Raw genomic sequence first — 43,704 nt, 5'->3', positions numbered from 1 at the left:
GGCGGCCCCCTCCGGGGGGGGGGGGGTGTGGTGTTGGTGTAAACCCCCACACCCCCAACTCACGACCTACCCGCACCGACCATGCCACGTTTGACTTACCCCTCAAAATAACGACACTTGCCACTCACGACCCCCGCACGAAATCCCTCAAAGCACCCAAATCGGTCACTTTAGGCCGAGGAGGCGTCCTTTGTGGGCATTCTTCGGCAAGCTCACTCCTGCCACCCAGATCATCACGCCACCATTGCCTTGCCCCTCACTCACGAGGCGCACCGTCAGAAAGTCCCGTCCGCGGCGACGTCCCGGTCCAGCCAGAGATCCTCCAGCGCCGCCCGCACCTCCGCGCCACGAGAGGCGGCCAACGCGACGGCGCCCAGATTGTCCTCCAGCTGAGCCATCCGGCTCACCCCGAACAACACGTTCGCCACCGGCTCGTACGCGAGACAGAACGCGAGTGCCAGCTGCGACGAGCTCACCCCGAAGTCCTCGGCCACGGCGGCGACGCGCGAGGCCGCGTCCCGGATCGACTCCCGGATCCCACCCATGTCCGCGCCGATCTTCCGCTCCGGGGTCTTGCCGAGCAGCACGCCGCCCTCGAACACGTCCGACGCCTGGAGCGTCAACCGCCCGGCCTCGAAATGCTTGCCATAGAAGGACCCTTCCGCCATCGAGCGACGAGCGACGCTGTACTTCAGCTGCGCGAAGGACGGCGCGGGAAGGCCTTCACGCACGGCGAACTCCAGCGCGAGATCGAGATCCGGGGCCTGCCAGTTGTTCACGCCCCAGACGTCGAAACGGCCGAGCCTGATCTGTTCGGCCACCTCGGTGACGATGCGCGGGATGTCCGGCCGTTCGAAGTAGTCGCCGACCACGACGGCTTCCGCGCGATCGACGCCGACGCGGTCGAACGAGGTCTCGAGCTGCTCGGCGAAACCGGTGTTCGGGTAGTCCCAGAGCCAGAGTTTGCCGCACAGCTGGTACTCGTCGCGCTTGATCCCGGCCGCCCGAACGGCCTCGCCGAAGAGAAGATCCGTGCGCGACTGTTCGGAGTGCGGCCCCATGTTGTAGTGGGCCACGTCGAACAGCGTGATCCCGGAGTCGACGGCGTACCGGATCAGGCGCACCGCGTCGTCGAAATCCATGCGGTCCCAGGTGTTCCAGGATCCCAGGCTCAGCGCCGAAGTGGCGAAACCGAGCCCGTTCTGTTTCTCGTCCACGAGTTTTCCTTTCGCTGGCAACGGAAACAAGTTTTAGTCTACGATCGTAGAATGAACAAGAGACTCGTAGTGGTGACCGGCGGCGCCAGTGGCATCGGCCGCGGAGTCGCCGAAGCCTTTCAGTCCTCGGGTGATCGTGTGGTCATCGCCGACGTCGACGCCCGGGCGGCCCACGACCTCGCCGCCGAACTCGGCGCGGAGCACGTCGAACTCGACATCTCCGATCCCGGTTCGGTCGACGCGGCACTGGCGCTGGTCACCGATCGGTTCGGCCCGGTCGAGGTCCTGGTCAACAACGCCGGTCTCGCCGGTGGCGGCGGACCGCTGGTGGGGCTGGACATCGGCGTCTTCGACCTGTGCATGCGGGTGAACTTCCGCGGCACCTTCCTGATGACCCGCGCGATCGGCGCGCACATGGTCGAGACGGGTACCCGTGGCGCCATCGTCAACATCACCTCCATCGGCGCCCGGCAGCCGACCCCCGGGCTCGGCCACTACGAGGCGACCAAGGCCGCCGTCGAGGCGCTCACCCGCTCGGCCGCGCTCGAGCTGGCACCGCACGGCATCCGGGTCAACGCCGTCGCGCCCGGCCCGGTGCTCACGCCGATGACGGCCGGATTCGCCTCCGACACCGCCGCCCGCGCGGCTTGGGAAGCGAGGATTCCGTTGGGAACCATCGCTTCCGTCGCCGACGTGGTGCCGTCAGTCCTGTTCCTCGCCTCCGCCGACGCCGGCCATCTGACCGGAGTGAGCCTCCAGGTCGACGGCGGGCAACTGCTCACCTGAGTACACGACGCGGCCGCCGGACACGGTGAGTTCCACACCGACGTCCGGCAGGTCCGCGAACGCGACCTCGAGCGGATTCGCCGCCAGCACGCAGAAGTCCGCGACACGGCCCACGGTCAGCGATCCCTTCCAGTCCGCCGCACCGTCTTGCTCGGCGGCCGCGACCGTGTAGCAGCGCAGCAACCGGGCCATCAGCCCAGCGTCCACTTCGGACGCGTCCAGCATCCGGGCCGCCGCCGCGATGTGCACCCGCCAATCAGGGGTCACCACCGGCGCGTCGCTGCTCAGGGTCAGCGGGACGTCCGACGCCAGCATTTCCGCCAGCGGCCAGGCGCGGGCGCCGACCTCGGCACCGAGGGCGTCCGTCAGCATTCCCCGCATCGCCACCGCGATCGCGGGCTGCGTGGTCAGGCCGACCCCCGCCGAGGCCATCCGCGCCAGCTGATCCGGCGTCACCAGATCGCCGTGCACCAGGTGATCGCCGCGGCGAAGCGACCCGAGCGCGGCCTCGATGCTGCGATCCCCCGTGGCGTGCACGGCGACCGTCATCCCGGCGTCATGGGCCAGCCGGATCATCTCGGCCAGATTGCCCGCACGACCCGGATCGTCGTCGCCGTCGACGAGGAGAGCGCCGTGCGAACCGTCGGTGTAGCAGTGATGCGTCCACGCGGAGCGCATCGGCGGAATCCCGTCGGCGAAGATCTTCACGCCGGGCACGGTGAGCCACAACGGATTCGCGACAGGTGGCGTGGTCGCCAGACCGCGCTCGAAGTCCGGCAGCGAACTCGCGCCGTCGAGCAGGCCGAACAGCCGCAGCGCGGTCACCCTTGCTCGCAGAAGGCCTTCCTCGGCCAAGGCCGCGTATTCCTCCAGCACTTCGGCGCCGAAACAGCCCGTCTCACCCGGCCCCAGACCAGGTTCGGTGTAGCTCGTGATGCCCAGCGACGCGCACAGATCACCGGCACGCAGGATGGCGGCTCGCCGTTCGGCCGCGGTCCGCACCGTCTTCTCTTCTCCCCCGGTGAATCCGGCACCACCGATGAGCGTGTCCGGCCAGCGGACGCCGAGCCAGGTCGCGTGGAGGTGCGAATCGTTGAGACCGGGCAGAACGGTTCTCCCGGCGAGGTCGATCACCTCGGTCTCCGGGCCGATATGGTCCAGCGCGACGTCGCCGAGGGCGACGATCCGGTCGTCTCGTACGGCCATCGCCCGCACGACGGTGCCCGCCGGGTCGAAAGTGAGCACAGGACCGCCGCGAAGCACGAGCGAAGCGGGACGAATACGTTGCGACGGCATGGTTTCCTCCAGGATCTGGACTTTTTCTCCTACGACTGTAGACTAAAAAGATGGTCAACAGAACCGAAGCGGCGGTGCTCACCGAACACGGCTCCGCGCTCACCTTGCGGGAACTACCGCTACCGGAAGAACCGGAACCGGGCGCCGCGCTGGTCCGGATCACCTGCACCACGTTGTGCGGCACCGATGTGCACCTCTGGTCCGGCCAGATGACCTTCCCGGGCATGCTCCCGATGGTGCTGGGCCACGAAATGGTCGGCGAAGTGGTGGCCGTCGGACCGGGTACCACCGACACCCTCGGCCGCGAGATCGCCGAGGGCGACCGTATCGGCTGGTCCGAATCGACCTGCGGGAAGTGTTACGGCTGCACGATCTTGCGCGAGCCTGTCGCGTGCGAGAAGCGTGGTTACGGGTTTCTTCAACGCTCTGACGTCTTCCCGTACGCGACCGGCGGGCTCGTGCGGTACTGCTACGTGACTCCCGGAGCGGCCAAACTCCTGCTTCCCGACGACGTCAAGGACACTTGGGCCTCGATGTCGGGCTGTGCGGGCAAAACGGTGCTGCGGGCCGTCGCGCGCTCGGGCGGGATCCGCCCCGGGGCGACGGTCGTGGTCCAGGGTGCGGGCGCGCTGGGCGTGTTCGCCACCGCCGTCGCACGGATCTCCGGCGCGGGTGACGTGATCACCATCGGCGGCCCCACCGACCGGCTGAAGACGGCCGAACGTTTCGGGGCCACGGCGACGATCCCGGTCGACGGCCGTACAGAAGAGCGCATCGAGCGCGTCAAGGAACTCACCGGCGGCCGGGGCGCCGACCACGTCTTCGACTTCGCCGGCGGGCCGACCATCGGCGAAGAGGCGGTGGCGTTCGCCTCTCAGCGCGGCACGATCGCGATCGTCGGCTCCACCGGCCCCGCGCCCTCCCCCGTGGCGCTGGGCACGGTGATGGGCAAGGAACTCACGGTCGCCGGGTCGCTCAACGGCGACATCGCCGACTACCACCGCTCGGTGCAGTTCTTCCGCACTTTCGCCGACCGGCTGCCGTGGGACGACCTGTTCAGCGCACCCGTCGGCCTTTCCCAAGCGTCCCAAAGCGTCGAGTCAATGTCGCGGCTCGGCGAACTCAAGGCCGTCATCGACCCCCGTGTTCCCTAGGAGACCTCATGTCAATCCCCCAGCGCCGCATCGGCCGCGACGGCCCGAGCACCGGCGTGCTCTCGCTCGGCTCTTGGCACACCTACGACCGGATGGATTTCCGCGAGGCGGTCGACCTGGTCCGCACCGCGGTCGATTCCGGGATCACGCTCTTCGACGTCGGCGTCTACGGTTTCCCCGGCGCCACACCGGTCTTCACTGACGTGCTGTTCTCCGCGATGGTCCGCGCCGCGGGGCTCCGCCGGGAGGACTACCTGCTTTCGGCCAAGCTCTGGCTGGAGGGTTATCCGGAGCACAACCTTCGCGACCAGCTGGACAACGCGTTGTTCCGCGCCGGGGCCGAGCACGCCGATCTGGTGGTACTGGGCGATCTCCGGCGCGACGACACCGACCTGCACCGGCTGGTGCTGGATCTGAACGAACTCCGCGAGGCCGGGCTCATCCGGCAGTGGGGCGTGAACAACTGGTCCGCCACCACGATCCAGGCCCTGCACGATTTCGCCGCGGCCGAGAACGTACCCGGACCCGCCATCGCGCAGCTGAAGTACAGCGTCGCGCGACGGTCCATTCCGGACGGTGAACCCTTCGAGAAGGTCTTCGGTGAACTCGGGGTCACCCTCCAATCCTCGGACATCTTCGAGGGCGGGATCCTGCTGGGCAAGAACAGCGGCGCGCGCCAGGTGGGCCGCGACCCCGGCGACATCCGTGAACGTATCGCCGCCTCCGCCCCGGCACTGGCGAAGATCGCGGCCGAGCTGGACGCGACGCCGGCGCAGCTGTGTCTCGCGTTCACCCTCACCCATCCGGCCAACACGACCACACTCTTCGGCGCGACGAGCACCCAGCAGCTCAAGGACAACCTGGGCGCCGTCGACCTCGTCGAGCGTGTGGGCGCGGAACAGCTTCGCGAGCTCGTCGAGCCGTATTGGGCCGACCGCGGCGTCGTGGACCCGGAGGGACCGTGACCGCCTTCGATCCCGAACTCGCCGAAGCTCTGACCGGGCTGCCCTCCGGGCCGCCGCTGGGCGCCGAATCGCTGGCGGAGATCCGTCGGGCGTTGGCCGAGGGGAACCTGAGCTGTGCCGAGGCCATCGGCGACCGGGATCTCGTCTGGGAAGATCGCCAGGTACCCGGCACCGACGTGGTCGTCACCGTCGTCAAGCCAAGGAACGCGAAGGGCGCACCGGGGTTCTACAACATCCACGGCGGCGGCATGGTGCTGGACAACCGCTTCGCCGACCTGCCCCGGATGGTCGCCCTGGTCGAGGAGTTCGGCTTCGTCGCGGTGACCGTCGACTACCGGCTCGCCCCCGAACACCCGCATCCGGCGCCGATCGAAGACTGCTACGCGGGCCTGACGTGGATGGTCGAGCACGCGGCCGAACTCGGTTTCGATCCCGGACGGCTGATCGTCGGTGGCGGCAGCGCGGGCGGCGGGCTCAGCGCGGGGATCGCCTTGCTGGCCAGGGATCGCGGCGGTCCGGCGCTGGCGGGCCAGCTGCTGCTGTGCCCGATGATCGACAGCCGCAACGATTCGGCGTCCACAGTGGAATTCGCGGAACGCGGAGTGTGGGGACGGGAAGCCAACGAGTTCGGCTGGCGATCACTCCTCAATGGACAGACCTCGCCGTACGCGGTCCCGGCGACCGCGGAAGACCTCGCCGGGCTCCCGCCCGCCTTCATCGAGGTCGGCGCAGCCGAGATCTTCCGTGACGAGGACGTCGACTACGCGCGGCGCCTCTGGCAGGCGGGTGTGCCCACCGAACTGCACGTCTGGGCGGGCGCCTACCACGGTTTCGACCGGTTCGCCCCGGACAGCGAGGTGACCCGGGCCGCGCTCGCCGCCCGGGCCTCCTGGCTGCGCCGCACTATCGGCCGAGCATGAACCTGGCGGCCTGCTCGCCGACCAGCACCGCCGGCGCGTTGGTGTTGCCCGTGGTCACCCGCGGCAGCACCGACGCGTCGGCGATCCGGAGCCCGCTCAGCCCGTGCACGGCGAGCTCCGGATCGACCACGGAATCCGCGTCGGTGCCCATCCGGCAGGTCCCGACCTGGTGGTGATAGGTGATCGCGGTCCGGCGGACGTACTCGCGGACATCGGCCTCCGGTCCCGGATACAGCTCTCGGGCGCCCCACTCCTCCGCCAACGCGGACGCGCGGCCGATCTCCCGGCACTGCTCGACCGACGCGACCAGGCTCTCGAAGTCGGCCGGATCCTCCAGCGCGGCCAAATCGATCAGCGGTTCGTCGAGCGGGCTCGGCCCCGAAAGCCGGAGACTGCCCCGGCTGCGCGGCGTGACCATGCCCGCCATCAGCGAGAACCCGGTTTCCGGGCCCGTCATCCACGACTCGTACATCGGCACGCTGAAGTGGATCGGCTGGGTATCCGGCACCGCAAGGCCGGGACGGCTACGCCAGAAGAGATGGGTCTGCGTGACCGAACGGCCGGGCGCGGGCGGGTCGACCCGGCGTCGATCGGTCGCGAAGATGACCGGCGAGAGCAAATGGTCGTGCAGGTTCTTCCCGACGCCCGGCAGCTCCGCGACGACGTCGATGCCGTGCACCTCCAGTTCGTCGATCGGGCCGACCCCGCTGCGCAGCAGGATCGCCGGTGACGCCAGCGCGCCGGCGGCGAGCACGACCTCGTCGGCGAAGACCTTGCGCAGTTCGCCGTCGACCTCGGCCAGCACGCCGGTCACCTTGTCGCCTTCGAAGAGCAACCGGTGCACGAGCGCTCCCGTGTGGACGGTCATCCGCTCGGCGGCGGGCTGCCCGTAGGCGAGCCAGGTGTTGAGCCGTTTGCCGTCGCGCGTGGTGACACGCTGCACCGAAACGCCGTCGAGTTCGTCGCCGTTGTAGTCCGGGTTGAACGGCAGCCCGATCTGCACCGCGGCGTCCACAATGGATTGCTGGATCGGGTGCAGCGGTTCGTTCGGCACGACGTCGAGCAGATCCTTCTCGATCCGTTCGAACACCGGGCGCACGTCGTCCCAGCGCCAGCCGGGCAGGTCCCAGCCGTCGTAGTCGGCCGGGGCGCCGCGCACCCAGATCATCGCGTTGAGCGAATGCGAACCGCCGAGCACCTTGCCGCGCGGCAGATGCAGCCGCCGGTTCGCCGCGTGCGGCTGCGGCACGGTGTAGTAGTCCCAATCCTCGGGCCCGTGCCACAGCTCCCCGGCCCGCGAAGGGTCGTGAATGGCCGGGTTGGTGTCCGGCCCGCCCGCTTCGAGCAGGGTGACCCACGCTCCGGAGTCGGCCAGTCTCCTGGCGACCACCGAACCGGCCGAACCCGCTCCCACCACGATGACGTCCATGTCCCCCACCCTCGCAAGGCGCGAGGACCTCCGGCGGATTCGGTTCGCTGGCCGACAATCGGCGTGCCCTGGCGGGCAAGACCGGGGGCCTCGCGGCGCCCGATACTCGATCACACACCGGTCGAGGAGGAGCTAGCCATGGCCACACGCCTGTTCATCGACGGACAGTGGACCGCCGCGGGAGGCGGGTCCCTGCCGACGTACGATCCGGCCACCGGCCAGGTGATCGAGGAGGTCGGCATCGCGTCGGCCGCCGACGTCGACGCCGCCGTCGGTGCCGCACGCAAGGCACTGAACGACCCCGCCTGGGCGGGACTGCTGCCGGTCCAGCGGGCCGCGCTGCTGTTCAAGCTGGCGTCGCTGGTCGACGAGCACCATGAGGAGCTGGCCGCCCTCGAAACACGCGACCAGGGCCAGCCGATCGGGATCTCCCGCCAGGTCAGCGTCACCGGCGCGGCCGAGCATCTGCGGTACTTCGCGGGCTGGGTCACCAAGATCCAGGGCACCACCAACCCGGTGTCCTTCCCGGACACGCTGCACTACACCCGCCGTGAGCCGGTGGGGGTGAACGCGCTGATCACGCCGTGGAACTTCCCGCTGATGATCCTGGTGTGGAAGCTCGCGCCCGCGCTGGCCACCGGCAACACCGTGGTGATCAAACCCAGCGAGGTCACGCCGCTGACCAGCATCCGGCTGGTGGAACTCGTGCACGAAGCCGGATTCCCGCCGGGCGTGGTCAACCTGGTCACCGGCGACGGCGCGGTGGGCGCGCTCCTGAGCAGGCACGACGACGTCGACCACCTGTCCTACACCGGGTCGACCGCGGTCGGGAAGCTGATCACGGCGGCCAGCGCGGAGTCGAATCTCAAGCGGCTCACCCTCGAACTCGGCGGCAAGGCGCCCAGCATCATCGCGGGCGACGCCGACATCGACGCCGCCGTGGCGGGCAACCTCGCGGGTGCGACGCTGAACAGCGGTCAGGTCTGTGCCGCTTACACCCGGTTCTTCGTGGAGCGGAAGCGCGAACAGGAGTTCGTCGCGAAACTGGCCGCCGGGCTCGAAGGCCTCAAGCTCGGGCCGGGACTCGACGAGACCACCCAGCTCGGGCCCCTCGTGTCCGCCAAGCACCGCGAGCATGTGGACTTCCTCGTCTCCACCGGCAGCGAGCAGGGCGCGGAGCTGGTCACCGGCGGCAAACCCGTCGACCGCGACGGCTACTTCTACTCGCCGACGCTGTTCGCCGGTGTCGCCGACGACATGACGATCATGCGCGAGGAGATCTTCGGACCGGTCCTCGCCGTCACCGCCTACGACGACCCGGACGAGTTGCTGGCGCGGGCGAACGACACCGAGTACGGGCTCGCGGCCACCGTGTGGACTCGGGATCTGGGCGTCGCGCAGCGGTTCGCCAACGGCATCCGGGCAGGCGCGGTGTTCGTCAACATGCCGCCGATCCCCGACATGGCCGCGCCGTGGGGCGGCTACAAGGCGTCGGGCTGGGGCCGTGAGATGGGGCCGTGGGCGATCGACGCGTACACCGAGATCAAATCAGTCTGGCTGCACTACTCGTGACCGCGGGCGACGCGGTGAACTCGACCGCGATGAGCAAATCGCAGATCGCCTACCACTGGATCAAGGCGAGGATCGACGACGGCACCTTCTCCCCCGGCTACCGCCTCGTGTTCGGGCAGATCGCACAGGAACTCGGGGTCAGCACCGTGCCCGTGCGCGAGGCGGTCCGGCGGCTGGAGGCCGAGGGGCTGGTGACCTACGAGCACAACATCGGCGCGCAGGTCGCGATGGCCGACGAGAGCGACTACCAGCACACGATGCAGACGCTCGCGCTGGTCGAGGGCTACGCCGCCGCGCTGGCCGCGCCCTCCCTGCCCGGCGCCGCACTCGACGAGGCCAAGGGACTCAACGCGGAACTGACCGCGTGTCTCGACAACTTCGAGCCGTCGCGGTTCACCGCGCTGAACCGCGACTTCCACCGTGTCCTGTTCGGCACCTGCCCCAATCCGCAGGTGCTCGACCTGGTCAACCGCGGCTGGAACCGGCTGGCCGGACTGCGCACGTCGACGTTCAGCTTCGTCCCCGGCCGCGCGCACGAATCCGTGCAGGAGCACCAGAACATCCTCGACCTGTTCGACCGGAACGCGCCGGCCGGGGAGATCGAACTGGCCGTGCGCGAGCACCGGTTGACCACTTTGGAGACGTTCCTGGCCTGGCGGCACCCTTAGGCCGGGACCGCCTCCGGTGGCGGGAAGGCGTAGAAACGCACGGAAAGTTCCTTCTCGTCCGCTGCCGGACGACGACGGCGACGGCAGTACCGCGTGATCAGCTCGCGGTATTCCGCTTCCAGTTCCCGGAATTCCGCCTCGGTCAGCCGAGTCGAGGTTCGCTGCGCCGTCGCCCACGGGCCGAACTCGTCGCGGTGCTCCGCCGCCCAGGACAGCAAGGCGACCTCGTTCGCGTACTTGGCGTCGAGGAACGCTGTGACCCGCTCACGGTCCTCACCGTCGTAGTCGTCCGGCTTCGGCTCGCGCAGATCCTGCGGGATCGAGAGCCAGTTCCCTTTCCGGTCACGGCGTACGAAACCGTTGTCCTGCAGGGTTTTCAGGCATTCGGCGACTTCGGCGCGCTTCAACCCGGTCCGGTACGCGACGTCCTCCTCGGCGGCGGGAAGCTCGCGCGTCACCAGGTGGTAGCGGGGGTCATCGCGCATCGCGATGTCGTTCAGGTTCACCGACCGCTTCGGCAGCGCGTCACTCAACAACCGCCTCGCGGCGAGGGCCAGCAACACGGCGACCGGGATCTCGACGAGGACGGCGAGCGCGACACTGCTCCACCGCTCGGACGACGTCCAGCCGAGCATGACGTCGAACCACGCGTCGCAGCACAACATCGCGGCCGTCGCCGACAGCAGCGGCACGGCCGCCCGGCGGCGACGCAGCCCGAGCCACGCTCCGGCCGCGAAGCAGAGCAGGAGCGCGATGTCGAATCCGACCCAGGCCGCGCGCCACTGACCGGTGTCGTACCGGTCGGGCAGGGTGTGCGCGAGGTAGACGGTCCAGGGCACGAGCAGGACCGCCGCGCCCGCGAGCACCGTCAGCAGTATGCGTCGGATCATGATCACAACGGTAGAAGCGGGCTGCGATGGGAACATCCGGGCTTTTCCCTGGTCCGGCCTCAGGGTCGCCGCGCTAGCGCGGAAGCGAAGTGCCCCAGACCAGGAACCAGAAGGCCACGAACACCAGGAGCAGCCAGCGCGGCGCGGCACGGCTGCCCGCGAGTTTGGGCAGCCCGCGATCGGTGACCTCCTGTATCCGGTCGACGATCCTCATGACCACACCGCCGTAGTCGTAGACGACCTGCGGAGGGATATGGCCCGCCCGCCGGAAGGCGCGGCTGAGCGCCCAGTCGGGCACGAGCAGCACGAACCGCAAGCCTTCGGCGACCTTCCTGACGGGCCGGCGCAGGGCGTTACCCGCCCAAGGCACGACGTACGTGACGACCAGCCACGCGATGAGATAGCCGAAGGCGGCCGCGTAGACGAAGCCGAGGAGGATCCTGAACCACAGCGCGAACCCCAGCCGGTCCGCGGCCTCGTCGAGCAGACCGAAGAGATCACCGATCAGCGGCAGGTCTGAGATCGGGTTCACGGGAACGTCACTAGGCATCGTCGTCTTCGTCGTCCTCGTCATCATCGTCGTCGTCCACGCGGCGGCTCGTGACGCGGCTTGGCGGCGGATTCTCGTCGACCGCGGCCGGCCTGCGCGCGGCGAGCGGATTGACGTCGCCGATGTGGCCCGAGACCGTCCTGGCCGCGTCGTTCATGATCTCCTTGACGTCGTGACGGTTGACCAGTTTTTCCTTGATCAACATGTCCAGGACGTCGCGTGCCTTCTCCGAGTTCCTGTCCTTCTCCCGCAACACCAGTTCGATCACGGCCTTGGCGTCGTCGCCGTGTCCGGAAAGGACCATGGCGAGCATGCTCATGTTGTCGTTGTGCAGAGCCTTGGCGTACATTTCCATCCGCTGCTGCTTCAACGCGAGATCGTTCTGCTCCCTGAGCATCGACAGTTCCCGATCGTGAGCGGTGACCCGAAGCTCCTCCACATGCCTTCGCTGTCCGGCTTCGGGATCGATCAGCACCGAGCAGCGGTCGATCACCAGCGCCGAAGACACGACGATCGGCTTGCCTCGGTAGATCGCGTTGACCTCGGCCTCCGCCCGGGCGTTCTCGGTGAGCGAGAACTTGCGGGTCACCGCGCGCAACTGCCCCTCGAGTGCACGCTGCACTTGTCCGACCGGATCGTTCAACCCGGTCCGCACCGCGATGATCGGATCGGAAACCCGCCAGCTGACATTCACGGTGGCGGGGAAGCGAAACGCTTCCTCCTTGGACGGCAGTTCGAGCGGGAACACGTCGTCGTGTGTGGTGAGGTCGACGGAGTACATCTCGCTCGGTGTGCCCAGCCAGACCTCGCCCATGGTCATCCTGTTGACCGCGAGTTCGTATGTACCGCGCCTGGTGAGGTAGACGATGGCCGTGTGCCCCGACGAGACCGGATTGACCTTGCGCAAACTCGCCCGGTTGACGTCCAGGGTGCGCACGATCTTGCCGTCGTCGGCGGGCTCTTCGGTCATTTCACGATCCTTTCGTCGAAGTGCAGCAACAACGTTCGTACGGTCCCGGCCAGGTTCCGCTTCATGGAAGCCAGGTATTCGAGGTGTTCGCGGATGCTTTCGAGTTCGCCGGATTCCCTGCCCACGTCGTAAAGGAACCGGGCGAGCGGCTCACGGAGTGTCTGATCGCGCCGCGCTCGTCGGACCCAGTTGTTGATCCGGCCATAGCCTCCGTGCATGAATCCCGCCGCGATCAGTACCCGGCCGAACAATGTGAGAATCTGCTGCCGTTGCTCGGCGTCCTGATCGGCCACCCACAGGAAGATCGGCCACTCTTCGGCGCTCTCCACCACTTCCACGTCGTCCATGAAGCGCGAGATATAGATCAATGCCCGCAGACCGGTCTCGCGTCGTTGCGGGAACTTCTCGTCCGCCGTCCAGTTCAGCAACGCCCGCAGCACGGCCGGTCGCTGTTCCGGTTGCCGGAAGAGTCGGCAGATGCTCTCGCCGATCATGTAGGAGAGGACCAGGTCGTCCTGCCTCGCCGCGTATTTCAGCAAGGACAGGACTTTGTCCGGGCTCATCGCCTCGGTGGTGCCCAGAGCCTGTGCCGCGGTTCGCCGCAATACCATCGGCATGGTCGGCTTTTTTATCCAGTCGGTGAGCAACCGGCCGATCAACCGGCTGAGCGCCGGGTCCCTGCTGGGCAACTGCAAGGCCGCCGCGGCCGCCCAACGCGGATCGTAGCTGTCGGTTGTCGCCCAGGCGCTGATGATCTTGCTGTAGATCGAGGGGAAGTCGTAAACGCTCAGCAGGCCGACGGCCACCGCCGCGCGCATGCTCAGCCGATCGTTGTTCTGCTCGCCGAGCTCGGTGAGCCATTCCCTGACGATCTCGAATTCCTCGCTGTACTGGGCGCAGATGTGGTCCAGCAGCCACCGTGGGAATCGGTCGTCGGTGAATCGGATCTTCCGGACCGCCACGTCGCCGTACTTCAGTTTCAGGGTGTCTTGGACCAGTTCGGCCCTGGCTGCCTCAAGTCGTTGCTTCAGCGAGGTTTGGAACAGCGGCTTGGCCCGGTCGAAGCGACGTGGGACCTCCACCGCCTTGATCCGCTTGGCGAGTATGGCCGCCGCGTCCGACACCAAGGTCACTGTCTCGTTGTTGAGCACCGCCAGCGCGATCACGAACGCTCGCTGCTCCGGGTCGGACTGCTCGTCGAACCACTCCAGGAAACCGGTCTGGGTCACCCGGGAGTACCGCTCACGGACTCGTTCGAGGTCGATGCGGTCGTGTGCCACCTCCACCAGCAGGGCGCCGAGTTCGGCGAGTTCACGCGGCGGTACGTCCTCGGTGATCTCGGCGATGATCTCCTTCACGTCCGGGCGGGAGAGCAAAGCACCAGCCGTACTTTCGATGGACGATCCACGGAGGCCCCACTCGACATGCCGGGTCAGCAGGACCCGCGGCTCGATGGTGCCGAGCTCGTCGATGACGAAATCGTCCACCTCTCGCGGGGGAAGTGGCACGGTCTCGCCGACGATGACGATCATCATGCAGCCCTTGTCCCGCATCAGCTGACTGAGCTTTTCCGCGTGGAACAGCCGGAGCCCGGCCGCTTGATCCGGGTCGAGTGATTCGAGCAGGTAGCCATGGGAATCCTCGAAATCGTCTGCTCCGAGAGCCTTCAGCCTGGTGTCCGGATCGAGTTTGCGTACCCCGGTCCGGCAGGTCTGATCGAGCAGGCGCAGCGCGGTCGTCGTGCGCCCGGAGCCACTGCGCGCCCTGACGAAGACGAGCTGCCGCGACTCCAGGGCGTCTTTCAGGCGTTGGTAACCCGCAGGCTCCACAAAGGACGCGCGAATCCGGTCGAGCAGCGTGGACGAGACCGGTCCACTGCGTAAAGTCGCCTCGAAGCGGCCAGGGGCACCGGACGCGTGATTGTCCCCGAGAGTGGCGACCGACGTGGTCCCGAAGAAGATGTTGTTCGTGCCGGTCCCGCCGAGTCGCAGCCCACCGTCGCCGAGCAACGCGCGCAGGGCCTCGTCGAAGTTGTGGTTCACCTCTTTCCACGTCGCCGGGTCGGTGTCCTGCTTTTCCTCTTCCGGCGCACTTTCCTTGGTATCGCCCGGAGGTGTCGGCTCGGCCACCGGCGCCGGTTCCGGCGGAGCGTCCGGCTCTTGCGGCTCGGTGCCCGTCTCCTCGGGCTCGTCCGCCCCCTCCTCCGGGGTGACGTCTTCGTCGTCAGCCATTCGAGACCCCGTAGTTGTTGTCGCCCAGGTGATCGATCGAGGTCTGACCGAAGAAGGTGTTGGTCGTCGTCTTGCCCGGGGCCTCGCGTTTCGGCTCCCCCGGTACCGGAGACTTCGGGTAGCCGGGCACCCGCAGGAAGAGTGCGCTGCCGTCCGGCTGGGTCACCTGCCGATAGCTCGCGGCACCGGCGCGGCCCGTCCGGAGCACGTGGTCGTGGACGCGTTGTGAGGCGACGACCACGCAGTCCGCCTTGGGCGCGGCCGCCAGCGTCTCGTCCACGACGGCCGCGGTGACCGACGCTTCCGTCGCGGTGACGTCGAGGCACCGGAGGCGGTCGCCGACGGGCACCTCGCCTTCGTGCACGCCGATCCTCAAGGTGGTGCCCGACAGGCGGGCGAGCCTTTCCTCGGCGACCGATTCGAGTGCGGGGACCAGTTCGGACATCACCTCGGACACCGTCCGCTCCGACAGCGGGATCACCGTCGTGCTACGGGTGGCCGTCGCCGACCGCAAGTCCGGCGGTATCTCCACCCGGCAGCGGGTGAGGGCGAGTTCGAGTATCCGGTCGAGACCCAGGTCCGGGTTCTCGGTGGCGAGGACCAGAATGGTGCCTTTGACCGTCTTCATGCCCGGTGTTCGTCCCATTTTCGCGACGAGCTTCCGCACCAGTTCAGCGGGCGAGGTGTCCCTCGCGTCGACATAGCCGATGGTTTCCCGGAGCCCCGGGATCTTCGTGTCGTCGAACCTGACCGGCAGGATGTACGCCTCCGCGCTGCGGATGGCGCGTGCCTGCGCGGAGACGCGTTCGTGGTTCGGCCATACCTTGCGCGCGAAATCAGCGGAGGCGAACAGCAGACAGAACCGGGACTGGTAGTTGTACACCTCGTCGAGATGCGTGTAGGTGTCCTCGCCCCACATGTCCACGGTCTTGTACTCGTCGAAGAAGACCTTGACGCCGTCCGCCTCGAGCAGCTCGGCGACTTCCCTCGCGTAGTCGCGTTGCTGACCGGCGAAGGACAGGCAGACGTCGTATCGATTGTGGTCGGTCATGCACATGCTCCTTGGTGTCCGGATCAGCCGACGTCGCCGACGATCTCGGTGACGGGCGATTCCTCGGCGAGTGGCTCGCAGGCGAACAGGGCCAGGTCGGACCAGACGATCGGCGGGGTCGCGTCGAGTCGCGCGGAATGCGCGGTGACGGGCTCCTCGGCCAGATCCGGTGAGCCGATCGGCGTGGAACTGGCCGTGTGCTCCGGGCCCAGCGCTTCCGGCAGCCAGACCCGCGTCGCGTTCGTGACAGCACGGTAGCCGGACCCCGCGTTCCAGTACCGGCTGTTGAACGCCCCTTCGCTCGCTTTCCCCGCAGCCCGGAGCCCGGTGAAGAAGGACACGGCCGACGTCGGTTCGCCGCCTACCGGCGAGACGGTCGGGAACAGCTCCTCGAGCCGTTGGCCGGGAAGCTCGTCGACGACGTGTGCGCGGATTTCCTCGACGAGGGTCTCCTCCGCCACGCCCTTGCGCAGGTCCGCCCACAGTGCCCGGCGGGCGGCGGGCTCGGTGTCCGGATCCGGCCTGGGATCCGCTTTGGCGAGGCCGCGGTCGAATTTGAGCGCGGACATCGATTTCGCGACGGTTTCGGCGTGCAGGCCGGCGAGCCAGCCGCCGGTGAACACCCGGCCGCCAACGATCGCCGTGAGCCTTGCCAGCGTCGGCGGGGCGATCTCGGCCGTCGCCACCCCGAACGCCCACGGCCGGGGCAGCGCCGCGAGGTCGACCGGCGTCCCCGTGGGTACCGCCGCACCGTCACAGCCGGAGTGCGTGAACATCGCGATGGTCGTGGCCACCTCCTGGTACTCACCACAGGCGGTCGTGAGCCGGATCAGTTCCGCGGCCTCGTGTTCGGCCGCGCGGTGAGCGTCCTCGTATTCGGTCGTGAGCCGGATGAACCCGCGCGCGTCGGACAGCCACAGGCGGAGCCCGTAAATCATGACGAACGCCGAACAGACGACGAAGCCCCCGACGGAGCCGCCGGCGAGCAACGCGGCGTCAGACCAGCCGAGCCTTTCGGCGAAGCCCGCGATCAGGCCGCCGACGGACCCGGTCAAGGCCAGAACGCAGACCACCAGCCAGGCCCACCAGAGCCGCCTCGTCACCGTGAAACTCGCGGACAGCGCGGGCGGTGCCGCACGCAAGCGCTTCAATGCGGCCAAGAAGGCGTACTTCGCGGCGTTCGCGTCGTCGAGCAGACGGGTGCCGATCCCCGACAGCAGAGAACCGGGCCGCTCGTCCTGCCATTCGCGTAGCGTCTTGTCCGAGGCAGGCGGCGCCGGGCTGATCGATGCCGGCCCGAGAACCTCGCGCCGTGCGCCGGACAGCGGTTCCGCACAGCCATCGGGGAGACTTCCCGCGTCGGCCGGGCCGAAGGCGAGCTGCCGCAAGCGCGTCCACTCGGCGGTGAATCCCCCTGGCCTGGCGTGCCTCGCGACGTCCGCGAGCAACGCCCGCGCCAGATCCACGGTGCCCTTGGTGATCTCCAGATCGGGCAGCTTCCCCGTGTCCAGGTCTCGGTCGTCAAGCCCCACCACCGCACCGGTCTCCGCTTCGACCCGGAGCCGCCGAGCGAACCGTTCGACCCGGTCATGGGCCTCGTCGGTGACCACTGAGCCGAGTTCTTCGCGCAGTTCGGGGAACCGGCCGAGGACGAACAGCCCCAGCAGCCGAAGCACCTGACCCGGCGTGATCCGCAGAAGCCGCCGGCCTCGGCCGGCATACGGCGCACGGCGTATCCGTGCACCCGGCCCGGCCAGGAACTCGACGGTGACACGCTCGACGATTCCGTCCGGATCCGCGGCGGGCACGGCGTTCGCGCGGAGCGCCACCCATTCCGGATCACGGCGGTGGGACAGAATCGCGCGCACGAGTTCCGCGGCGATACCGTCGCCGCGTAGTGCCCGTGCGTGGGTGCGCACCAGCCGAACCCGTGGTTCCTGGTGCCCGGCGCCCGCCACGTCGTCGTCGAACGGGGCATCGTCCATTCCCGGCCAGATGCCCCCGATCGTGGCGACGGCGAGGGCGGCGTGTGCGGCCAGGTCCTCGGCGGCGTGGATTTCGCGGCTGGTGTGAAGAGGATCCACGCCGTCCTGGTCCACCACGACCGCGGTGGTGTCCCACCGGTTGGAAAGCACCGACCGGGGCACCTTCGCCGTGCCTGTCGTCGGCGCCAGAACGCCCACTGTGGACAGTCGCTGGCCGTGGCCGAGATGGCGCTCGATGAGTCCCTTGACCCGCAAGGAAAGCGCGATCGATCCGGATTCGCGCTCGTGCCCGGTCAAGGTTTGCAGGCAGAGCAAGCGCACGCGGTCGTATTTGACCGCCGCCAGCGCGTCGAGCAGCGGGACCGGTTCGGCGTCCTGGTCACTGCGACGTACCCAATGCCTGCCCTCCTTTTCCTCTTCCCACCACAGAAACGGCCGGACGAGACCCGCCCGTCCCCAGGTCAGCAGCACATCCCTGGCCTCATCCACTCCGATGACGACGGTGATGGTCCGCACCGGCTCACCCCACATCGGACGGATCGATGGCTTCACCGTTGACCACGGCGTCGTGGAAGGTCGTGAGCGCACTCCAGATGTCTTCCCGGATCTCCCACGCACGCGAGACCCCGAGAGCCGACGCGGCGTTCAGCGGGAGTTCGCGGAAGTCGTCGTAGTGGTCCTGGTACTTCTGCACGTACTGGAGCGCGAACTTCACCCGGTCCTCCGGTGAGTCGTGCCTGGTTCCCGCGACCTCCGGTTCGGGCGTGGGCGCGCCCGCGCCGGTGAGCCCGTCCGCCAACCAGCGCGCGAGCTCACCCCGGTCACTGAGTTCGTCCTGGCGCTCCAGCGACTCGCCGAGCTGGATCAGCCGCTCGTACGGTGTGGAATCGGCGACACCCACGACGGTGAGCGCCACGGACTCGAGCACCGCGGGCAGCCATTCGTTCAGTTTCCGGATCTTCTTACCCAGCAACGGGAAAGGGAACTCCGCGTAACCGTCCGAGGTCCACACCCCGGTGGGTACGGTGCGCAGGTCGCCGCCCACGCACTTGATCTGGTTGAGGAAACGCGCCAGGAACCAGCCCCGCACGATGGCGCGGCGGACGTCGGGAGGACACGGCACGAACCACGGCAGCCCCCTCGCCCGGCGCCAGGTCCAGAAGCCCGCCATGTTCGGCTGGTTCTTCTCCTGCTGCCACTGCGCGGCGATCGGTCGCGTGAGCGAGGAGATCACCGCGGGCTGTACCGGCGCGTCGAGGAAGGTGAAGATGTCGATCCGCTCGGTGTCCCGCGTCCCGAGCAGCTGCCCGAAATCGGCGTCACTGTGCGAGGCGAAGACCTTTCGTGCGGCCTCCTGCCCCGGATGACCGTTCGGGAACGGCAGCGGTGTCATCACCTCGCGGTAGCCGACGGACCGCTGGTGCACCCGCATCAGGGCGGGCGCGTCGATCGCGATCAGCGGACGCGACAGTTTCACCGCCTGTGCGAGCAGATTCCGGAAGTTCTCGAGCCGGTCTTCGTGTTCCTGCCGCCGGTCGCTCCGCTCCGCCAGATAGGTGCCCAGGGTCTGGCCGAGATGCCGGGCCATCGGTGTGTCCGGACGCCGGATCCAGTCGCGAGCCCGGTCCCGCAGCGCGGTCAAGGCCAGGCCGGTCTTGAACTTGGCGGCGGACGGGCTCTGCGCTTGCCGCAACCGCGCGTTGCGCGGCACCCAGCGCTTCGTCGTTTCGATGGCTCGTTGATCCTGTCCGGCGATCACCGCACCGCGCGCCCGGACGAGCGCGTTGCCGTCGTTCTCCTCGTTCGACTGCGCACGCAACAGCCGGGTGAATTCTTCGGGGTACGAGCTCACCCGCTCCAGCACGAGCTCGTTGCCCGCCGGGTAGTACGAACCGGGGACCGGCGCGTCTTCGACCGGCCAGCCCGGCACGGGCGACGGCTGGACCGACGAACCCGCGCGGTCCGCCTGCAGACCGTCGAGGCCGCCGACGAGCGCCGTCCGGAGCGGATCGAGCAGGTTGTCCCCGATGTCGCGGATGAGCTCGATCGCCAGTTCGTGCACCAGCACTTCGGTCCAGTTGTGGAAGCAGTCGATCGCCGCGTCGACCGCCTGCGTCACCTTGGGGTGGTCGGCGGGCAGCGTCGTCGTGCCGGCGAGCGCCGCGCCGACCCGGCTGTTCATCTCGGAGACCATGCGTTTCTGGCTGTTCAGCTCGTCGACCAACTCTTTGACGACGACTTCGGTGAGCTCGGTCTTCACCTGCCTGAGCACGTCGACCGCCACCGGACCGCCTTCGGCCGCGAGCAGTTCCGCGGTCCGCGCTTGGATGATCTTCTGCAGGTCGCGGATCCAGGTGGTCGTCGCTTCGAAGTAGCGCTCCTCACACGCGGCGAACTCCGCCGTCCACTGTTCGGTCATGCGCTCGGTCACCCGCTTGCCCACCCGCCGCGCGTCGGCCTTCGGCGGCCATTGCGCGCGCACCTTGTCGAGCAGCTTCGGCCTGATCCGCGCGCGGACGTCGTCGCGGGCCTGGTCACTGCTCAAGCCGCCCCGGATCGCGTCGAGGATGTCGTTGCGGTGCGGCCCTTGTTCGTCGAGGCCGCAGTTGGAGAGGAAGCCGCGGACCGACACCTCCACCCGGTCTTGCCGCGCCTTCTCCTCATTGATCACCTTCTCGTCGGTGACCCGCCAATGACCAGAGAGCACGTGTTCGAGAGCTTCCCTGGTCAACCGATCGGTGCTGTACCCGGCGAAGCGGTCCAGCCCGATCCCGACCGACGCACAGCCGAAGGAACTGAGCGGGATTTCGGTTTTGTCCCCGGTCAGTCCCGTCCGATCCGGCCCGTTGGCGCGCGACGCCCAGTTCCCGATCTCGTAGCTGGAGAACCTCGACTGGATCTCCGGGCTGGTGGCCCACACGGTCATCCCCCGGGCCACCGCCTCGTACACCTCGCCCTGGTCCGAGTAGTTCACCTGGCCGTTGGTGCGGCCGATCAGGTAAGGGATCCGCGGTCCGCGCGTGGTGATCCGGTCCACCGCCGCCGCGCCCGCCGCGCGCAGGAACGAAAACTCGTCCGGCGACGACGCCTCGCCGTTCCACCGGCCGTTGAGCAGTTCGCAGACGGTCGCCAGCGCGTTGGGGTTGATCCCGGCGCGGTCCGCGGGCGACAGTTCGTCGAAGACCTCCGGTGTGTACATCACCGAGACCAGCCGGCCTCGCACACTCGGTTCGAGCTGCCCCAGCATGTCGCAGACATCAAGGAACAGGCCGGAGCCCGACCCACCCGCGAGGGACGTGACGACCACGACCTGCGTCGGGTTCTGGCTGGGCACACCGTCGCCGGTCAGACGGCGGCACACCTCGCTGAACTCTTCGTTCGCCTGTTCACTGTGGAGCGCGTTGACCGCGGCGCGAAGCCGTTCGTGTGCCGCGCCCATCCGCGCACCGAGGATGACCCGCCCCACCGCACGAAACCGGCCCCCGCCGGACTCCGGCGCGACGTTGCACTCGTCGGGATCCGGCCGCCAGCCCGCTGTGTGCCGGACCACGGAATCGCCGCGCGTACACAGCATTTCGTCGACGTCCCGATAGGTCAGTCCCTCGACCGCCAGCCCGACGTAGTCGCTGGGCGGCAGCAACGGGATCCGTTCCGGCCTGCGGTCCTGTTCGAGCGGCACGTCGATGTGGACGAGCTGCCACGCGGCGGGCATACCTCCGTCGTGACCACGTTCCGCGAGATATTCGAGCAGTCTGGCTCGCAGCATCCGCAGCGTCACCCCGCCCGATCCGCCGACGCCGACGACGAGGAACTTCTGCAACATCACGTTCTCCTAGAAATCATTGGGGCGGGATGAACGGTTCGGGCTCCGGCTCCGAGGCCGGCACCGGACCGGTTTCCGTTGGCTTGATCCGGTCGGCCGAATTGCGGACCTCGGCGGGCACTTCCGTTTCGACGGCTTCCAGCAACCGCGCGAGCTTCGTCCCGATATGGAAATCGGTCACGAACAGATGCAACGTCGCGCGGAGCGGACCATGGGTCTCGGGAAGCACCTGGTCGACGACGAGCACCCAGGTCTGACCGAGGTCGAAACCGACCCGGCCCCAGTCGGCCTTCTTCCGCCGTCCGCCCGCGGCGGCGAGGACGCCGGCACCGCCGGCGCGGACGATCCCGTAGGGCAGGGTCCACGGCAGCACCGGGATCCGGCGTCCGAAACTCAGTACGCCGGAAGTGAAGCCCTTGCATTTCTCGCTGGGGGCGCCGTCGAGATAGCTGAACGATTGCACGTCCAGTACCTCGCGAAGCGGTCTCGCCGTCGCGGCGTCACGGACGTCGATGCTTGTGACCTCCACCTCGCGTTCGGCGTGGCGGATCTGTCCCGGGTCGGCGTACCGCGCGGCCCACCGGTTCAGCAGCCACAGCAGTACGAAGGGCAGGAGCACCCCGCCCACGACAATGAGGACGAACAACGCCCACTGCGTGACGGCGTCCGGTGCGCGGTCCATTTGGAACCGCACCGGGACGGTCTGTTCGCGGGGGGATTCGCCGTCCGCGGTAAGCGTCGCGGTGAATTCACCCTGTGCTACCCCACTGCGCACGTTTTCCGGCGAGACCTCGACCGAGATCTGTGCGTTCTGCCCCGGTCCGACGCGCACACAGCGCTGCGGATCGGTGGCGTCAGGGGTGAACCTGGTGGTCATCGCCCCGCTGTTCGGCGGGGTCCGCGTGAACCTGGGCATGAACCAGACACAGCCGTTACCGCCACGTCCACCGGTAATGGTCAGCGAGCCGGTCGTCGTACCGCTGTCGAGGATCGGCGGCAGGTCCAGCGCGCCTGAGACGGTGGGATAGGCCGACGGAGGTTTGACCGTCACCTGCCGCGTCACCGCGCGCGGTTGCAACCGCAGACCGGACGCCGTCACCACGTCCAGGGTCACCTTCAACGTCGCGACCGAGGAAACCGTGGTGTCGGGCATCGTGAACCCCGCCGTGTACGCACCCGCGGCCGCAGGGATCACCGGGATGTCCGTCGACTTGCCCTGCGGATCGGTCAACGTCGCGGATATCTTGGCGGAGCGCACGAAATCCGCCGGAGTACGCGGTGACCCGGCCGTGTCAGTCACCCGGATCCGGAAATCGGTGCGCTTTCCCGCCTGGAAGTCGGGCACCTCCGGTTCGATCACGGGGACCAGGCCGCCGAACACGGTGAGCTGCGACTGCGCGATCGCCGCCGGATTGGTCCCGCCGGTGTCGACGAACCGGACGGTCCACGTGCCCGCCCAGGCCGGTGCCGCCGCGGGCAGCCGCCCGTCGACGACCAGATCCGCCGCCGTCAGCGCGGACACGGTGAGTTCGGCGCCTCCGACGGTCAGCGGGCTTCTCTGCTCGGCGGTCAGCCTGACGGTGTTCCCGACGGGCGGGGTCAGATCCACCGCGATCCCGGGGCCGCCGAGTTTGAGCAGCAGGTGGAATTCGCGCAGGGACTGATCGAGGGTGAAGCGCTGAGCACAGCGTTCGTCCGCGGGTGACGCGAGCGCGCACACGGTGACCGGATGCGGCGCCGGGACCGGAGTGCCGCCGAGCGCCTGCGCGATCGCCGAGTCGAACGCGCTGCGCAACTCCTCGAGGCCGCCGACGGCCACGTAGTCGCCGGGCGGGCTGTTCGACTCCCCGCAGCGCGTTCCCGGCGCGTCCCGTTCGGCGATGGACTGCAGGAACCCTTGCTCGCGGGTCGCCAGCCCGAGCGCGACGATGGCCGTGCCCGCCTCACGAAGCTGATCGGTCAGCTGACCGGGTCCACAGAGGTACTCCTTGCCACGAGCGATGATCGCGTCGAGATCGGTGCGACTCGCGTCACGGCTGTAGGGCCGGTCGAGATTTTTCGTGGTCAGCTCGTACATCCCGTCGGTGAACAACAGCAGAAGACGGCAGGGCGGCTGTGCACCGCTCGCGGCGTCCTTGCGGACGAACTCGTTCTGCGCGCCGAGCAGGGCCGTGGCGAAGTCCGTGTCGTTGGCCTTGTCGCGTTCGGCGAACCCTTTGGCCTGGCCCTCGAGATCACCGATCGTCGCAGGGTTCAGCTCACGCCACGGACCGGCCGCGAACGACGTGCCGAATCCCGCGAGCTGCACTTCTATCGATTTCTTCGGCGTCGCTTCACCGGTCGAGCCGTACCTCGAAAGCGTCCGCAACATGCTCACCAGCGCGTCGACCCGGTTCGCGTCGGCGTCGGTGCTCTTGAGGCTTTTGGATTCGTCGACCAAAGCCAGTACGGCGAGTTTCCCCCGTGCGGTGAAACACGAGGCGACCTCGCTGTACGCGGTCGCCAGACCGTTCTGCGCGGAGGCACTGCCCACCGGTGAGAGGTTCGTCAGGACGACGACCAGCACGACCGGGAGCAGCCGGGTGAACCGGGACATCAGCGCACCGCCAGTTCCGTGGCGATCGACCAAGCATGTGCCCCGGAAGCGCCAATTCCGCCCAGCAGCACCGCCGACCAGCCGAACCTGGCCGAAGTGGACGCGAGGTACACCGCGTCCGGTGCGGTACGCCGGTTCATGTCGACCTTCATGAAGATCGCGATCAGTCCGGCGCAGACCACCGATCCCAGCAGGTAACCCGAGAGGTGGCTGCCGAAATCGCCGAAGAGGAGCAAGATGTACGAGCCTGCCACCGAAAGCACGGCCAGCAGCAGAATCGCCATCGGCGGCTTCTTCTCCTGCCATGAGTCGGCGTATTCATCGTTCATCGCGGACAACCATCCGTTTCCAGTAACCAGGCCGGGCCACCACATAGTCAATTACTCCGAACGCCGCATGACGGTTTGGTCAGCCTTTGTCCAGGAGTTGTCCGATGTGACGCGCCCGCCCGATTTCTGGACGCCGCGACGCGCGTTTGGTCAGAACCTGGACAAATATCCGTGCTTCCGGTGAATCCGATGGCGGAAGAGGGCAGGGTGGGAATTCACTCCCGGCGGCCGCCACCAGCGGCGCCAGCCGCGTCACCAGTCGATGAGCAGGCACAATCGGAGGAATCGAGCGCTGATGCACGGACACGATCCCGGTGGGCCGATCGACGCGGACCTGCCCGCGAGGGTGCTGGGGTCCTCCGGTTTCGTCGGCAGGCGTCCGCAACTGCGTGCGATCCACGACGTCCTGTGCGGCGGCACGTCTCCCGCGGTGCTCGTGATCACGGGCAGGCGATGGATCGGCAAGAGCAGTCTCGTCGCGAAGTACGCCCGCTCCCACCGGAACGCCTATCCCGGAGGGATCTTCTGGATGGGTCCTTTCGGTCAGCATCCCCCCGAGGATTTCCTCTCGCGGTTCCATCTCGACCTGGCACGCGTCGCGACGGAGAAGTTCGGCCTCGATGTTCGAGGTACTCCGTTCACCAGACTCCGGCAGGTCGTCGCGGACGGGCTGTCCGTGACGAGGGCACTGGTGGTCATCGACGACCTGCCGGTGGACCTGCCTCCGAGCGTGCTCGATCAGCTGCCGATCCCCTCGGGACAGGTGGCGACGATGCTGACCACCCGGATCGAGAAGCCGGCCTGGTGGGCACCGTCCATGGAATTGGGAGGGCTCACATCGCACGACAGTTTGGAGCTGTTCTCGACAGCGAAGGCACCGATGTCCGTGGAGGACAGGGAAACCGTTCTCCGGTTCGCCGAACGCTGTTCCGGCCGCCCTGGGGTCCTTCACAGCGCGGCGAGAGCGATCGGTGACGGGCTCGAGGTGAAGGCGTTGGACACTCGCCCGCACGATGTCGCGACGACCGTCCGCGACGAGCTCGAGAGGCTCGATCCGGCCACACTCGCCGTTCTCCACGTCGCCGCGGCGCTCGCACCGGTGCCGGTGCCGGTGCGGTTGATCTCCGAAGTGCTCGGCCTGGCGTCTGAACCACCCACGCCGCCCTTCACGGACGTGGCCGACGGAGGCTGGCAAGTACACGACATCGCGCTCGCCGTACTTCGCGAGGACCCCGCACGGCTCGCGACGTTCGCGTTCCAGGCGGAACCGGTCTTGCTCGATTGGCTGAAGAACGCTCGTGGTGATCGCCGAGACTTCCTGATCCAACACGCCGAAGCGGTGGCCGAATGGCCGGTGCCTCACCGAGTCCGGTTGCTCAGGCCGACCGCGGACGCTTACGAGCGTCTGGGGGATCTCGCCGCGGCGGGCGAAATCCACGCGAGGATACTGGCGATCCGGCCGGACAGCCCGGAGGACTTGGCAGCGGCGGCACGGGTGGAGCTCGGCTGCGGACTGCAGACCGAAGCCGTGAACCATGCCGGGAGGGCGGCCGCGCTCGCCGAAGACGATCAACGACTCCGCCTCCGGGCGAAACTGATCGCCGCGCAGGCGTTGGACGAACTGGGCAGGTATTCCGAAGCCGAACAAGGGTTCTGGAATGAACACGCTCCCTCGGCCGATGAAGACGTCTCCGACGAGGAAGGCCTCCGATTGGTGCTGGCGACGGCTGTCGCGTATCGGCTGCGCGGCAGGCCTGCCGACGCCGCCGCCTTGGTGGAGACGTCACTCGGCACCCCGCGTCGCGATTTCGCGGAAGTCACGCTGAAAGCGAAGCTGGAATGGGCGCGGGCCCTGCACCTGGCCGGGCAACCGTCGAAAGCCAGAGCCCTCGCGAGCGAGGTTGTCGAGGCCTACCGGGCGGCGGGGCGCGAGTGGCATCCGGAGTGTTTGGAAGCGCAAGCCGTCCACGCGGAAACTGTGCTCGAACTCGACTTGTCCGAGCTGAGACCCGCCGCACAAGCATGGGAGTGGTCCGCGAGCGCGCTCCGCGAGATCAAGGACGGCTATGAAGAAGACCTCGGTCGCGATCACCCGCTGACGCTCGCGGCGGCCGTCCGCGCGGACCGCGCGCTGCTCGCGCACGGACAACCGAGACGCGCGCTCGCCGCGCTGGCCGTCACCGAACGGAAAATCGTCCGCGTGCTGGAGAACGACCACCCGCTTCACTGCCGGGCCCGGCACGGGATGGCACTCGCGCACGGCTCGCTCCGCGAATTCGGGCCGCAGGCCGACATCCTGGACTCGATACTGGAACCCCAGATCCGGCTGCTCGGGATCGGTCATCCCGAAACCATCGAGACTCACCTCGACCTGGCCATCGCCTTGGCGTTGTCCCGCCGGGCGACCGGAGACCGAGAGATCACGCTGGTCGAGGCCGCCCGACGCGGCCTCGCCGGCACAGGGAAATCGGTGGCGAAGCTTTCGACGAAGGCGATGGCGGCGAACTGGGTGACCCGGCTGCCCAAACCGGTATTGTCGCTGATCGCCACCGTCGACAAGCTCCCCTGATTCAGGAGAGCAACGGCTCCGGCCAATTCCATTTGACGCCGTAGGCGAAACCCGGATCGAGGTTTTCGAAACGGACATGGACCTCGCCCGCTTCGTTCACTGGAATGCTCGTACCTTCGGCGATCGGATCCCGCGCGTCGTCCTGGAAGGCCTTGTTCAACAGGACGACCTCGCGAGGCGCCCGCTCGCTGCCGAGCCGGACGTGAAGGTCGAACAGATCGCAAGGATGCCGAGGCACGCACACATAGTGCGGCTCGATCCTGGCACGAAATCGTAAGGCGATCTCATGCCGGTCGCCATGGTTCAACGCGTTGGGAAGTTTGAGCGCCAGCCCGAATCGATCGGAAGACTCCATCCTCCTGCGCGCGAGAATCCCGCCGTGGAAGACCTCGACGTCGAGGTCATCCTTTCGCGCCCGAGCCCTGGACGAATCCGGTGCCGTCACGGTCAGCGCGAGATCTAGTTCGGTGAGGGCGTCGGTATCAGCCACCACCCGGCGGAATTCGAAGGCTTCCGGCACCGGCCTGTCGACCGCGAGCGCGACCCGCAATTCCTCGGTGTGCCATTGGTGCACCACACGTTTCGCCGGGGAAGCCGGCCGCAGTGCGCCGACGGCGAATTCCGCGAGCTGCGCTATTCCGTCGTCGATCCGTCGGCGCGCCGTACGGTCGTCACGATCGATTCTGGTGGCCGCCCAATGCACCCGATCCTGATAGAACGGCATCCGCGCGTCCGGAGCGAGCCCGAACGCCGCGAGCACGACCGTCCGCAGATCGTCGGGCAAGTGGGCACTCAGGGCCGCCAGCCGTGCGGAAATCTTTCGACGGACTTCGGTGACTCCGTCGTCGATGCCGAGCTCGCACACCATACGGAGAGCGGGACCCACCCGCTCGACCAGCTGTGGCATGGCCACCCCACGACCTTTGCGCAATATCTTCAGCTCACTGATCAGGTCGCCTTTGCTGACGTCCACAGAACCTCCCCTGTCTGTCACGTGGCTGCACATCCTGGCGAGTCGAGGAGCCGGTTGTCCAGTCGATCTTGGCGGAGGTTCCGAATCCGAGTGTCGCGAGCCGGTTTCCCGTTGACAGGCAACGGGAAACGCTTGTCGCGGACTGGCGGGAGTGAAACCATTCAGGAGCGGCAACGGAAAAAGCGACCGATCAGTAAGTAGTCGGAATACTCGATTCGCCTGATCGTACCGCCGTGAATTCCGGTGACCGCGGCCGGTTGGCGTGGCACAAGAGGGGGGCACGCCAACCGGCTCCGGTCGTTGACACCTCCCCGGCATCCGCTACGCAATCCGATGTCCTTCGGGGTTATCCGGCTCGGAATTCGTGGATCGCGACGGGGTTCGTTCTCACTGTCCCGAGACGTCGCTTCCGCGGAGAGACCCGTAGCCGATTACGCATGACGGCTTGAGTCTCCACCCACTGGAGCCTTTACCGTCGCTCCCATGACGATCCGAGTTCTCGACACCTACCCCGCGATGCGGGAGATCCTGCGCGCGCCGCGGGCGGACCGCGCCGCCATGCTCAAGGCGATGGTCGAACCCGCCGCCGGCATGTACCGCTATTTCCCCGGTGACGTCGACCTCGTGGCGATGCACGCGATGAGCTCCGGCTTCCCGCTCGACCGCGACGAGGAACGCTGTCTGGAGGCGCTCGAAGCCCTGCACGAAGCGGATGCCTGGAATCGCATCCAGCGAGCGCTCGACGACGCCGTCACCACACAGCTCGCCGCGACGCCCGGACTGACTGTCCCGGACATCACCGTGCTCACCGTGCTGGGTGATCCCGGCGACGAGCACTTCATGGGCCCGAACCTGGGGATGACGGCGAACGGCAGCGTGTCCGGCTACATCCACCTCAATTTCTGGCCGTATCCGGAGAATTTGGCGCGGCTGGAGGCCACGGCGGTCCACGAGCTGAACCACAACCTGCGCTACGGCCCTGGCGGGGTGATCTGGGATCCGGCGACCGTCACCGTCGGCGAGCAGATCGTGTCCGAAGGCCTGGCCGACGCGTTCGCCCGCCAGTTGTACGGCGACGAACTCGGCTACGCCCGCATCGGGGTGCCGCATCTGCACGACGACGCGGTGTTCGCGACGGTCGTCTCCGGGCTGGAGATCACCGGCATGCGGAACTTCGCGGCGTGGGTGCACGGCGACCAGACGGCCGCCCGCTACGGCGGCACTCCCGTCGGCCTGCCGACCGGCGCCGGGTACGCGGCCGGCAACCGGCTCGTCGACACCTATCTGGCCGCGACCGGCCGGACCGCCGCGGAGGCCCTGCTGGTGGACCGCCGCGACGTCATCGACACCGCCCTCAGGACTCGCGGCGCCTCGACCGGATCGTGAGCGCCACCAGCGCGCCACCGAGCAGCAGCAGGAACAGGCCGGACACCAGCAGTCCTCGGATCTCACTACCGGTCGAGGCCAACGGGCCGCTGTCGGACGGCCCGCCACCCGGGGTCGTCGCTCCCGGCTGCCCCGGTGTCGTGGACGTGGTCACCCCGGGCCCCGGGGTCGTGCTCGATGAGCTGCTGGTGGTGGTCGGCGAAGTGCTGCTCGAACCGGTCGGGCTCGACGACGTAGTGGTGCTCGATGTCGGGCTCGACGACGTCGCACTGGACGAACTGCTGCTCGGCTGACTCGACGAAGTGGTGGTCGAAGTCGGTGCCGTCGAAGTGGACGTGACCGACGTCGAGGAGCTGGACGTCGAGGTCGAGGTCGAGGTCGAGGTCGAGGTCGACGTGGGGCTGCTGCTCGTAGTGGTCGAGCTCGAAGAAGAACTGCTCGGCGTGGTGGTCGGCGTGCTGACGCATTCGGGCAGATCACCGTCGAACGGGTAGGCGTGGAACTCCTGCCCGCCACCACCGGTCGCCTCGGAGCTGTGCACCAGCGAGCCCGTGGTGAAGAACCGGCCGTTCATCCCGGACGCGGTGACGGTCGCGGTGCTCCCGGGCTCGCCGATCAGCACGCTTCCCTGGAACTGGGCGCCCCCGGCGATCTTCACCTGGGTGGCGTCCGGGAAGTTCCACAGCAGCCGCTCGCGCAGTTTGTTCAGCGGGTCCTGGTCGTTCAGGTCACCGGTGTAGGTGTTGATCGTCCTCGCGGCTCCCACCATGTTGACCAGGATCGTCGCCCCCGCCGGGATGCCCTCGAACTCGATCCCCTGCATGCCGCCGGTGGGGCCGGTCAGGTCGAAGTCCACGGTGAACACCTGCAACGCGGATTTACCGTCCCCGGTGAACAGGGTCCGATAGCCCTGGTTGACCGCTGTGCCCGTGGTCGGCCGCGGTGTGGTGCCTTCCCGCGCGTAGCACTTGCTCGCCACCCGGAGATCCTCGCGCAGGCCCACATAGGGTTTCGCCGCGTCGGGGTCCTTTTCGAGGTCGCCGATCACCGTCCCGGTGACGGTTCCCGCGTGCCGGACGACACCGCCCTCGGCGAGCAGCCGCTGGCCCGCCGCGACGCTGACGTTTCCGCCGGTGGTCAGGAAGTCGGCGCCGTCCGGCGGCGGAACGCGTGATCCGACACCGGCGATGCCGACGTTGTAGATGGAGGAGGCGCCCGCGCGTTTCGCCATGTCGAAATCGCCGAGGACGACGACCCGTCCTTCGGCTTCGGCCGCGGCTTCCCGTACCTGGAATTCACCGCCGACATAGACGTTGATGCCGTTGTCGCGGCCGGCGTAGTCGTTGTTGTTCACCGGCGGATACTTTCCGGGGCACGCCGGCCCGACACACGGTCCCAGCCCACCCGGCAAGGGGGCGGCGACCGCGCCATCGGTGACCACGAGAGCCGCCACGCACACCACGGCGGCGGCACCGGCGGAAAGGGAGGCGAATCGCCTTGCACGCATGCGGCGATTCTTGTGCCCTTGGCCCGGAAGAACACAATCGGAATCCGGAAATACCCCCGACCGGGCGAGGCGGGTGACCCGGCCCATTCGTGGCCGTCCAGCGTTGTCCAGACAACGAAATTCCAGGTGGAAGACGGAAACTCTAGAGTCGGCCCGGTGAAGACCGAAGTGGACCGGCGCATCGGTTCGGTGGAAGTGCTCGCGGGCTTTCTCGTGCTCGTTCTGCTCGCGCGAGGCCTGCTCGGTGACGTACTCGGGACGCCGATCGTGCAGACCTGGACGACGGTCTTCGTTTCGATCGTGCTCCAGGCCGTTCCGTTCCTCGTCTTCGGCGTGACCCTTTCCGCGGTGATCGCGGTCTTCGTCCCGCGGGAATTCTTCGCGAAAGCGCTGCCGAAACATCCGGCTCTCGCGGTTCCGGTCGCCGCGGCGACCGGAATGGTGCTGCCGGGGTGCGAATGCGGCTCGGTCCCGGTCGCCGGCGCCCTGGTCCGCAAGGGGGTCACCCCGGCCGCGGCGCTGGCGTTCCTGCTCGCGGCCCCCGCCCTCAACCCGGTCGTGCTGGCCGCGACCGCGATCGCGTTCCCGGACCGGCCGTCGATGGTCTTCGCCAGGGCCGCGGCCGGGCTCGCCGCCTCGGTCGTGATGGGCTGGCTGTGGCTCGGGCTCGGCCGGGCCGAGTGGATCAAGCTGCCGGAACACGTTCACGGTGACACCCGCTGGCGGGCGTTCGCCGGCGCGGCGGGCCACGACCTGGTGCACGCGGGCGGATTCCTGGTGGTCGGAGCCATGGCGGCCGCGACGCTCAACGTCGTGATCCCGGGCCGCTGGATCCAGGCCGTCGCGGACGATCCGGTGCTCGGTGTCCTCGCGCTGTCGCTGCTGGCGGTCCTGTTGTCGATCTGCAGCGAGGCGGACGCCTTCGTCGCCGCGTCCTTGACCCAGTTCTCCCTCACCGCCCGCCTGGCGTTCCTGGTGGTCGGGCCGATGATCGACCTGAAACTGTTCGCGATGCAGGCCGGCACCTTCGGCAGGCGCTTCGCCGCGCGGTTCGCGCCCGCCACGTTCGTGGTCGCGCTCGCCTGCGCGGCGGTCACCGGGACGGTGCTCTGGTGAACCGGACCGCCGCGACCGTCGTGCTGCTCCTCCTGGGCGCGGCGGTGCTCAAGGTCTGCCTGACCGGCCAATACCTGCGCTATGTCAAGGAAGGGCTTTGGCCGTTCCTCCTCGCGTCGGGTCTCCTGGTCCTGATGCTGGCGGCCACGAACCGCCATCGTCACCCGAAAGTGGCCTGGTTGCTCCCGCTTCCGGTCCTCGCCCTGCTCCTGGTCTCCCCGCAACCGCTCGGCAGTTACGCGGCGGGCAACGCGGGCATGGCGCTGACGCGCTCCGACGAGTACCCGCCCCTGCCCGACGGCGATCCGGTGAAGGTGACCGTCCTGGACTACGCCTCGCGCGCGGTGTTCGACGAGGGCCGTTCCCTCGGTGCGAGACGGGTCGTGCTCACCGGCTTCACCGCCACCGGTCCGGACGGCGCGTCACTGCTCGTCCGGATGATCCTGACCTGCTGCGCCGCCGACGGACGGCCGGTCAAGATCGTGCTGGACGGCCGCGTTCCGAGCGAGCCCGACACCTGGATCGAGGTCACCGGCACGTTCAGGCCGGGGTCCGTGGTGGACGAGGTCAACGGGGAACGCATCCCATTCCTCAAGGTCGAAAGCGCCACGCCGGTGCCCGCGCCCGAACGTCCCTACGAATAGTCAGGTCCAGCTCCACTGGATCCCGTACTGACCGGGGGCCGGATCGAGGGTGATGAACTGGAAGGTGCTGATGTCCCGGTCGAACGTCGCTTCGCACCGTTCCTCGGGTGGCAGCACGCCGCGCGGCCGGAAGAACCCGGCGCATCGCCGCGGCAACCGCCCTGGATCGAAGGTGACCTGCACCGCGATATCCCGTGCCGGCCGGTAGAGCGCGACCTGCACGTGCCGCTTGCCCTGGCCCGGCGGATAGCGCACGCCGAACTCCACGACGGCGAGTTCGCCGGCGGCCAAGGTGCGGTCGAGAGCGAATTCGAAGACGCAGGTGGACGACGGGACGTCCGCGCGGAACCGCGCCGGACGGCACCCGTCGGTGAACAGCACGGCCGGTGGCCGGGTGATGCTCGTACCCCGGTTCACGAAGACGAATCGCGAGGTGCCGTCGCGATCGGCGCGGATCAGCCGCCGGACCCGGACCGATTCCTGGTTGCCGTCAGCGTCGACACGATAGGAGAGGTACTGCGAAAGCCGGTGCGGGGTGTCCAGTTCGTCCGGTGTCACGTCCATTTTGGACAGGGCGCGCACCACCTCCTCCGGCCGCCGCCACACCTGGTCGTAGGTCAGGGTGTCTCCGGTGCGGACGGTCCAGCGACCGCGGGGGCGGCGCGGGCCGAGCAATCCGGTCAGCGTTTCCGCCGGCTGGCCGAGAATGACCTCCAGCGCGGTCACCGCCGCGAGTGAACTCGCTCGTTCCGGCCGATTTTCGCCATTCTGCCAATAGCTCAGCGCGCTGATGCTGACCGGTGTCTCCTGCTCACGCAATCGGCGGCTGATCTCGCTGAGACTCAGCCCGCTGCGTTCGATCGCGGCGCGCAGTGTGGCACCGAATTCCGCCGGAGCGAGACTCGTCATGAAGGCGCAGCGTACCGTCCGGAACGCCCGACTTTCGTCGGGTGAACCGGCGCCGTTCAGAGTTATCCAGCCTCTCCGCGACTTTTCGTTGACCCTCCACCGGCCGCGATTAGGGTCGAATCGTCGGAAGAATCCCCGAATGGCCGACGACTCGCACGTCCTCCCGCCGATGACCGAAGAGGATGGTCTCCCATGCGCTCAACCACAAGACGATGGCGCCGCCGCACGCTCGCCGTCGCGACCTCCACGCTGGCGGTCGGGGCCTTCCTGGTCGCCGCGCAACCCCAAGCGGGTGGAGCCGCGTCACCCGCCGTGCCCGAAGTGGCCGATCAGGTTCCGCAACTGACCGAAACGGGTGTCACCAGCGGCCCAGCCTCGATCTCCGGTGGCGGGGCGTCCGCTCTGGCCGGCCGGTCCGTCTGCGCGCCGGGCGCACACTGGCTACGGGTCCGGTTCACGGAACTTTCGTTACGTGGCAACGACTCCGTGACCCTGACCGGCAGCAGCGCCGGCTCGTACACGCTTACCGCGCGGCACTGGCCAGGCAAGGCGTTCCACACCCGCGCGTTCGAAGGCGACTGTGTGCGGGTCTCGGCGGCGCTGTCCGATCCGGCCAGCCGCTTCGCCATCGACGCCTACCAGGCGGGCGACCGGCCGCTCGCCGCGGCGACGACGACCGTCGCCGCCGTCGGCGACGTCTGCGGGTCTTCGTGCAACCAGACCGCGCCGCTGATCAAGAACATGAACCCGCAGGCGCTGATCCTGGCCGGGGACAACGCCTACAGTTCGGGCACGCTGTCGGAATACAAGAACAACTTCGACCCCTATTACGGGCAGTTCAAAGCGATCACCTATCCGACGCCGGGCAACCACGAATACAACACGTCCGGCGCCTCCGGCTACTTCGATTACTTCGGTGCGCGGGCCGGGGAACGGGGCAAGGGCTACTACAGCTTCGACGTCGGTGACTGGCATTTCGTGGCGCTCAACTCCAACATCACCCGGAGCACCGGTTCGGCGCAGGAGACCTGGCTGAAGAACGATCTGGCGGCGAGCACCAAACCGTGCACGGCCGCGTTCTTCCACCATCCGCGGTTCAGCCGCGGCACGCACGGCGACGACTCGTCGGTCACGCCGTTCTTCCAGGCGCTCTACAACGCGAAGGCCGATCTGATCGTCGTCGGCCACGACCACAATTACCAGCGCTACGCGCCGTCGCGGCCGGACGGTACCCGCGACGACGCGAACGGCGTGCGCGAAGTGCTGATCGGTACCGGCGGACGGGGCTACTACAACTTCGACCAGTCCTCGGCCGCCGTGCAGGAGGCGGGCAACACCAACACCTTCGGCGTCGGGAAGCTGACACTGAGCGCGACCGACTACCGCAGCGACTTCGTGCCGGTGTCGGGCCGTACCTTCACCGACACCGCGACCGGCAAATGCAAGAAGGCCGTCTCCTCCCCCGCCTTCTCCGTCGGCACCAGCCCATCGTCGGTCTCGGTGAAACCGGGTGGGACCGCGTCGGTCACGGTGAACGTCGGCAGCACCGGCGGTTTCAGCGCGGCGACCGCGCTTTCGGTCTCCGGCCTGCCCTCGGGGGTGACCGGGACGATCTCCCCGTCGTCGGTCACCCCGCCCGCCAACGGCACCGCGACCGCGACGCTGAGCTTGTCCGCATCGGACACCGCGTCCGGCTCGGCGACCGCCACGGTCAGCGGGTCCTCGGGCTCCACGACCCAAACGGCGAAGGTCTCGGTGAGCGTCGGCACGGCGGGCGGTGAGGCGTTCTCCGACGACTTCGAGACCGACAAGGGCTGGCGGCTCAACGCGGCCGGAACGGACACCGCCAGCTCGGGCAAGTGGGAACGGGGCGATCCGGAGCAGACCACGTCGACCTACAGCAACCAGATCAAGCAGCGCGGCGACACCACCAGCGGCGTGAACTGCCTGGTCACCGGGCGGCTGGCCGGTTCCGAGTACGGCGCCAACGACCTCGACGGCGGGGCGTCGTCGATGGCCTCGCCGTCGTTCACGGTGCCCGCGGGCGGGAAATTGACCTTCTCCTACACCTTCGCGCACGGCGACAACGCGACCTCGGCGGACTACCTGCGGATCCGCGTCCTCGACGGAACCACGCCCACGACGGTGTTCGAGAAGACCGGGTCCGCGACCGAGGTGGCCGGCGTCTGGCAGAACGCGACGGCGGACCTGTCGTCGTTCGCCGGCCGTAGCGTGCGTCTGCTGGTCGAAGCCGCCGACGCGAGCACCGCGTCGCTGTGGGAGTCCGCGGTCGACGACATCCGCGTGGTGTAGGGGTCACCGCGCTCTTCCGCCTGTCGAACGTGTCGCGACGAGGTGGTCGGCGCGGACGAGTGACCGGGGTGAAGGCTCCCTTCACCGCATTAGACGCGACGAAGGGAGCTTTCACCCCACCACCGACCCGCCCGCGACCACGACACCTTTTGCCTTACCGCTCAACAGAACCACCCGAATCACTCACGACAGCAGTGCCGGGAAGGCCCGCCATGTACGTCTCCTCCCTCCGCTCAGCCGACCCCGCCCGGCCACCGAGCCGCACGAAGCACGCGGTCTCGAGCACCGTCATCGGCCTGGGCGTGGTCAGCCTGATCACGGACATGTCCGCCGAGATGGTCACCGCCGTCCTCCCGCTCTACCTCGTGTACGGCCTCGGCGTCGGGTTCCTGCAGCTGGGCGCGATCGACGGGCTGTACACGGGGGCGACGGCGTTGTTGCGGCTGGCGGGTGGCTACCTCGCCGACCGTCTCGGCCGTCCGAAGGCCGTGGCCCTGGCGGGCTACGGCCTTTCGGCGGCGACCAAACTCGCCTTCCCCGCGGCCGGGTCCTCGCTCGGCGCGATCGGCCTGGTGATCGGGGCCGATCGCGCGGGCAAGGGCATCCGCACCGCGCCGCGGGACGCGATGATCACCCTCGCCACCCCCGCGGGCGGCCTGGGCCGCGCGTTCGGTGTCCATCGCGCCATGGACACGGCGGGCGCGCTGCTCGGGCCGATCATCGCGTTCGGCCTGCTGACCTTGCTCGTCGGCGACTACCCGGCGGTGTTCGGGGTGAGCTTCTGCCTCGCCGTGATCGCGGTGATCGTGCTGGCGGTGTTCGTCCGTGCCCCCGCCGGGACGGTCGAACGATCGCGTGTCCGGCTGCGAGCGGGTTTCGCCCTGCTGCGACAGCCCGGGCTCCGCGGTACCTGCCTGGCCGCGGCGCTTCTCGGTGTCTGCACGGTCGGCGACATGTTCCTGTTCGTCGGCGTGCAGCGATCCGCGGGGTTACCGCCCGGGGCGCTTCCCCTGCTGCCGCTGGCGACGGCGCTGGCGTTCATGGTGCTGGCATCGCCGATCGGACGGCTCGCGGACCGGCTCGGACGATGGAAGGTGTTCCTGGCCGGGCACGTCGTGTTGCTCGCCGCGTACGTCGTCCTGGCCGCTTCGGCGACCGGATGGCTCGTCGCGGCGGTCGTCCTGGCGGCACACGGGGTGTTCTACGCGTGCACGGACGGCGTGCTGATGGCACACGCGGCGCCACAGGTGCCGGAGTCGTTGCGGGCCACCGGGCTCGCGTTCGTCCAAACAGGACAAGCACTGGCGAGGGCCACCGGTGCGGTGTTGTTCGGCGCGCTCGCGGCCGGAACGGCGTTGCGCCCCGCGTTCGCGGTGTTCGCCGTGGCGCTGCTGGTATCGGTACTGGCCGGAACGAGGAACGAATGAAGCGGACTTGGGCGGGCGTCGCGGCGGTCGTTCTGATCGTGGTGGCCGGGGCGGTCTTCGTCGGGCTTCGTACCGGCGACGCGGTGGCGGAGCAGCGGTTGGACCTCGCCCACGGCGGGCTGCTGTACGTGGACGAGTCGGGCCGCGTCCGGCAGGACGACCGCGTCGGCCCGTCCTGTCAGCGGGTGGACGTCGCCGCGGGCACTCTGGCGTGCCTGCGCGCGACGGCGGTCCCCGACCAGGCCGAGCTGGTCGTCACCAAACCCGGAGCCGAACCCCGGCTGATCTCCGAATGGGGACTGCCGTCCCGGGTCCGGGTGTCGCCGTCCGGGCGGCTGGTGGGCTGGACGGTGTTCCGCGCCGGTGACTCGTATCTGGGCGGGGCGGGCACGTTCTCCACCACCGCCGGGATCTACGACCTGGAGACGGGAAACCACTACGGCTCCCTGGAGGACTTCGCGCTCACTGTCGACGGAAAACCGTATCCCGCCAAGGATCTGAACTACTGGGGAGTGACCTTCGCCCGCGACGATCTGACGTTCTACGCCACCGCCCGGTCCGCGGGCGGCACCTGGCTGGTGCGAGGCGATCTCCGCGGTCGCACGCTGACCACGCTGCGGCACAACGTCGAATGTCCCTCCCTTTCGCCGGACGGCACCCGCGTCGCCTACAAGTTCCGCGAGGGCGACCGCTGGCGGCTGCACGTGCTGTCCCTGGCCGACGGCCGTGACGTCCCGCTCGCCGATCCCGCGCATCTCGACGACCAGGCACAGTGGCTGGACGACCGGACCGTCGCCTACGGCCGGGACAAGGCGATCTACTCCGTTCCCGCCGACGGCACCGGCGCGCCCACGCTCGTCCGCGCGAACGCCTCCTCCCCCGCGGTCGTGCGGTGATCCCCCGTGACTGCACCCCGATCGGCCTGGCCTTGGCGGCGGTGGCCGCCGTCGTGGTCGTGGTCCTGCCCGCGACGGCCCCCGCGGTCAAGGCTCCGGTCGTCGCGTCGGACGCCGACGTCTGGCCCAGCGCGCGGATCACCGCGAACACCGTCACCGGGCCGCCCTACACACCGTTGGCGTACCTCGATTCCGGGACCTCCGCCGGGGTCACCCGGGCGGGCGATTCGATCCGCCTGACGCTGGGAGAACGGGTACTCCGCGAAGTCCCGCTGTCGGGTTCTCCACGGTTCGTTCTCACCGCTTCGCCCGCCGCGCTGGTGTGGCTGGAACTGTCCGACATCACCGGGACGGGCGCGTTGTGGCGCTCCGGGCCCCGCGGTGAGAACCCCGCCCTGGTCACCGCCGACACCGGGCGGGTCGTGCTCCTGGACTCCCAGTACGACCTCGTCGTGCACGGAGACCAGGCTTCCTGGGCCGCCGTGCGGGGCGACGCCACCGAGGTGCGGACGGTCGCGTTGTCCGGCGGCCCGGTGACCGGCACCCCGCTGCCCGGCGACTTCGCGCTCACCGCCTGGCCGTTCGCGACGTCGGCCGCCGTCGAGCAGGCAGGACCGTCGGAGCTGGTGGACCTCCGCGACGGCCGCGTCAAGAAGATCGGCGGGCAGAACGTCGAACTGGTCGACTGCACACCGTCCTGGTGCCGCGTCCAGGTACTGCGCCAGAGCGGGACGGCGCGGTTCGACCTGATGAAGCCCGACGGCTCCGCACGAAGACGGGTCGGCGGGAAAGGGATCCGGCCCGCGTTCGGCGACGTCGTCGTGCTCGACCGGTACGCGGTCGTGGTCGACGACGACCGCGGCGTGCTCGCCCTCTACGACACCGCCACCGGGCGGATGGCCGACCTGGCGGCGGAGTTCGGCACCGTGCTGGCGCGGGGGCCGTACGTGTGGTGGTCGGTGGGCGGGAACGAGGCGCTCACCTGGCGGGTACTGGACCTGCGCACGCTCGAGGCATCTGTTTGACTGCTGCCGTGCCGTCCGATCCTGAGACCTCCGTCGAAGCGGAGTTCTCGCGGGTGGTCGGCCGGTTCGCCGGCCCGGCCAGAGGTGCCGGGCTGCTCGTGATCAGCGTTTTCGGCGTGCTCGCCACACCTTCGGACGCGCTCCCGCTCGCCTTCGGTCTGCTCGCGCTCGCCTTGGTCACTGCCGTGACCGAATACGTCGTGGGGAAGACGGGCCGAGGCAGGCCGGTGGCGTTCGCGCTGGCCTTGGTGCGCGCCGCGGCGGTCTGCGGCACTCAGTTCCTCACCGCGCCCGAAGCGGGCGAGCTGAACCAGTGGGCGCTCAACGTGCTCACCCTCACCGCGATCACCCTCCAATGGGAATGGCCGCCGAAGATCACCGTGCCCGCCATCGCCGGCCTGCTGGCGATCGAAGTGGTGCCGCTCGGTTTCGAGGACGGTTTCTCGGTGGTACTGCGTGTGGTCATCGAAGCCGCCCTCGCCCGTGGCGCCTTCCTCCTGCTCTCGCGGACGACGCGCCGGATCGACCACCTCCGCGACCGCCGGGCCCGGCTGACGCGTGAGGAATCCCTTGCCGTGGAACGACGTCAGCGGGAACGGGAGTATCTGGCCGTCCTGCACGACACGGCGGCGGCCACCTTTCTCACGGTGGCCCAGCGCGGGGAAACGACGGACCCGGCCGAGGTCGCCGGATACGCCCGCCGCGATCTCGCGATCCTCACCGGCGAATCCGGCCCCGGCAGTGTGGTCGACCTCGAGAACTCGTTGCGCGGCGTGCTCGCGCAAAGCCCGGTGAAGGTCGAGACGCGCTGGTCGCCGGTCGCGCCGATCCCGGCGTCCGCGGCGCTGGCGCTGGTCCGCGCCGTGCGCGAGGCGCTGGTGAACGTCGACCGGCACGCGGGTGTCCGCGAAGCCCGGCTGACGGTCGAAGACGGGGTGCGCGTGACCGTCCGGGACGAAGGCCGCGGCTTCGATCCGGCGAAGACCCCGGCGCAGCGGCGAGGTGTCCGGGAATCGCTCGTCGAACGCATGGCCGCGGCGGGCGGCCGGGCCGAGGTGACCTCCGCGCCCGGCGCGGGGACCACGGTGGAACTGGTGTGGCCGCATGAATGAGACCGCGGACCGCGTACTCGGCGGCTGCCGGATCGCGGTACTGCTCGCGGCGGCGGCGATCCAGGTCGGGCTCAGCCTGGCCCGGCTGACCTCCACCCCGGACCGGATCGCGTTCGCGGCGCTCGCCGGCGTGCTCGTCGTGGCGGCGTGGTGGGTGCTGCGCTGGAAACCGGTCCCCTGGCCGGTCGCGCTCGCGGGGGCGGTGGTGGTCCTCGCGGCGTCGACGGTCGCCGTCTGGACGCTGTCCCCGGACCGGCTTTTCGGCGACGAGGACTGGGCGTCCGGCCTCGCGGGCTGGCATCTGCTGGTGCTGCTCCTGGACCGCCCCGCGGTCGCGATGACCGCACTCGTCCTCCAGATGACGCTCGCCCTCGGCAGGCAGTTCGGCGCGGTGCCCGCCGATCGCGGCGAGATCGGCGGCGTGGTGATCGTCGCGCTCAGCGTGCTCACCTTCCAGGCCGCGACGCTGGCGCTGATCGGGGTGGTCAACCGGCGGGCGGGCGAAGCCGCGGAGGCTTCGGCCGAACGGGACCGCCAGGCCCACCGCATGGCGCTCGCCGAGGAGCGGGAGGCCGACCAGCGGAACCGGTTCGCCGGGCAGCTCGGGGCCACCTTGCCGCTGCTGGCCGGGCTGGCCGACCGCACCCTCGACCCGCGTGACGACGAGGTGCGGCGGCGGTGCGCGCTCGCGGCCACGCAATTGCGGCGGCTGTTCGCGGAGAACGACGACGTCCCCGACCCGCTGCTGCACGAGGTCTCGGCGTGCGTCGATCTCGCCGAGCGGCGGGGATTGACGGTGACACTGGCGGTCAGCGGCGAACCGGCTCCCGTGCCGACCGCCGTCCGCCGCGAACTGACCGGTCCGCTGATGACCGCGCTGGTCGCCGCCCGGTCGCAGGCCAGGGTCAGCGTCCTGCGCGCCGACGACGAGATCCGTGTCGCGGTGATCACGGACGGTGAACCCGGTGCGACGGCGAACGGATCGGGCGCCGTCGACGTCGAATGGCACGCACTGGGAGAACGATCTTGGATGGAGGCGAAATGGCGTTCGCGACCGAACTGACCGCGGTGGTCGTCGACGATCATCCGGCCGTACGGGCCGGTGTCGTGCACTGGCTGTCCTGCGGCACCCCGCCGGTCAGTGTCGTGGCCGAGGGCGAGGACGTGCGGGCCGCGTGGATCGGCGAAGGCGCGCAGGCCGACGTCGTCATCCTCGACCTGCACCTGAACAGCACCACCCCGGCGATGGGTGATCTACGGCGGCTCACCGAGGCGGGCCGCCGTGTCGTCGTCTACTCGATGCGGGCCGACGACGAGACCGTCCTGCAATGCCTCGAACTCGGCGCGCTCAGCTATCTCACCAAGGCCGAGGGCGCGGACCACCTCCTCGAAGCCGTACGCACCGCGGCGGCCGACCGGTCGTACACGCCGCCGTCGCTGGCGGGCGCGATGGCCGGGGACCGCTCCGACCGGCGCCCCGCCCTCTCCGCGCGCGAGACCGAGGTGCTCATCGAGTGGTTCCAGTCCGAGTCGAAGGACTTCGTGGCGCACCGGCTGGGCATCTCGCCGAACACGGTCAACTCGCATCTCGAGCGGATCCGGGTCAAGTACGCCCAGATCGGCAGGGAGGCCCCGACCAAGGCCGCGCTCGTCGCGCGGGCGATCCAGGACGGACTGATCGGCGTGAGCGATTTGTGATCGGTCGTGGTGCGAACGGACCACTCTCACCTCCCCTCGGCGCGGCTACGGTGCGTGACGAGCACGCCGGAGTTCGTCCGGCGGGAGTCCGAGGAGATCCATGAAGCCCGCCCGCACCGCCCTGATCGCCACCGGCTGCGCCGCCGCGCTGCTGCTTTCCGCCTGTGGCGGCGAGGAGGGCGGGAAGACCGTCAGGGCCGACGGCACCCTGGCGCCCGGCAGCACGCTGAAGGTCGGCGAACGCGCCGTCGTCCCGTTCAGCGACGCGGGCAAGTCCGGCACCATCGCGATCACCGTCAAGTCGATCGACATCGGCCCCAAGGAAGACCTCGCGAAGTTCAAGGACAAGGGCGAAGGCACGCTTCCGGTCTACGTCCGGATGGTGATCGAGAACGTCGGCGGCACGGACCTCGCCGACACGTCGGTGTCGGTGCGCGCGGTGGACGCGGACGGCAAGGGCACCAAGGTGATCATGGCCAGTGGCACCGCGGCCTGCAAAGGCGAGACGGCGGCCGAGGACTTCACCACCGCGGGCGCGACCTATGAGACCTGTGACACCGAAGGCGTCAAGGACGGTGGCGAGGTCGGCGGCGTGGCGTTCAACGCCGGTGACTACAAGGACGACCCGATCACCTGGAAGAAGTGATCACGTCCCCATTAGGCCGAACAGCGTAATCGATTCGTTACCTCTCGTGGTGCGAATGGCCCACACAGAAATGCTCCTCCATCGACTACGGTGCGTGGCGAGAACGCCGGAGCAGGGTTCGGCGGGGAGTCCGAGGAGATCCATGAAGTTCGACCGTATCGCTCTGTCCGCCGCCGGCTGCGCCGCTGTGCTGCTGCTTTCCGCCTGTGGCGGCAAGGAGGAGGGCGGCAGTCCGGCCCCCAGCCCGTCGCCCGCGCCGACGTCGGCCGCCGCGTCCTCGCCCGCGACCAGCGGTACCGTCCCGGTCTCGAACGCGGACGCCACCGCGCCCGGCACCGAACTCAAGGTCGGCGAACGCGCCGTCGTCCCGTTCAAGTACGGCAACGACAAGAGCGGCACCATCGCGATCACCGTCAAGGCGATCGAACTCGGCCCGAAGGAAGACCTCGCCTCCTACGGCGAGAAGGCCAAGGGCATGACGCCGGTGTACATCCGGATGACGGTGGAGAACGTCGGCGGCACGGACCTCACCTACAGCACGGTGCGCGTGCGCGCGGTCGGCCCGGACAACAAGGGCACCGGCGTGATCATCACCGGCGAGACCACCAGCTGCCAGTCCGAGTCGGCGAAGAAGGACTTCAAGACCGCCGGCGCGACCTATGAGACCTGTGAACTCCAGGCCATCAGGGACGGCGGCGAGGTCGGCGGCGCGACCTTCAACGAAGGTGACGGCTACAAGGACAAGCCGATCACCTGGAAGAAGTAAGCCTTCCTTTGCGCGTGAAGGCCCCCTTTCCCTCGGCTGAGCCGAGGGTCCCGGCAAAGTCGTATCACCGGTGGCCAGAGCCACTCCTGGTGATTCGTGCTTCTAGCGTCCACAAAGGACACTTTCTCGGCTTAAAGTGACCGATTTGGGAACTTTGCGCACCTTCACGCGGGGGTGGGGGGGGGGGGGGGGGGGGGGGGTGCCCCCACGCGCACAAACCCCCCCCCGCAAACACGCCCAAGGCGCACAAAAAACCCAGAGGGGGGCCGGCCCACCCAACCCCGG

Annotated in this window: 34 protein-coding genes; 19 read left to right on the top strand and 15 right to left on the bottom strand. The window is 68.7% G+C overall.

The window, feature by feature from the left end; genetic code table 11:
- Nucleotides 1-275: 275 nt before the first annotated feature.
- A complete protein-coding gene (locus ACIRGA_RS23370; protein WP_400944393.1) occupies nt 276-1,217 on the bottom strand; it encodes an aldo/keto reductase in 942 nt (313 codons plus the stop codon).
- A 69-nt stretch (nt 1,218-1,286) separates the two neighbouring features.
- Here ACIRGA_RS23370 and ACIRGA_RS23365 point away from each other — a divergent pair, with 69 nt between their 5' ends.
- Nucleotides 1,287-2,003: an SDR family NAD(P)-dependent oxidoreductase gene (locus tag ACIRGA_RS23365; RefSeq protein ID WP_400944399.1), complete on the top strand. Its 717-nt coding sequence runs from the start codon at nt 1,287-1,289 to the stop codon at nt 2,001-2,003.
- On the opposite strand, the gene ACIRGA_RS23360 is transcribed toward ACIRGA_RS23365, so the two are convergent.
- Nucleotides 1,920-3,299 (bottom strand): amidohydrolase, encoded by a 1,380-nt coding sequence (locus tag ACIRGA_RS23360; RefSeq protein ID WP_400944391.1) that lies wholly within the window; start codon nt 3,297-3,299, stop codon nt 1,920-1,922. The two genes, ACIRGA_RS23365 and ACIRGA_RS23360, sit on opposite strands and share 84 nt — an antisense overlap.
- A 50-nt stretch (nt 3,300-3,349) precedes the next feature.
- Between ACIRGA_RS23360 and ACIRGA_RS23355 the strand changes: the two genes are divergently transcribed.
- Genes ACIRGA_RS23355 through ACIRGA_RS23345 form a run of 3 tightly spaced genes read left to right on the top strand, consistent with a single transcriptional unit; the run spans nt 3,350 to nt 6,338 of the window.
- Nucleotides 3,350-4,453: a zinc-binding dehydrogenase gene (locus ACIRGA_RS23355; RefSeq protein WP_400944389.1), complete on the top strand. Its 1,104-nt coding sequence runs from the start codon at nt 3,350-3,352 to the stop codon at nt 4,451-4,453.
- Between the two features lie 8 nt (nt 4,454-4,461).
- On the top strand, nt 4,462-5,418 hold the full coding sequence (locus ACIRGA_RS23350; RefSeq protein WP_400944387.1) for an aldo/keto reductase: 957 nt from the start codon (nt 4,462-4,464) through the stop codon (nt 5,416-5,418).
- On the top strand, nt 5,415-6,338 hold the full coding sequence (locus tag ACIRGA_RS23345; RefSeq protein ID WP_400944385.1) for an alpha/beta hydrolase: 924 nt from the start codon (nt 5,415-5,417) through the stop codon (nt 6,336-6,338). The genes ACIRGA_RS23350 and ACIRGA_RS23345 overlap by 4 nt, the downstream gene beginning before the upstream one ends.
- On the opposite strand, the gene ACIRGA_RS23340 is transcribed toward ACIRGA_RS23345, so the two are convergent.
- Complete coding sequence (locus ACIRGA_RS23340) at nt 6,322-7,767, bottom strand: GMC family oxidoreductase (protein WP_400944383.1); 1,446 nt, start codon at nt 7,765-7,767, stop codon at nt 6,322-6,324. The genes ACIRGA_RS23345 and ACIRGA_RS23340 overlap by 17 nt on opposite strands.
- 138 nt (nt 7,768-7,905) lie before the next feature.
- On the opposite strand from ACIRGA_RS23340, the gene ACIRGA_RS23335 reads away from it, so the two are divergent.
- Nucleotides 7,906-9,339 carry an aldehyde dehydrogenase family protein gene (locus ACIRGA_RS23335; protein WP_400944381.1) on the top strand — a complete coding sequence of 478 codons (1,434 nt, stop codon included), beginning with the start codon at nt 7,906-7,908 and terminating at the stop codon, nt 9,337-9,339.
- Nucleotides 9,336-10,007: a GntR family transcriptional regulator gene (locus ACIRGA_RS23330; protein WP_400944379.1), complete on the top strand. Its 672-nt coding sequence runs from the start codon at nt 9,336-9,338 to the stop codon at nt 10,005-10,007. Before ACIRGA_RS23335 ends, ACIRGA_RS23330 begins: the two co-directional genes overlap by 4 nt.
- Here the strand turns inward: ACIRGA_RS23330 and ACIRGA_RS23325 are convergent.
- From ACIRGA_RS23325 to ACIRGA_RS23285, 9 genes are all read right to left on the bottom strand, one after another.
- Nucleotides 10,004-10,897 (bottom strand): helix-turn-helix domain-containing protein, encoded by an 894-nt coding sequence (locus ACIRGA_RS23325; RefSeq protein ID WP_400944377.1) that lies wholly within the window; start codon nt 10,895-10,897, stop codon nt 10,004-10,006. The two genes, ACIRGA_RS23330 and ACIRGA_RS23325, sit on opposite strands and share 4 nt — an antisense overlap.
- Nucleotides 10,898-10,970: 73 nt before the next feature.
- Nucleotides 10,971-11,429: a hypothetical protein gene (locus ACIRGA_RS23320; RefSeq protein ID WP_400944375.1), complete on the bottom strand. Its 459-nt coding sequence runs from the start codon at nt 11,427-11,429 to the stop codon at nt 10,971-10,973.
- 10 nt (nt 11,430-11,439) lie between these two features.
- A complete protein-coding gene (locus ACIRGA_RS23315) occupies nt 11,440-12,417 on the bottom strand; it encodes a hypothetical protein (protein WP_400944373.1) in 978 nt (325 codons plus the stop codon).
- A complete protein-coding gene (locus tag ACIRGA_RS23310; protein ID WP_400944371.1) occupies nt 12,414-14,648 on the bottom strand; it encodes a hypothetical protein in 2,235 nt (744 codons plus the stop codon). Before ACIRGA_RS23310 ends, ACIRGA_RS23315 begins: the two co-directional genes overlap by 4 nt.
- Nucleotides 14,641-15,699 carry a toll/interleukin-1 receptor domain-containing protein gene (locus tag ACIRGA_RS23305; protein ID WP_400944369.1) on the bottom strand — a complete coding sequence of 353 codons (1,059 nt, stop codon included), beginning with the start codon at nt 15,697-15,699 and terminating at the stop codon, nt 14,641-14,643. The genes ACIRGA_RS23310 and ACIRGA_RS23305 overlap by 8 nt, the downstream gene beginning before the upstream one ends.
- Nucleotides 15,700-15,722: 23 nt before the next feature.
- Entirely contained in the window at nt 15,723-18,200 is a 2,478-nt protein-coding gene (locus ACIRGA_RS23300) for a hypothetical protein (RefSeq protein ID WP_400944367.1), read from the bottom strand.
- A gap of 4 nt (nt 18,201-18,204) precedes the next feature.
- Complete coding sequence (locus ACIRGA_RS23295) at nt 18,205-21,507, bottom strand: tubulin-like doman-containing protein (protein WP_400944365.1); 3,303 nt, start codon at nt 21,505-21,507, stop codon at nt 18,205-18,207.
- Nucleotides 21,508-21,523: 16 nt separating this feature from the next.
- Nucleotides 21,524-24,103, bottom strand: a complete 2,580-nt coding sequence (locus ACIRGA_RS23290) for a hypothetical protein (protein WP_400944363.1) — start codon at nt 24,101-24,103, stop codon at nt 21,524-21,526.
- Nucleotides 24,103-24,432, bottom strand: coding sequence for a hypothetical protein (locus tag ACIRGA_RS23285; RefSeq protein WP_400944361.1), 330 nt, complete (start codon nt 24,430-24,432; stop codon nt 24,103-24,105). Before ACIRGA_RS23285 ends, ACIRGA_RS23290 begins: the two co-directional genes overlap by 1 nt.
- 295 nt (nt 24,433-24,727) lie before the next feature.
- Here ACIRGA_RS23285 and ACIRGA_RS23280 point away from each other — a divergent pair, with 295 nt between their 5' ends.
- Complete coding sequence (locus tag ACIRGA_RS23280) at nt 24,728-27,001, top strand: hypothetical protein (protein WP_400944359.1); 2,274 nt, start codon at nt 24,728-24,730, stop codon at nt 26,999-27,001.
- 1 nt (nt 27,002) lies between these two features.
- On the opposite strand, the gene ACIRGA_RS23275 is transcribed toward ACIRGA_RS23280, so the two are convergent.
- On the bottom strand, nt 27,003-27,974 hold the full coding sequence (locus tag ACIRGA_RS23275; RefSeq protein ID WP_400944357.1) for a hypothetical protein: 972 nt from the start codon (nt 27,972-27,974) through the stop codon (nt 27,003-27,005).
- Nucleotides 27,975-28,457: 483 nt separating this feature from the next.
- Between ACIRGA_RS23275 and ACIRGA_RS23270 the strand changes: the two genes are divergently transcribed.
- Nucleotides 28,458-29,360: a DUF2268 domain-containing protein gene (locus ACIRGA_RS23270; protein ID WP_400944355.1), complete on the top strand. Its 903-nt coding sequence runs from the start codon at nt 28,458-28,460 to the stop codon at nt 29,358-29,360.
- Here the strand turns inward: ACIRGA_RS23270 and ACIRGA_RS23265 are convergent.
- Nucleotides 29,329-30,867: a choice-of-anchor A family protein gene (locus ACIRGA_RS23265; RefSeq protein ID WP_400944353.1), complete on the bottom strand. Its 1,539-nt coding sequence runs from the start codon at nt 30,865-30,867 to the stop codon at nt 29,329-29,331. The two genes, ACIRGA_RS23270 and ACIRGA_RS23265, sit on opposite strands and share 32 nt — an antisense overlap.
- A 156-nt stretch (nt 30,868-31,023) precedes the next feature.
- Between ACIRGA_RS23265 and ACIRGA_RS23260 the strand changes: the two genes are divergently transcribed.
- On the top strand, nt 31,024-31,983 hold the full coding sequence (locus ACIRGA_RS23260; RefSeq protein ID WP_400944351.1) for a permease: 960 nt from the start codon (nt 31,024-31,026) through the stop codon (nt 31,981-31,983).
- Nucleotides 31,980-32,627 carry a TIGR03943 family putative permease subunit gene (locus tag ACIRGA_RS23255; RefSeq protein WP_400944349.1) on the top strand — a complete coding sequence of 216 codons (648 nt, stop codon included), beginning with the start codon at nt 31,980-31,982 and terminating at the stop codon, nt 32,625-32,627. The genes ACIRGA_RS23260 and ACIRGA_RS23255 overlap by 4 nt, the downstream gene beginning before the upstream one ends.
- Here ACIRGA_RS23255 and ACIRGA_RS23250 read toward each other — a convergent pair whose 3' ends face one another.
- Nucleotides 32,628-33,536, bottom strand: coding sequence for a multiprotein-bridging factor 1 family protein (locus tag ACIRGA_RS23250; protein WP_400944347.1), 909 nt, complete (start codon nt 33,534-33,536; stop codon nt 32,628-32,630). It abuts the gene before it with no gap.
- A 192-nt stretch (nt 33,537-33,728) separates the two neighbouring features.
- Here ACIRGA_RS23250 and ACIRGA_RS23245 point away from each other — a divergent pair, with 192 nt between their 5' ends.
- From ACIRGA_RS23245 to ACIRGA_RS23205, 9 genes are all read left to right on the top strand, one after another.
- Complete coding sequence (locus ACIRGA_RS23245; protein WP_400944345.1) at nt 33,729-35,849, top strand: metallophosphoesterase; 2,121 nt, start codon at nt 33,729-33,731, stop codon at nt 35,847-35,849.
- A gap of 212 nt (nt 35,850-36,061) precedes the next feature.
- Nucleotides 36,062-37,276: an MFS transporter gene (locus ACIRGA_RS23240; RefSeq protein ID WP_400944343.1), complete on the top strand. Its 1,215-nt coding sequence runs from the start codon at nt 36,062-36,064 to the stop codon at nt 37,274-37,276.
- The gene (locus ACIRGA_RS23235) at nt 37,273-38,172 is read left to right on the top strand and encodes a TolB family protein (protein ID WP_400944341.1); all 900 of its coding nucleotides are present in this window, start codon (nt 37,273-37,275) and stop codon (nt 38,170-38,172) included. Before ACIRGA_RS23240 ends, ACIRGA_RS23235 begins: the two co-directional genes overlap by 4 nt.
- The gene (locus ACIRGA_RS23230) at nt 38,169-39,197 is read left to right on the top strand and encodes a hypothetical protein (protein WP_400944339.1); all 1,029 of its coding nucleotides are present in this window, start codon (nt 38,169-38,171) and stop codon (nt 39,195-39,197) included. The genes ACIRGA_RS23235 and ACIRGA_RS23230 overlap by 4 nt, the downstream gene beginning before the upstream one ends.
- Nucleotides 39,198-39,205: 8 nt before the next feature.
- Nucleotides 39,206-40,309 (top strand): sensor histidine kinase, encoded by a 1,104-nt coding sequence (locus ACIRGA_RS23225; RefSeq protein ID WP_400944337.1) that lies wholly within the window; start codon nt 39,206-39,208, stop codon nt 40,307-40,309.
- A complete protein-coding gene (locus ACIRGA_RS23220; protein WP_400944335.1) occupies nt 40,302-41,372 on the top strand; it encodes a histidine kinase in 1,071 nt (356 codons plus the stop codon). The genes ACIRGA_RS23225 and ACIRGA_RS23220 overlap by 8 nt, the downstream gene beginning before the upstream one ends.
- Nucleotides 41,351-42,007, top strand: a complete 657-nt coding sequence (locus tag ACIRGA_RS23215) for a response regulator (protein ID WP_400944333.1) — start codon at nt 41,351-41,353, stop codon at nt 42,005-42,007. Before ACIRGA_RS23220 ends, ACIRGA_RS23215 begins: the two co-directional genes overlap by 22 nt.
- 100 nt (nt 42,008-42,107) lie before the next feature.
- Nucleotides 42,108-42,653, top strand: coding sequence for a hypothetical protein (locus ACIRGA_RS23210; RefSeq protein ID WP_400944331.1), 546 nt, complete (start codon nt 42,108-42,110; stop codon nt 42,651-42,653).
- Nucleotides 42,654-42,795: 142 nt separating this feature from the next.
- Complete coding sequence (locus ACIRGA_RS23205) at nt 42,796-43,419, top strand: hypothetical protein (RefSeq protein WP_400944329.1); 624 nt, start codon at nt 42,796-42,798, stop codon at nt 43,417-43,419.
- Nucleotides 43,420-43,704: the final 285 nt, after the last annotated feature.

This window comes from Amycolatopsis sp. NPDC102389 (genome assembly GCF_044765885.1).
Classification (GTDB): Bacteria; Actinomycetota; Actinomycetes; order Mycobacteriales; family Pseudonocardiaceae; genus Amycolatopsis.
This window is presented reverse-complemented; position numbering and strand designations above follow the sequence as displayed.

Excerpts from the sequence above, each read along its gene's own strand:
- ACIRGA_RS23245 (WP_400944345.1), top strand. The coding sequence starts at position 33,729 with ATGCGCTCAACCACAAGACGATGGCGCCGCCGCACGCTCGCCGTCGCG.
- ACIRGA_RS23220 (WP_400944335.1), top strand. The coding sequence starts at position 40,302 with ATGAATGAGACCGCGGACCGCGTACTCGGCGGCTGCCGGATCGCGGTA.
- ACIRGA_RS23250 (WP_400944347.1), bottom strand. The coding sequence starts at position 33,536 with ATGACGAGTCTCGCTCCGGCGGAATTCGGTGCCACACTGCGCGCCGCG.
- ACIRGA_RS23350 (WP_400944387.1), top strand. The coding sequence starts at position 4,462 with ATGTCAATCCCCCAGCGCCGCATCGGCCGCGACGGCCCGAGCACCGGC.
- ACIRGA_RS23295 (WP_400944365.1), bottom strand. The coding sequence starts at position 21,507 with ATGTTGCAGAAGTTCCTCGTCGTCGGCGTCGGCGGATCGGGCGGGGTG.
- ACIRGA_RS23340 (WP_400944383.1), bottom strand. The coding sequence starts at position 7,767 with ATGGACGTCATCGTGGTGGGAGCGGGTTCGGCCGGTTCGGTGGTCGCC.
- ACIRGA_RS23285 (WP_400944361.1), bottom strand. The coding sequence starts at position 24,432 with ATGAACGATGAATACGCCGACTCATGGCAGGAGAAGAAGCCGCCGATG.
- ACIRGA_RS23205 (WP_400944329.1), top strand. The coding sequence starts at position 42,796 with ATGAAGTTCGACCGTATCGCTCTGTCCGCCGCCGGCTGCGCCGCTGTG.
- ACIRGA_RS23240 (WP_400944343.1), top strand. The coding sequence starts at position 36,062 with ATGTACGTCTCCTCCCTCCGCTCAGCCGACCCCGCCCGGCCACCGAGC.
- ACIRGA_RS23215 (WP_400944333.1), top strand. The coding sequence starts at position 41,351 with ATGGCGTTCGCGACCGAACTGACCGCGGTGGTCGTCGACGATCATCCG.
- ACIRGA_RS23235 (WP_400944341.1), top strand. The coding sequence starts at position 37,273 with ATGAAGCGGACTTGGGCGGGCGTCGCGGCGGTCGTTCTGATCGTGGTG.
- ACIRGA_RS23335 (WP_400944381.1), top strand. The coding sequence starts at position 7,906 with ATGGCCACACGCCTGTTCATCGACGGACAGTGGACCGCCGCGGGAGGC.
- ACIRGA_RS23360 (WP_400944391.1), bottom strand. The coding sequence starts at position 3,299 with ATGCCGTCGCAACGTATTCGTCCCGCTTCGCTCGTGCTTCGCGGCGGT.
- ACIRGA_RS23310 (WP_400944371.1), bottom strand. The coding sequence starts at position 14,648 with ATGGCTGACGACGAAGACGTCACCCCGGAGGAGGGGGCGGACGAGCCC.
- ACIRGA_RS23325 (WP_400944377.1), bottom strand. The coding sequence starts at position 10,897 with ATGATCCGACGCATACTGCTGACGGTGCTCGCGGGCGCGGCGGTCCTG.
- ACIRGA_RS23210 (WP_400944331.1), top strand. The coding sequence starts at position 42,108 with ATGAAGCCCGCCCGCACCGCCCTGATCGCCACCGGCTGCGCCGCCGCG.
- ACIRGA_RS23315 (WP_400944373.1), bottom strand. The coding sequence starts at position 12,417 with ATGACCGAAGAGCCCGCCGACGACGGCAAGATCGTGCGCACCCTGGAC.
- ACIRGA_RS23270 (WP_400944355.1), top strand. The coding sequence starts at position 28,458 with ATGACGATCCGAGTTCTCGACACCTACCCCGCGATGCGGGAGATCCTG.
- ACIRGA_RS23265 (WP_400944353.1), bottom strand. The coding sequence starts at position 30,867 with ATGCGTGCAAGGCGATTCGCCTCCCTTTCCGCCGGTGCCGCCGCCGTG.
- ACIRGA_RS23280 (WP_400944359.1), top strand. The coding sequence starts at position 24,728 with ATGCACGGACACGATCCCGGTGGGCCGATCGACGCGGACCTGCCCGCG.
- ACIRGA_RS23305 (WP_400944369.1), bottom strand. The coding sequence starts at position 15,699 with ATGACCGACCACAATCGATACGACGTCTGCCTGTCCTTCGCCGGTCAG.
- ACIRGA_RS23290 (WP_400944363.1), bottom strand. The coding sequence starts at position 24,103 with ATGTCCCGGTTCACCCGGCTGCTCCCGGTCGTGCTGGTCGTCGTCCTG.
- ACIRGA_RS23355 (WP_400944389.1), top strand. The coding sequence starts at position 3,350 with ATGGTCAACAGAACCGAAGCGGCGGTGCTCACCGAACACGGCTCCGCG.